This window comes from Acinetobacter sp. YH12231 (assembly GCF_013417755.1).
Classification (GTDB): domain Bacteria; phylum Pseudomonadota; class Gammaproteobacteria; order Pseudomonadales; family Moraxellaceae; genus Acinetobacter; species Acinetobacter amyesii.
The window spans coordinates 57,672-115,342 of sequence record NZ_VPDJ01000012.1; the positions used below are offsets into that span (position 1 = coordinate 57,672).

A 57,671-nucleotide genomic window follows, 5' to 3' on the forward strand; every position below is an offset into this window, starting at 1 on the left:
GAGTTTAAAGCGGTCTCCGTAGGAACCGAAGTGACGATTGTACAGGCAGGGTTGCCGAGCGTTATTCCACCTGATGCCTGTTATTTGGGGTGGCAGGAGTCTTTACAGTTGCTGGCTTTTTTAGTGAATCCAGCGATCCCCGATGAATAATCTGAAGAATGATCGAAAAACTATAAATAGGCGAAGGAGGGCTTAATGACTGTACACATTAAACGTATTTATGATGAGATAAGCCCAGACGACGGTAAACGCATTTTGGTCGATCGCTTGTGGCCGCGTGGTATCAGTAAAGTGAGCGCAGAGCTAGATTTGTGGCCGAAGGCATTGACGCCATCTACAGATTTACGTCGTTGGTATCATCAAGATGAGGCAATGGCTTCTCGATGGGACGAGTTTAAACAGCGCTATTTGCAAGAAATACAGCCACATCAAGCCGAGTTGGAACAACTACGGGCATGGGAAAAAGAGGAGCCACTAACCTTACTCACAGCGGCTAAACATACGGATAAAAATCATGCGCATATCTTAAAAGCGTTAATATTAAACACCTCATTAGATATCTAAAATTTAAACCTTCAAGTGCTGTAGCGTTGTGAAATTTACGACCTTCACAAGGTGATTAAACCATACGATATTTATGGTTTTTAAGTTCATGAAATACATAAAAATGTTATATTAAGTTTTTATGGATTTTTACATCCATCTTTTTTGAGGTCTTTTATGTCTTTACCCAATTGTCCCCAATGTAATTCTGAATATACCTATAATGATGGTGACTTACTGATTTGTCCTGAATGCTCACACGAATGGCGTGAAGGCGAAAGCGCTGCAGATGAACAGGTGCTGATTAAAGATGCCAATGGCAATGTATTGGCCGATGGCGACACGGTTACTGTGGTGAAAGATCTTAAAATTAAAGGCTCATCGTCAGTGGTGAAAGTTGGTACCAAAGTTAAAAATATTCGACTTTTAGCTGATGCAACAGATGGTCATGACATTGACTGTAAAATTGATGGTATCGGGGCTATGAAACTCAAATCTGAATACGTGAAAAAAGTTTAAGTTTCGTTTTTGTTCGCTCTAAAGCAACCTTCAAGCATCCTAAGCGAAGTCAACACTTGGCTTAGGATGTCTACTTAAACATGAAATTGATATCTAATCCGCTATAGATTTTACTTTTCAGCCTGCATAATAGACGCATTACAGGTTTGAAATGTCTTTACTATGCCGCATATTCATTTGGAATATTCCAATAACCTTGACGTCGAAGCTCGACCTTTACTTAAAGCGCTAAACGCTGCCTTATTTGAATCGGGTCATGTGAGTGCCATCAATGATATTAAGAGCCGTGCTGTCGCTCAACAAGATTTTGTTGTGGGCTTGGATGAACACGCTCAACATGCGTATATGCATGCCAAAGTTTCATTATTGACGGGTCGAACGGTCGAAGTGCAAAAGCAAATTTCATTGTTGTTATTGGACGTGCTGAAACAACATGTCACAGCTTCAGTAGTAGAAGTGCAACTTTGTGTGGAAATTTTAGAAATGAATAAAGCGACGTATTCAAAGCAGATCGTGAGTTCTTAAGACATTCATTACATGCAGAAACGCGCATATATTTTGAAATACATCATGCTGTAAAAATGATGAAATCTGACTTCGGTCGGATTATTTTTTATTGGAATTATTTATTAAAAAATCCCTTTTTGATTAAATTTTGAGCTTTATACTGATCAAAAAAGACATTGAAAAATGTGACCGAGTTCATTTATATTCTGTAGATCAGGTTGAATTTCCAACAACAAATCCTGATCGAATAATAGATAAAACAATGAAAATGAAGGGGTAACCTATGTCGGGATGGTACGAGATCAGTCACTCTAATGATCAGCAGTTCCGTTTTGTTTTAAAAGCGGGTAACGGTGAAATCATTTTAACGAGTGAATTATACAAAGCGAAAGCATCAGCACAAAACGGGATTGAGTCTGTACAAAAGAACAGTGCAGATGACAGCCGTTTTGAACGACTGACAGCCAAAAATGGCAAACCTTATTTCAATTTGAAAGCGGCAAACCATCAAATTATTGGAACTAGCCAATTTTATGCCAGTGAGCAATCGCGAGATAAAGGCATTGAATCAGTTAAAACCAATGGTGCAAGTACCCAAATTAAAGATCTAACAGTTTAAATTTGCAATAACCTGATAGAGATAGTTGAAAGGGAATAAACCCTGATGGCTCATCAAAATCACTAGGTCAAAAGCAATATGGTTCTCAGATAAGTGCTGTTGGGTTGGACGCTATTCAATCAGATCAGGCTTATTTGACGGTACAAGGAAGTACCACAACTTCACTGGCTAGAGTGGTGAACGATGAATAAGCAGAATCATATTTTGTATTATGGGCTCATTACGATTTTGATCATCGTCATGGGTTGGATGATTGCGTCTCCGTATTGGGTGTTGTATCAAATACGTCAAGCCTATGAGCACAATCAACCTGAAAAAATTGCTCAATATATCGATTTTGCGGCAGTCAAATCGAGTCTAAAACCACAAGTTGAAGACCTCATTCAACAGAAAACTGGGCTACAGCATTTACCCGAATTTGCCCAGTCTTGGGGTGGGCAGCTCAGCACAGTCCTCAGTGCAACGCTAGTCGACAGTCTGGTCAATCCAACCAGTATCATGCTGCTTTTACAAGGCAAAGCATTAAAAGAGTCGATCCAACTACCAGAAATAACCAAACTGACCAATCCGAGCATGATTAGCCCAGGGATTGAACTATTCACGCATGCTGAAAATAAGGTCGCAGAACAACCTTATGCGTCAACACTATCCAAAAATGACGAAACTGCAACCGCTGTTGCTTTAAAGCAAAGCCAGCCACTTGAACCCAAAGCCAGCTATAGCGCTTGGAATCGATTTGATCTGTATGTGCCGCTCCAAGGCCTAAGCGAAGAAAAATATACCGTATTTAGTATGCAACGCCGCGGTTGGAGCTGGAAGATCGTTAAAATTCAACTTCCAAACGCCGCCCAGAACAATGCTTCATAAAAAATAAAATAAATAGGTGCCAGAGATGCAAGATAAAATCAAAATAGTTGGTGACCAACAGGCCGCTGACGAAATTCTGCAATTTTTAGCCAATTGGGATGAGGTCATCTGCCAATTGAAAATTGAAAATATTGCTGAATCCTGCGCAGCAGATGTGTACTTTTTTGATGCCAGTTGTGAAATGCGTGGCTTAATGGCATATCAAAAAATGTGGGAATTTTATCGGGAGTATTTTCGTGAAGGCTTAAAGGTATTTAGGCGGGAATTGGTCATCCATGCAGATCCTGATATTGCCTTTCTGCACTGTTATTCCAAAATTGATGATCAGAGCGGGATACCGACGCCGGGGATCTCGTGGTGTCGTAATACCATTGGGATGAAAAAAACGCAGTCTCAATGGAAGATCGTTCATCAACATATCTCTGTTCCAGTGGATATTGTGACTCATCAAAGTAAAGTGATTACCTTTTAATTCCTCTCGAAACGCAGTATGAAAACAGAGCTATAAAGCTCTGTTTTTTTCTTTGCAAATCATTACATGAAATGCGTATGCAGCCCTAAAACTTCAGCCTAAATTAAAAAATAATGACCATCGTTCAGGATAAGAAAATGGATCATAAAAATAATAAATTAGCGCAAGATTTTGAATCATCACGATCAGGTCAAAAGTAAGGCTTGCAAGACTTGAACGCAACGAAGCAAATGCCCCCTGCAGACTTACATAAAGTGATTCGAATCACGGCAGGATTTATCATCGGCAGTTTGCTGATTGCCGCCTTATATCTTGGCAAAGATATTTTTATTCCATTGGCACTTGCAATTTTATTGGCTTTTTTAGTTGATCCTCTGGTGATGAAACTCCGTGGTTGGGGACTACCACAGATGCCATCGATTTTTATTGTGGTCGGTTTGGCTTTGGCGATTTTGTCCGGCGCGGCCTCTTATTTGGGTTATCAACTGGGGCAATTAAGCCAAGAATTACCGCAATATCAGGGCACGATTCAAAAGAAAATGGATTCTATTCGTCAATTTGCACGCGGCCCGAGTGTTTGGGATGGCGCAAAAACCACCATAGATACCGTTGAAAATTCGATAGATGATGTGGTGCCTGAAGAGAAAAATCCTCAAGTGCAGCAAGTGAAAGTGGTGGGGCAACAACAAACTACGGCTGAAGCGGTCATGGCTTGGAGCGAGCGGGTGCTCAATCCCTTGGCAACTGCGGGTATTGTATTTTTGTTTGTGATTCTGATTTTGGTTAATCGGAAAGATTTGCATGATCGTTTCCTCAAGCTGCTGGGCGGTAATTTAAATATCGGAACTGACGCACTAGATGAAGCGGCCAATCGTATCGGTAAATATTTACGTATGCAGCTGATGGTCAATGTGACCTACGGTATTCCGATGGCTTTGGGACTTTGGTTTATTGGGGTTCCGGCAGCAATTATGTGGGGAATGGTGGCGATTGTGATGCGCTTCGTTCCCTATGTCGGCCCGATGATTTCCGCGATTTTCCCCATTGCATTGGCTTTTGCGGTAGATCCCACATGGAATATGGTGCTGTGGACAGTCGGCTTAATCCTGCTCTTGGAATTGGTCAGTAATAATATTATTGAGCCTTGGTTATATGGGGGAAGTACTGGACTTTCGACCTTAGTCATTATTATTGCCGCCATGTTTTGGACGGCGGTGTGGGGGCCAATTGGTTTAATTTTATCGACGCCTTTAACCGCGTGTTTATTGGTGCTTTCGAGCTATGTGCCATCCTTAGGTTTAATTAAAACCCTGATCGGTAGTACACCTGCATTGGCGCCGCATGAGCGCTTTTATCAGCGATTGGTCGCTGATGATGTGCAAGATGCCATGGATGTTGCACAGACTTTTATTGCTGAAAAGTTACCGAAAGATGCCATGGATGAAATTAAGGCACGTCGGGTCAATGCGTTTTATGCCAAAGTGGCGATTCCAGCCATACGGATTTTTTCGAGCGGACACAACACCGAGGCTAGTGCAGAGCATCGACTACGCTTACATCAAGGCTTAAAGCTGTTTAATCATAGTTTTTAACGGGCATATCCAGTGGCACAAGAGGATCAGAAAACTGAGGTTTTATGTATCGGCGCACGTTGGGAAATTGATGTTCAAGTATCGGCTATGTTGGCGCATGGGCTAAGTTTAAGTGGTATTCAGGCTCAGGCATTTAGCGACGTATTGATTCAAAATCAGCATCAAAGTATGGATGATATCCAAGAGGATATTCAGATCGTATGTATTTCGATTTTCCATACGGCACCAGAAGCTCAAATTCGCCTACTAAGCCATGTTTTTAAGGCACAGTTTCCGGATAAAAAACTGATTTTTGCACTTTGGAGCTGTGATGAGATATCCCAATTAGATGCGATCAAAGAAAATTTCACCGTCGATGCTGTGGTCAATAATATGAATGACTTGTTATTAACCATTGAAGCTTTTCAATTGAAGCAGGGGGAATCTTGGTTGGATGAGCCTGATCCTAGCGTTGAAGTGCAGCGCTTAAAAGCATTAGAAGAACTGGATGTTTTGGATGAGCGGAATTTGCCGATCTATGAACAATATATTGAAGAAGCCCGACAAGCCTTCGATGTGAAATATGCACAAATCTCTTGGGTCAAGCAAGACTGGGTCTATACCCCAGGTAGCCCTTTGGCTCAGGCTACCGAGCAACCGATGCAGGTGCGCCAGTCCAAGCAAGACTCGATCTGCAGCCATTTGGTGTATCAAAATGAACGCTTGATTATTGAAGACCTACAACGTGACCCACGCTTTGCGCATTTACCTGAATTGATGCATAACCGCATTCGCTTTTATGCAGGCGTTGCACTTAGAGACCGTAATGGGGTCGCGTTGGGAAGTTTTTGTGTTTTAGATCGGCAGCCGAATCAAATGACCGATGATGATATGAGTCTGTTAAAAGGCCTTGCGGCAGATTTGATGAATACGCTCAGTGATGAAAATGTGAAGCGAAAAAAATGTGAGGAGATACAGCAACTGAATGATTCGTCTTCATAATTTCAAATGATGCAGCAGATCTTTTTAGACTGGAGTTTCAGTGAAAAGCATTTTAAGATGGTTCTAATATAATTATTTTGAGCCAAAGACATGAACAAAAATAATGTCATCTGGCAACTTCTATTAGGCTACGTTGCTGCATTGGGTTGTAGTGTGAGCTTAGCTCAAATTCAAGGAAACTATTTTTCACATAAGGATTGGGAAATCGCTTGTGATAATACGGGGACTTGTCGCGTTGCAGGTTATCAAGCGGAGGGCAATCAGCCCGCTATTTCTGTGTTATTACAACGTGCTGCGGGAGCTCAAGCGCAAGTCAGCGCACGAGTGAAACTCGATCCTGAAACCTTCAATGCGGCAAATCAACCACTTCAACTTTACATTTTAGGTAAAAATCAGGGAACTGTGCAGCTTGATGCCAAAACTGCGGAAGGTCAGTTAAGTGCAGCTCAAACTCAAAAACTGATTCAAGCCTTACAAGCCAACCAACCAATTGTGTGGAAAGGCAACAACAAAACATGGTTATTGTCGGTGCAGGGCGCTAGTGCAGTTTTACTCCGTATGGATGATTTTCAAAAGCGCATAGGGACAAATTCGGCATTATTGCGTAAAGCCAATAGTAGTTCGGCCAATGTACTCAAACCGAAAAGTATTCCGAAAGTGAATATTCAAAATTACAGTAAGGGCTTACAAACACGGTATGCCGTCAATGCGCCCACAGCCAAACAATTGTTTGGATTGATAAAGAAGAAAACGACAGTAGAAGATTGTCCTCAACTCTTTGATGCAAATTTCTTAGAGGATGATCGGGTCGTGGTGTTTCCAATCAATGGGAAAAATGCCTTGGTCGAAGTGCCATGTTGGCGTGGGGCATATAACAGTGGTAATGGATATTGGCTGATGGATCGAAATTTAAAGCAAATCAAACAATCCGTGACCTTTTCCGGAAGTGGTTTTAGCGAAGGGCAGATTTTCTCCAATCAACGTGGACGAGGCATTGGCGACTGTCATAGTACGGGGGAGTGGTCATGGAATGGTCAGCGTTTTATCCAAACCTATATGGCAAAAACCACACAGTGCAAAGGATTTGCTGGTGGTGCGTGGGAAATTCCAACCTTGGTCTATCGCGTTCAACTCGACTCTTAATTTGAAAAAGCCCTGATATTCAGGGCTTTAAATGATATAGCGGTTTATTCTATGGGGTTTAAATAAATAACCGAGTACTTTAAAAACGTTTTGGTATTTTTTGTCCACCGACAACCGGTGATTCAGCGATTTTCAACACACCAAATAACCATGTTTCGGCATGATGAACAGCCGTTTTGAGCTCATCACCTAAGGCTAAACGCCCTGCAATAAAACTCGCCAATGAACAGCCCGAACCATGATATTCCCCATCCAGTCGTGGACAACGGGTTTCAGAGACTAATTCACCCTGAACATATAACGAGTTTTGAATATAGTCAGGCGTATTTTCATGCCCACCTTTTACTAATACCGCTTGAGCACCCATCGCAAAAAGTTGCGCAGTTGCTTTAGAAATATCCTCTTCACCTGTGAGCGCACGTAATTCTACGGTATTGGGTGTAAGCACAGTGGCAAGTGGAATTAGTTCTGCAAAGGCTTTGACCAAAGTTGCTTGATCGCCCAAAGAGCCACCACTATTGGCAACTAAAACGGGGTCGAGAACATAATGATATTCGGGATGTTCACGTAAAAACTCAGCGAGAGCCGCGATATTTTCAGTCGTTCCTAGCATTCCTGATTTTACACAGCGAATAGGGAGGTCACCGACGACAGCATGTGCTTGGGCCAGCAATAACTCACGAGAGGTTGCTTCAAACGAATACACTCGTTGTGAGTTTTGAACGGTTAATGCTGTACACGCAATGGCAGCATGTGCGCCACTTTGACCAATGGCTTCAATGTCCGCTTGCAGTCCTGCACCACCTGAAGGGTCAAGACCTGAAAAGCACAGTACAGTAGGGCGCACAATGATGTCCTTATTACACAAAATTTGCGATAGTATAGGCAACTTTGAGCGAACACTCGATAGTATTTTTGCAGAAGTGAATGGATAAGGTAAAAGCTGTGATTAAGAATATATTGATCGATCTCGATGGAACATTAACAGATCCAAAAGTTGGCATTACCACTTCAGCACGCTATGGACTGGCGAAAATTGGACATCCTATTTCGGATGAGACCAATATCGATTGGATCATTGGACCACCTTTGAAAGCCTCTTTGGCCAAAATCCTCAATGTCGATATGCATAATGTACTTGCAGATCAGGCTTTACTTGGTTATCGCGAGCGCTTTGCCGTTACGGGCTTATTTGAAAATAAAGTGTATCCTGCGGTTGCCGACACTCTAGCAACTTTACAACAGCAAGGCTTTCACTTGTACGTCGCTACAGCAAAGCCGACGGTCTATGCCCGCCAAATTTTAGAACATTTTGATTTGGCAAAATATTTTACTGTGATCTATGGCAGTGAACTGAACGGTGAGCGAACCAACAAAGGCGATTTAATTGAATACATTTTGCAGCAAGAACAGTTGGATGCGAAGGAATGTGTGATGGTGGGAGACCGTGAGTACGATATTTTAGGCGCGCGCCGTAATGCTGTGCCGAGTATTGCTGTGAGCTATGGTTATGGTAGTACAGAAGAAATTCAAATGGCTGCACCAGCGCTAGTAATTGACGGTTTTAACGATTTGATTTCGAGTATTGAGCAATTGCAGCAGCAGAAAGTGTCGTAGTTGCACCGAACCTAATGAATGATGCTGATTATTTAAAGATAATCAGCAAAATGAGCAAGATCACCCCACAGAAAAGCCATTTGAGCAAAGGAGACTCATCATTTTTGATGGTTTCTGCTTCGAGTGCGATACCATGTTTGTCGTAAACAAATACAAAATGTGCATTTGCGCTTAGAGCCATTTCTTGAATGGCTTGTAGCTCGAGTGCGCTGACTTCTTCACTTAAGCGTTCTTTTAACTGAATAAAAATAACCGGCTGTCCAAACTCATACCACTTGAAGTGGATCTGTTGTATGAGTTGGTTGAAGCACTGTTCTGCAACATGATAGTTTCGGACAAAACTTCCACGTTCTATAAAAGCCAGAGGGCAGTTTTGTTCAGCTACAATTTGATGATCACGCGTTAAAACTTGCATTTGATCATAATGAATCTGTACCCAAACTGCGTCAGGAAAAGACGCTAATTTTTCTTCTAACATTACTTTTAGGTTTCATTATTATTTTAGTGGATAGCAGTATGTCATTAAAATTTAGAGAAAAATATAGCTGAGATATAAAAAACACATCGATCTATCGAGTTTTTATCTTAAAACGTCTTTCGCAGTTTTGTCACTTTGAATTTTTAACTTCTACAATTGAAATATCTAAATCTTAAGTGTGTTTTTAAAGCCATTATCCTTTTTCTAGAAAACTGTTTCTCATCTGATTTATGTAATCGATCTTGTAACTGTTTCAGGCTTTTGAAAAAATTCAGACAGAAAACAATAAAGCTGAATGCTATGTCCAAATCATTTTTATTCCCTAGTCAGTGGCTCAAACCTTTGCACCCACGTGATCCACATGAGCATCATCGTGTCGCGACCTCTTTAGAATTGCTTTTTGACTTGATCTTTGTCGTGGCGATCGCAACAGCAGGGCAGCAACTGCATCATGCCATTGTTGAAAATCATTTAGCTCAGGGTTTAACGCTGTATGGCATGGTGTTTTTTGCCTTGTGGTGGGCGTGGATGAACTTTAGTTGGTTTGCTTCGGCGTATGATAATGATGATGCGCTCTATCGAATCTTAACTTTCGTACAGATCATTGGTTCTTTGGTCATTGCTGCAGGTATTCCAAGCGCTTTTCAAAAGCAGGATTTTGACGTAATTGTGATTGGTTATGCCATTATGTGTCTGGGCTTAGTTACAGCAGTGGTTTCGCGTTGCAAAGCATGATCTGTCCCGTCGGAAAACAGCATTACGCTATGCTTTTGGCATCATACTGGTGCAAGTGGGGTGGCTGTTCTTTCATTTTTCACCGCTGCATTTCACAGTTTATCTTTTCATTTTGCTCGGAATTGCTGAACTGTCTATCCCAGTTTTTGCAGAAGCTGCAAGCCGTACACCTTGGCATGCGCATCATATTGCAGAGCGATATTCACTGCTTACCATTATCGTTTTAGGCGAATCTATTGTCGAATGCTCGATTGCCATAACCGATGCATTAACAAATCAGCGTTTTAGTACTGAACTGATTTTTCTGATGGTGGGCGGCCTGATGATGATGTTCACCATGTAGTGGTCTTATTTTGATACCAGTATTGCAGAGCGTTTAAATAGCCGCAAAATGGCATTTACTTGGGGTTATGGACATTTCTTTGTCTTTATTAGTATTGCGGCGATTGGTGCTAGTTTAGCTGCCGCAGTCGATATGGTTTCGCATGAGGTACTGATTAGTTCTGAAAAAGAAAGCTACTTTGTGGCGATCAGCCTCGTGATTTATACGACAAGTTTATATTTACTCCATGAATTGCATCATCAAAGCGGCTTTAGAAAACTTTTATATCCTTTAACCGTGGTGATTGTTTTATGTATTCCGTTGTTTATTACTCCTGCGGGTTATGCAATATTTGCGATGGCAGTGGTATATGCATTGAGATTGATGTTTACAAAATGCTATTTGGCAAGATAAGTTAATGATATGATATTCATCAATAATTCGTTATATTGCTGATGAAAATAACGTCCAAGAATCATCAAATAAAGATAAAACATAGAGGATTATATGAAAGGGCAAATACTCGATTTTTCTGTTCAAAATAATACAGGCATCATCAGTGGAGATGATCAGAATCGTTATCAATTTTCTGGAAGCGATTGGAAAGGACAAACTGTTCCTGCTCGTGGACAATTTGTTGATTTTGAGACAAGTGGATTGGGTTACGCAACCGATATTTACTTAGTCGCTGTGCCGAATGCTTTAGGCACGCAATACGGTCAAAAGATTCGTATTGTTGCTGCACTCTTAGCATTCTTCCTTGGTGGATTTGGTATACATAAATTCTATTTGGGTCGTATTGGATGGGGGATTGTGTATCTGCTATTCTGTTGGACCTTTATTCCATCCATTGTTGCTTTTATTGAATTTATTGTTTATCTATGCACTTCAGATGAAGATTTTGCGCGTAAATATGGCTAAAGTTTTTTGTTAAAAGATAAGGCGCATTGTGCGCCTTATTTTATTGTTGCAGATCTCTAGCGGGTTGACCCCATTGGTTGTTCTCGGCTTTGGTGTCTGTAGCCCACCATATAATCAGTGGAATGATTCCGATGATTGTGAGCATTAAAAGTTGCCACCAACCTGAACGTCCCGTGTCATGTAGTCGACGTGCGCCAACAGCTAAGCTAGGAATAAGTAAAACGATATTGGTAATATTTTCTAGCCAAGGTTCACTGCCAATAACGAAATCGCAAATAGAGGCAAGTATAGTGACCAATATACAAAATAGCCAAAAGAACCAGAACTCTTTACGTCGAGCACGTCCTTCAAATTCAGCAAACTTTTTCAGTGGTTTGAATGACCACGCGAAAAAGTCATAGTTTTCCTCTTCTTCACTGTAGTTTGCTCGCGTATTCGTGGAAAAACTTTGTTGGTGTAATGCAATATAGACTTGAATCGCTTGCCCACTTTCATCCAAAGCAAAATCAACCTGTTCTCCACGTGTAGGTGGTCTTTGACCGCGCCATTCATGACCAGCAAATTGATAGAGTTTTCCATCTTCAGCACTAATCACCCCAGTATTAGTTTGAATCGAAAAATCTAGTATTTGTCCTTTCATATTTTTCCTGAGTTAATGTGCTGTAGATAGGGTGGCTACATAAATAGTAGCCACGATTTTTTATTTATTTGGCAGGTTGTCCCCATTGGTTTACTTCAGGTTTGGTTTCTGTTGCAAGCCAAATTAGAACCAGAATTGGTCCAACGAGCGGAATCATTTGTATTAACCAATACCAACCAGATTTATTAATATCATGTAAACGACGTACTGCAACAGAAAGGGACGGAATAACCATTGCTAAGATGAAAATACCTGTGAATATTCCTCTGGTTCTAAGCACTGAATCGACAATCAGAGTAATAATCATTGCGATAAGATAGACCAAAACAAAAAACCAATATTCTTTACGGCGTGCACGTCCAGTAAAGTTGGCATAATTTTTTAGACATTTGACAAACCAATCAATCATGTTGAATTTTGATTCAGCTTGGTCTTGGTTTGAAATTTTATCGAGGTGCTGTGAAATTTGTTGAATAGGATTACTGCTGCCAAGTGCATTGAATACTTGAACCGCTTGACCTTCGGGACTGATATCGAAATCTACATGATCGCCACGTTTAGGTGAGTTTTGGCCACGCCATTCTGCACCTGTAAACTCATAACGGTTTTGATCATCTCCACTGATGATGCCTGAATTGGTTTGTACTGAATAATCTAATATCTGACCTTTCATTCTGTCCTCTTTTATTATGTGATTTTTATTAATTGATGTATTTTTATACCGTTTTATATTAGCAGAATATGAATTAAATTAAATGCATAGATTTGCTTGGGTGAATGAAATTCTTCATAAAAAAAGCGGAACACTTGGTTCCGCTTTTGATATTTCGCTGAAAAATTTATTACCAGCTTAACGCACCACCAGTTTGATAGTCTGTTACGCGAGTTTCAAAGAAGTTCTTCTCTTTACGTAAGTCCATCATTTCTGACATCCACTGGAATGGGTTATTCACACCAGCAAATTGTTCAGGTAAACCTAATTGGCTCAAACGACGGTTACAGATGAACTTCAAGTATTCTTCCATCATGCCTGCATTCATACCCAATACACCGCGTGGCATAGTGTCACGAGCATATTCGATTTCAAGCATTGTACCTTCAAGAATCATTTGAATGATTTCTTCTTGGAACTCAGCAGTCCATAGGTGAGGGTTCTCGATCTTGATTTGGTTGATCATGTCGATACCAAAGTTCAAGTGCATAGATTCATCACGTAAGATGTATTGGAATTGCTCAGCAACACCATTCATCTTGTTACGACGACCCATAGACAAGATTTGGCTGAAACCACAGTAGAAGAAGATACCTTCAAGTACGCAGTAGAACGCGATCAAGTTGCGAAGCAAGATTTGGTCGTTTTCAGGTGTACCTGTTTTGAAAGTAGGATCACTTAAAGATTGTGTATATTTCAGCCCCCAAGCTGCTTTACGAGCCACTGAAGGAATTTCACGGTACATGTTGAAGACTTCGCCTTCGTCCATACCTAAAGATTCGATACAGTATTGGTAAGCGTGCGTGTGAATCGCTTCTTCAAATGATTGACGTAAGATGTACTGACGGCATTCAGGGTTGGTGATGTGACGGTAGATTGCAAGAACCAAGTTGTTCGCAACCAATGAATCCGCAGTCGAGAAGAAACCTAAAGAACGCATAACAATGGTACGCTCATCTTCGGTTAAGCCATTTTCAGACTTCCAAAGTGCGATGTCATGGTTCATGTTCACTTCTTGCGGCATCCAGTGGTTTGCACAACCGTCTAGATATTTTTGCCAAGCCCATTCGTATTTGAACGGTACAAGTTGGTTTAAGTCAGCGCGGCAGTTGATCATCGCTTTATCGTCAACTTGAACACGCTGAGCACCCATTTCTAGCTCTTCTAAGCCAGGTGCAACGTCTAGATTTTCTAGAGCGTTAGATGCTCTTGCCAACGGATCGGTTGGATCTGTTGGTCGATTTGTACTGGTTCGAGCGGGTTGTGCAGCTGCCAAATTCGGCGATGAGTGCTGTGCATTAGATACCACTTGCGAATCAGTCGTTTTTTGCGGTTCGACGGGCGCAGGCTGGTGAGCTTGTGCAGCTTGTTTCGGTTCATCATCTTCGAAATCGTCCCAACTTAGGATAGACATGGGATTCTCCTCACTTTATTTAAAAAGCAATGAACCCCACTGAAATAGAGAAGAGATTATAAACCTCTCTCTATTTCAAAACCATTTATTGTGAACAATAAATGGTCGGGGTATTTACTCCTTTAAAATGTTTAATAAATTTTGGTCAATTGGGAAAACCGCAAAACGGTCATCTTGATCAACGCAATGCCTAAAATCATTTATGATTTCATCAGAAGATTTAGTTGTATTTAGCAACCAAATCGACTGTTGTAATCGAGTGTGTTCATATTGTCCAAGAGTTTGGTAAATTCTTGAATAATTTGAACTTGGTTTGTTTTTAAGATCGTAGCTTAAGCACCATTGGCTCATAAAAATCTCCTGTAACTTTGTTAATGATTAACTGTAGTTTGATACTCATTTTTAAAACTCCTAAAAACATAGGTTTAGTTTAAAAGTGATAATTAACAGTTGACTCAAAGCCCAAAGTGAACGAAGATTTCGTTACTTTCTTAGACGAAAGCTTTCAGTCAACCGTATTCTCGGTTATCTGAGATTTATGGAGGGGATACGCCAATATCCCCAACATTTTCCCCAAATCCTTTCTAAATCTCCAATTACTTTCTATCTTTCATAATCTTTGATCTAGGTTTGATTGTGTATTTCTACATTATCAAAAGAAGTAATTCTGTCTATAAAACTACTTATTTTGATTACGCGATTTATATGCCTTGAACCAGAAATAGGCGATCGGGACATAAAAAGTCAAAATAAAGGAAACTACCAAAGCAATAAGCCCTAACTGATAGTTATGCGTCATATGTGGCATGGAGTTTTCCTTTAAGATCTGTGATTTTGGCAAAAATCTATGGGTTGAACAAAAGCCTCTAATGCAGAGGCTAATGTTCTAGCATATTTTTATCCTTTGATTGCTACTACAATTAGTAGTAGTAAAATCATGAATATTATTAGCTCACCCATAGAAACTTTTTGCATTATTGACAAGCCTCACAATCAGGGTTGTCAATTGAACATGCCATTGGCACTGGAGCTGCTTGACCAAAACCTTCTTCTTCAGCAGCAACTTCAGCTTTAGGTTCTTCTTTCGCAACAGCAGTTACAGGTGCTGCAACAGTAGCAGGCTTAACTGCGTTCAATGCGCCAGTGTTAATGGTTGATTTCTCAGCAGAAGTCGCACCCAATGCACGTAGGTAATAAGTCGTCTTAAGACCACGTAACCATGCCATTTTGTACGTCATGTCGAGTTTCTTACCGTTTGCACCAGAGATGTAAAGGTTAAGAGACTGAGCTTGGTCGATCCATTTTTGACGACGTGATGCAGCATCAACAATCCAACGTGGCTCAACTTCGAACGCAGTCGCGAAGATTGCTTTAAGCTCTTCAGGAATACGTGCAATTTTTTGAACCGAACCTTCGAAGTGTTTCAGGTCGTTGACCATTACAGAATCCCAAAGACCGCGATCTTTTAACGCACGTACTAGGTACGGGTTGATCACTGTGAATTCACCAGAAAGGTTAGATTTCACATACAAGTTTTGGAAAGTTGGTTCGATTGACTGTGATACGCCACAAATGTTCGAAATGGTTGCAGTCGGTGCAATTGCCATCACGTTTGAGTTACGCATACCGTCTTTTTGAACTTTAGTACGTAAAGTATCCCAGTCCAAACGTGTTGTACGGTCAACTTCGAACATACGGTCAGGACGTGCTTTTTGTACGATATCTAAAGAGTCAATTGGCAAGATACCTTGATCCCAAAGTGAACCTTTAAATGTCTCGTAAGTACCACGTTCAAGTGCCAAATCGCTAGACGTTTGGATTGCGTAGTAAGAAATCACTTCCATCGATTCGTCAGCGAACTCAACCGCAGCATCAGAACCATAAGCCAATTTCATTTCGTATAAAGCATCTTGGAAGCCCATGATACCCATACCCACTGGACGGTGTTTCAAGTTCGAGTTACGAGCTTGAGGGACAGCGTAGTAGTTGATGTCAATTACGTTATCGAGCATTCGAACAGCAGTTTTAACTGTACGAGCAAGCTTTTCACGATCTAACACACCGCCTTGAACGTGTTGTACAAGGTTAATTGAACCTAAGTTACATACTGCGATTTCATCTTCGTTAGTGTTCAGCGTAATTTCTGTACACAAGTTAGAAGAGTGAACTACACCAACGTGTTGTTGTGGTGAACGTAAGTTACATACGTCTTTGAATGTGATCCAAGGGTGACCAGTTTCAAACAACATAGACAACATTTTGCGCCATAAGTCTTTCGCACGGACTTTCTTATGTAGCATGTTGGTTTCTTTCGCAATGCCTTCATAGTAAGCATAGCGTTCAGCAAATTCTGCACCTGTTAGGTCATGCAAATCAGGTGTTTCAGATGGTGTGAACAGAGTCCATTCAGCATCTTCGAATACACGTTGCATAAACAAATCAGGAACCCAGTTCGCTGTGTTCATGTCGTGTGTACGACGACGGTCATCACCCGTGTTCTTACGAAGTTCTAGGAATTCTTCGATGTCCAAGTGCCAAGTTTCAAGGTATGCACATACTGCACCTTTACGTTTACCACCTTGGTTGACTGCAACAGCAGTATCGTTGGCAACTTTAAGGAACGGTACAACACCTTGTGACTTACCATTTGTACCTTTGATGTACGAGTTAAGCGCACGAACTGGTGTCCAGTCATTACCTAAACCACCCGCCCATTTAGACAACATTGCGTTATCACGCATTGCGCCATAAATGTTGTAAAGGTCATCTGAAATCGTTGTTAAGTAACAGCTAGATAACTGTGGACGTAAAGTACCAGAGTTAAATAGAGTAGGCGTAGATGCCATGTAATCGAAGCTAGACAATAAGTTATAGAATTCGATTGCACGTTCTTCACGGTTTTCTTCGTTCAATGAAAGACCCATTGAAACACGCATGAAGAATAATTGTGGTAATTCGAAACGTACACCATCTGAATGGATGAAGTAACGGTCAAATAAGGTTTGTAGACCTAAATAAGTAAATTGGTTTGAGCGTTCTGGTTGAATCGCAGCAGCCAATTTTGCAAGGTCAAAGTTAAGTAGTTCTGGAGAAAGAAGATCAAGCTCGATACCTTTCTTCAAGAAAGTTTCTAAAGCATCGCCTTCATTCGTGTCAGTATCTAAACCTAAGAACTCTAACCCTGTAGCAACAAGGTCATTACGCAATAAACGCGCAGTCACATAAGTATAGTTTGGTTCTTGTTCGATACGTGTACGAGTAGCCATCATCATGGTCGTTGAGATGTCTGACTCTTTTACGCCGTTATAAAGGTTTTTTACAGTCTCATCGATAATCGCTCGAACATCGATGCCTTCTAAACCTTCAGCTGCTTTAACAATATTTGCCTCAAGTGCGCCAAGATCAAGCGGTTTAAGCTGACCGTTTGAACTTGTCACTTGTAAAGTAGGGTGGTGGTGAGCACCAGTTTGTTTACGAGCTTCGGCACGTTGTTCGCGGTAAATCACGTAAGAGCGAGCAACTTTTTGCTCACCTGTACGCATAAGCGCAAGTTCAACCTGATCCTGAATTTCTTCAATATGAATGGTACCGCCAGAAGGTAAACGACGGTTAAAGGTATTCAATACCATCTCAGTTAATTGAGAGATACGGTCATGAATACGGCTGGAGTCAGCGCTTTGCTGGCCTTCAACGGCCAAGAACGCTTTACCAATCGCCACAGAGATTTTTTCTGCATCAAAAGGTGCAACGTCACCGGTGCGTTTAATCACCTGAATTTGACCAGGGGTTGAATTCGTTACGCTCATGCTAGCATAGCTCCATTTGTCATCTATTTTTATGTTAGGACCGTTTGAACTGGGCAATTTTTATGCCACAGTGTTTGAGGTTTAAACACAAGACCTAGTGGTTTAAAAATTTATTGAACACAAGATACGGGAAAATTCAGGGTATATCAATATTGACATTTTACTAAATGCTTTGAACTTTTCTGGCAGAAATCCATCTCAAAAAATCCCTATTTTTTATCTTTGTTATATATGCCTTATCCGACAAGGGCATAGCATAGCAAAGTCGAAAAAGAGTGCTTATAGATAACATTGTGGATAACTTCAGAAAGCCTAAAAAGTTGTGAATTAATCAGTCAGTTTTTATTCGATGAAAATGTATCCAAATTTATAATTGTTGGTATTGTGAGCAATAGGGCATGGAAATGATTGGTAAATACGGCTGCAAAAATGTAGCAGGTTAAAATTTATTACAAAATACGATATTGATGTATCAGTTTGGTGAATGCCATCTTGTTTACAATGTAAACGTGTGTATATTGCAAACTATGTTTAAGCGTATCTATCGGATTTCAAATAGGATACGCCCAATCAAATAAGGGGCAATCAATGAGCCAAGAAGAAAAGTTACCTAAAATTTTAATTGTTGAAGACGATGAGCGTCTTGCTCGTTTAACTCAAGAATACTTAATCCGTAACGGACTTGAAGTTGGGGTAGAACCAGACGGTAATCGTGCGATTCGCCGTATTATCGCTGAACAACCAGATATGGTATTACTCGACGTGATGCTTCCGGGTGCAGATGGTTTAACCATTTGTCGTGAAGTTCGTCCACACTACCATCAACCAATTTTAATGTTGACTGCACGTACCGAAGACATGGACCAAGTGTTGGGTCTAGAAATGGGTGCAGATGATTATGTTGCAAAACCTGTTCAACCTCGCGTTTTACTTGCGCGTATTCGTGCATTATTACGTCGTACAGATAAAGCACCAGAAGATGAGGTTGCACAGCGCATCGAATTTGATGATCTTGTAATTGATAATGGTGGTCGTTCTGTCACACTCAATAATGAGTTGGTTGACTTTACCAGTGCAGAATATGACCTTTTATGGTTGTTGGCATCTAATGCGGGTCGCATTCTTTCTCGTGAAGATATTTTTGAGCGTCTGCGTGGTATTGAATACGATGGTCAAGATCGTTCAATTGACGTGCGTATCTCGCGAATTCGTCCAAAAATTGGTGATGATCCAGAAAACCCGAAACGCATTAAGACCGTACGTAGTAAAGGTTATTTATTCGTAAAAGAAACCAACGGCATTTAATGTAAAATACCGTCCCTTAGTTTGGCAAAGTAGGACACTTTTACGTGTTTAAACACAGTATATTTTTGCGCGTTTATGCGGGGCTACTGATTTTAGTCTTTTTAGTCGCTACATTTGGCTATTTGCTGGTGCAAATCATTAACTACCAGCGCGCGCAAGAATATCGTGAATCGCTTACTGACGGTTTGGCTTTCATTATAAGTGAAGGTATTGCACGTCAGCCAAATGAACAACAAAAGTCAGATTGGGTGTCAGATGCATCTGATCTACTTGAGTTGCCTATTTATTATGTAAAAGCTAATCAGGTTGATTTAACCCGAGCGGAAACAAAACGTATAGAAGAGCGTAAAGCTGTAGTGCGTTGGGACGCACAAACCACAGCAGCTTATATTATTATTGGCTTAAAAGATGATCCTGCACATCTACTATATATAAAAGCTGATAATATTTCAGAACGCCAAATGAAAGCATTGCCTGTATTTATACTGGATTATTTGGTGTATTACCCAGGTCAAGAAAAACAATATCTTGAAAAAATCCAACATCATTTTTCTTATCCAATTTCAATTCAAAATGTTCAAAGTTTACCTTTAGACTCTGAGCAAATCGGCCGACTACGTTTAGATCACAGCATTATTTTGTATCGTGATAGTGCGACTGAGCGCGGCACAACTATTTCGATCGTATCACCAATTCCAAGCTCAACTTCAGAAGTCTTGGTCATGGGGCCTGTGCCACTGTTTAATTGGATGCCTTTCCAGTTGGCAGCTGGTATTACGCTACTGAGCTTGTTTGTCTTGAGCTTGGGTGTTTATGGTCTATTGGTGCCGATGCAACGTAAGCTGCGTGCAGTAAATTATGCTTTAAATAAAATGAAGGGTGGGGATTTATCTTTACGGTTACCTGTCGAAAGCACGGATGAGTTTGGTACCTTGGCATCCAGCTATAACTCCATGTCAGATCATATTGAGCGTTTAATTGAAGCACAGCGTGAGTTAATGCGCGCGGTATCGCATGAACTGCGGACACCCGTGGCACGTATTCGCTTTGGTGTAGAAATGATGGCGGATGAAGATGACTACGACTACCGTCAGCAGCAAGTTGAACAAATCGACAAAGATATCGAAGCGCTTAATACCTTGATTGATGAAATCATGACTTATGCCAAGCTCGAACAAGGCATGCCATCTTTAGAGTTTGAAGATGTCAGCTTGTTTGAAGTTTTAGATCAGGTCTTGATTGAAACCGAAGCCTTAAAGACAGGGAAAACCTTGGAATTGCAAGCACCACCAATTGGGGTGATTGTGGAAACTGAGCGTCGTTACTTGCATCGCGTTGTACAAAACTTAGTGGGCAATGCAGTGCGTTATTGTGATGATAAAGTGCTGATCAGTGGTGGTGTGAATGATGAAGGCATGGCCTATATCTGTGTTGAAGATGATGGCCCCGGCATTCCAGAAGAAGATCGTAAGCGTATTTTTGATGCCTTTGCACGCTTAGATGATAGTCGTACCCGTGCTTCAGGGGGCTATGGTTTAGGTTTATCGATTGTCAGCCGTATTGCTTACTGGTTTGGTGGAACAGTTGGTATTGATGAAAGTCCAACTTTAGGTGGGGCGCGTTTTACCATGACATGGCCTGCGACACGTTTTAAGAAAAATAAACCGAAGCTAGATGGTAAAGAGCTTAGTGCCAATGACAGCTAAGCGAGCTAAGAAATCTAGCTCAGCTGCATTTAGCGAATGATACATATAAAAAAGCCATTCAATTTGAATGGCTTTTTTATATCAGGTTTTTACTTATTCGGTAATCGTTGCATCAGGTTCAATAATGGGTTTGCCATTTTTCAGAGCAGAAAGGGCATCTGTATTGAAATCGATGAGTAAAGAGTTGTTTTTTGCATCGATAGAATAATTGCTAATGAGTTTTTGGTCGCCGTTTAGGGTTTCAAGTTTATATTCATCTGCAATATTCATAATCCCGTTAAGGTTGGTGGTTGCAGAAGCTAAATCTTGACGTAATAACTCATAGATATCACGTAAATCAAAAATGGCATTTTGAGCATCAGGGTGCTTATCTAAGTAGTTTTTAATATGGTGAATCACCAATTGCGCAGATAGAAAATAATCAGGTTTATGCGTAAATTCTAAAGTCATTATTGTCTCTCCGTTGTGATTGCTTTTTGTGTTTTAACTACAAATATCACACTCTTTATAGGTCGTGTCAAAGAATTGCAAAAAAGCCACAAGAAGCTAAAAAAATGTCTTTTTACATAGAACCAATACAGCTGGCTTTTCATTTGAAGAAAAGATCAAAAGCAAAAGAAGTGAATAAAGAAACAACAAAGTTGAGGTGGGGGAGTATTTATTTAATAAATGACACAGTTGATAAAAATACGCCAATTTGAACGTGTATGCTGAGAAATGAAGGGTTTGTTGATGAAACTGAACAGTCATAATTTTCTGATAAAATCACATAAATGTAATAATTAATAAAAAAATGCAATCTAATCTAATTAAGCGATTAATCCTAATTTTAAGGGAGTAAACCCAATTTAAATGCTGAAATGATTAAAAAATCATCCTAAAGACGAATACCGATAAGCTAGCAAGAAGCCTCCTCAATCAGGTACAATTGGCGGGATTAATTTTGTGTTTGGTGTATTTGAAGGCCAATACATACATTCTTTGTTAATAAATAGGCCTGCCAGGAGTTATCCCCGCATGAGTGCCATTACTCCATACGATTGGGCAATTATTGCCTTCGTGATCGGCGTTACATTCCTTTGCGTCTTTATGCTGACCGTCCCTTTACTCCTTGGGGGTAAATCATGGGGTCGTGCTAAGCAAGAGCAGTTTGAGTCAGGTGTAGTAGGTGCTGGTGGTGCACGTATTCGCTTGTCTGCGAAATTCTATTTAGTTGCAATTTTCTTCGTCGTGTTTGATATCGAAGCACTTTATCTATATGCATGGTCTACTTCTGTTCGTGAAGCAGGCTGGTTTGGTTTTACTACCGTGGTTATTTTTGTGGTCGATTTATTGATTGCTTTAATTTACGCGGTAAAAGTAGGTGCATTAGATTGGGCGCCTTCTGATAAGCGTAAAGCTGCAGGTAAAGCGTTGAAAATTGGTTCACCAAATATGGACATCGCAGAAATCACACGCTTTAACTCTATTGAAGAGTTGGTTATGGACCCTACAGGTCAAATTCCAGCGCAATCATCTGGTCGTGTGAAATCTAAGTCACCGACTGCATCATCTGACAAGGAGTAAGACGGGATGAAATATACATTAACCCGTGCGAATCCGGATGCTGATCAATATCCACTTCAAGAGCGTCAAATCGTTACCGATCCGCTTGAAGAAGAAGTGAATAAAAATGTGTTCATGACTCGTTTAGAGGATGTTGCACATACAGCAGTAAACTGGGGACGTAAGAACTCAGTTTGGCCGTTTAACTTTGGTACATCGTGCTGCTACGTAGAGTATGCAACTACCTTAACAGGTGTGCATGACTTGTCACGTTTTGGTGCAGAAGTTATTCGTGCTTCACCGCGTCAGGCAGACTTGATGATTGTTGCAGGTACGTGTTTTGTGAAAATGGCACCTGTAATTCAACGTTTGTACGAGCAAATGCTTGAGCCTAAGTGGGTAATCTCAATGGGCGCATGTGCAAACTCAGGTGGTATGTACGACATTTATTCAGTTGTGCAAGGTGTGGATAAAATCATTCCTGTGGATGTGTACATTCCGGGTTGCCCACCACGTCCTGAAGCATTAATCCAAGCATTGATGTTATTACAAGACCAAATTCAATTAGAGCGTCGTCCGTTGTCTGCGGTGATTGGTGATGATCTTAAGCCAGTATATAAGCCGAAGATGATGCCAGAACGTGACCGTAAGAATGCGCAGCGTATTGCGGTGAAAAACTTACGCTCTATGGATGAAATTAAATAATTTAAACGTACAAATATTGATGCACCCGACGGGTGTAGTTGTCGTTTAGGTTGACTGAATTTGTATTAAATAGGAAGCCAAGCCAATGGCTGAAACTGACATTGCTATGCCAGAATCAACAGCAGTTGATTCACGCCCAGCATTTGCAATTGTAGAAGAGCTCAAAACCAAATTTGGTGAGAACTTCTATGTGCAAACGACTTTTGAAGATTTTCCAACAGTCTGGGTTGAGCGCGCACGTGTACAAGAAGTTTTAATGTTCTTGCGTACAGTGTCACGTCCATACGTGATGTTGTTCGACTTGTCTGCGGTAGATGAGCGTTTGCGTACTCACCGCGATGGTCTACCTGCGTCTGACTTTACTGTGTTCTATCACTTGTTATCGCTAGAGCGTAACACGGACATTCGTATTAAAGTTGCGTTGAATGAGAGTGATCTCAATATTCCAACAGCAACCAACATTTGGCCAAATGCCAACTGGTACGAGCGTGAAGCTTACGATATGTTTGGTATCAACTTCGAAGGGCATCCAATGCTTCGTCGTATCTTGTTGCCAACATATTGGGAAGGTCATCCGTTACGCAAAGAGTATTCTGCACGTGCAACGGAATATACACCGTATATGCAGAACCAAGCCAAACAAGACTTCGAGCAAGAACACCTTCGCTTTGTGCCTGAAGATTGGGGCTTAAAGCGCGGTAATAAAGACGAAGACTTCATGTTCCTGAACTTGGGTCCTAACCACCCATCTGCGCACGGTGCGTTCCGTGTAATTTTGCAGTTGGATGGTGAAGAAGTGAAAGACTGTGTGCCAGATATCGGCTATCACCACCGTGGTGTGGAAAAGATGGCTGAGCGTCAAACTTGGCATTCATTCATTCCTTATACAGACCGTGTGGACTACTTGGGTGGTTGTGCGCAAAACATGCCGTATGTCATGGGTGTGGAACAACTGGCAGGCATTACTGTGCCAGACCGCGCACAATGTATCCGTGTCATGATGTCGGAATTGTTCCGTATCAATAACCACTTATTGTTCATTGGTACTGCAATTCAGGATGCGGGCGGTATGACCCCTGTATTCTATATGTTCGCAGACCGTCAAAAAATCTACGATGCGATTGAAGCTATTACGGGTTACCGTATGCATCCAGCATGGTTCCGTATCGGTGGTACCGCACACGACTTGCCAAACAACTGGCAGCACCTCATTCGCGAAATCCTAGATTGGATGCCGAAGCGTATGAACGAGTACTACACTGCAGCACTGAAAAACTCAGTGTTTATCGGTCGTACCCGTAATGTTGCTCAGTATGATGCAAAATCAGCATTGGCTTGGGGTGTAACGGGTACTGGTCTACGTGCTACAGGTATTGATTTCGACGTTCGTAAATACCGTCCTTATAGCGGCTACGAAAACTACGACTTTGATGTGCCTTTAGAGTACGAAGGCGATGCTTATGCACGTGTTCTTGTTCACTTCCGTGAAATTGAAGAATCGCTGAAAATCATCAAGCAATGTTTAGACAACATGCCTTCTGGTGCATACAAAGCAGACCATCCACTGGCTGTTCCACCACCAAAAGATAAAACTTTACAAGACATCGAAACATTGATTACGCACTTCTTGAGCGTGTCATGGGGTCCTGTAATGCCAGCAGGCGAAAGCTCTGTAATGGCGGAAGTGGTAAAAGGTGCGTCGAACTACTACTTGACTTCAGACAAGTCAACGATGAGTTACCGTACACGTATCCGTACACCAACCTTCACGCACTTACAGCAAATGCCTTCTGTGATTAACGGCAGCTTAATGTCTGACTTAATCATTTATTTAGCGACAATTGACGTCGTAATGGCTGACGTGGATCGCTAAGGGGTAATCGCATTATGATGATTTTGACTGACAAAAAACCACGTGTGAATGTTGAAGGGATTTTAACTGCGGAAGAAATCCACGATATCGAACATCACATTGGTCACTATCCATACCCACGTGCAGCATGTTTAGATGCGCTTAAGTGTGTACAACGCCGTAATGGTTGGGTAGATGATGCACAGATGAATGCTATTGCTCAAATGCTTAGCATGACACTTGCAGACTTAGAAGGTGTAGCTACTTTCTATAACCGTATTTACCGTCAACCAGTCGGTCGCCACGTAATTTTATTATGTGATTCGATCGCTTGCTTCTTGATGGGTGCGGAAACGCTTGCTGAAGCATTCCAACGTGAATTGGGTATTTCGTTTGGTCAAACGACTGCAGATGGTCGTTTTACATTACTTCCAATTTGCTGCTTAGGTAACTGTGACAAAGGTCCGACGTTAATGATTGACGAAGACACTCACGGTCTAGTTGAAGTGACTTCAATTAAACAGTTATTGGAGAAGTATGTATGAATACTGAACCAAAACCAATTTATGGCGACGGTAACCCAGAAACTCACCCATTAACTTGGCGCTTGAGCAAACAGGAAAACGTACGTAGTGCAGATGATTACGAAGCATTAGAAGGTTATGCAGGCTTTAAAAAAGCACTTGGCATGCAACCGAAAGAAGTGCTTGAAGTAATTAAAGCTGCAACTGTAAAAGGTCGTGGTGGTGCAGGTTTCCCAGCAGGGATCAAATGGTCGCTCATGGCACCAAATGATAACTCAGGTCCTCGTTACCTGATCTGTAATGCCGATGAGATGGAACCAGGTACTTTCAAAGACCGTTTGTTGATGGAAGATCTTCCACATCAATTGATCGAAGGTATGTTGATTGCTGCTTATACATTAGAAGCAACACAGGGTTATATCTTCATCCGTGGTGAATACATTGAAGCGGCTCAATACTTAAATGAAGCATTGGACCAAATTCGTGCCAAAGGTTACTTGGGTGAAAACATCTTAGGTACAGGTTGGAACTTCGAGTTACACGTGCATACTGGTGCGGGTCGTTATATCTGTGGTGAAGAAACTGCATTGATTAACTCGCTTGAAGGTCGCCGTGCGAACCCTCGTACTAAACCGCCATTCCCACAAGTTGCAGGTGCTTGGGGTCGTCCTACGATTGTTAACAACGTAGAGACTTACAACAACTTACCCGCAATTATGCTTCGTGGCCCTGAATGGTATATCGGTTTATCTGAAGGTAAGTCGAAAGATCCAGGTACTAAAATTTATGGCGCTTCAGGCAAAGTAAAATTCCCAGGTCTTTGGGAACTTCCATTTGGTACAACTGCGCGTGAAGTGATTGAAGATCATGCGGGTGGTATGCGTGATGGTTTAAAACTCAAAGCATGGTTACCGGGTGGTGCTTCTACAGACTTCCTTGCTGCTGAACATATTGACCTTCCTATGGATGCTGAAAGCATCATGAAAGCAGGTTCACGTTTAGGTACGTGTTTGCTCATGGTAGTCGATGAAACTCAGTGTATGGTTTCTGCGACACGTAACTTAGAAGAATTCTTTGCGCGTGAATCTTGCGGTTGGTGTACACCATGCCGTGATGGCTTACCTTGGGCGGTTAAAGCGCTTAAAGCCTTGGAAGATGGCACAGGTAAGAAAGAAGATATCGATCACTTACAAGAACTTACTCGTAAGCTTTGGATTGGTAAAACTTTCTGTGCGCATGCTCCAGGTGCGATGGAACCGTTAATGGGCGCACTCAAACATTTCCGTGGCGAGTTTGAAGCTAAAGTCGTAAATGCGGCAGCTCAAACTAGCAACGTTGAACAAGCTTAAGGAATTCGACTATGGCTACAATTCATGTCGATGGAAAATCGTATGAAGTCAACGGCTCAGAGAACTTGCTACAAGCATGTCTTAGCCTTGGCATCGACATCCCATACTTTTGTTGGCATCCATCCTTAGGTTCTGTCGGTTCTTGCCGTCAATGTGCTGTGACTCAATACGCGAATCCTGAAGATACTCGCGGTCGTTTAGTTATGTCATGTATGACGCCTGCATCTGACAATACCTACATCTCGATTGAAGATGACGAAGCAAAAAATTTCCGTGCTTCTGTTGTTGAATTCTTGATGACCAACCACCCACACGACTGTCCAGTGTGTGAAGAGGGTGGTCATTGTCATTTACAAGATATGACTGTAATGACTCAGCATGACCGTCGTCGTTACCGCTTCACAAAACGTACGCATTACAACCAAGAGCTAGGCTCTTTCATTTCTCATGAAATGAACCGTTGTATTGCGTGCTACCGTTGTGTGCGTTACTACAAAGATTATGCAGGTGGTACGGACTTTGGTGTGTATGCAAACGCTTCGCGTGTTTACTTTGGTCGTCCAGAATCAGGTACTTTAGAATCTGAATTCTCTGGTAACTTGACTGAAGTGTGCCCAACAGGTGTATTCACAGATAAAACTCACTCTGAACGCTATAACCGTAAATGGGACATGCAGTATGCGCCAAGCGTATGCCAAGGCTGTTCCTCAGGTTGTAACATCTCTCCAGGTGAACGTTATGGCGAACTACGTCGTGTAGAAAACCGCTTTAACGGTGACGTGAACCAATACTTCCTTTGCGATAAAGGTCGTTTCGGTACAGGTTATGTGAACCGTGAAGATCGTCCACGTCAACCACAATTCCGTTCTGGTGCAAATGTAACTACAGTTTCTGTAGACCAAGCATTGGATACTGTAATTGAAAATATCCAAGGCAAAAAAGTATTGGGTATCGGTTCACCACGTGCGTCACTTGAATCAAACTTCGCGCTTCGCGAACTTGTAGGTCAAGACAACTTCTCAACAGGTATGTCTCAAAAAGAGCAAAAACTTGTTGAACTTGCAGCTTCTATTATGCAAACCGAAGGTGTTTATAACCCTGGTATGCGTGAAATCGAAAGCTACGATGCTGTGTTGATTTTGGGTGAAGACTTAACTCAAACTGCACCACGTATGGCTCTATCTGTTCGCCAAGCTGCGAAAAATAAAGCTAAAGAAATGGCTGCAGAGCGCCGTACGCAAGAGTGGTTGGCTGAACCTGTACAACGTATTGCTCAAGATGCCAAATCTCCGATTTACATCCTTGCTGCAACTCAAACACGTTTAGCTGATGTGGCAACAGGTGAAGTTGTTGCATCACCTAACGACATTGCACGTTTAGGTTTTGCGGTCGCTGCTGCTGTGAAAGGTGAAGTGATTTTAGGTTTGGATGACGATGCCAAAGCATTTGCACAAACCATTGCTGACACTTTAAAAGCTGCGAAAAAACCATTAATCATCTCTGGTACAAGCTTACAAGACGCATCAATCATGGAAGCTGCTGCACAAGTAGCGCAAAACCTTGGTAATGCGGGCTTAACATTGACTGTTCCTGAAGTGAACTCAATGGGCTTAGCGATCTTTGGTGGTCAAAGCTTAGAACAAGCATTTGCACAAGATTACGATACTGTGATCGTGGTGGAAAATGACCTTTATCGTCGTTTACCAGCTGTTCAGGTGAATGCTGCACTTTCAGCGAAAGAAGTGATCGTACTTGATCATTCTGAAACTGAAACTGTGAAAAAAGCCAACATCGTACTTTCTGCTGCTTCATTTGCTGAAGGTGACGGTACTGTTGTCTCTCAAGAAGGCCGTGCACAACGTTTCTACCAAGTGTATGACCCAAGCTACTACAAACCTGAACTTGCGATCAAAGAATCTTGGCGCTGGTTACATGCCATTGAAACTGGCGTGAAAGGCAAAGCGATTTCTTGGACACTTCTTGATGATGTTATCGAGTCAGTAGCGAAAAACGTTCCTGCACTTGAAGCGATTCAAGACGTAGCACCAGATGCTGGCTTCCGTGTACATGGTCTGAAAGTGGCACGTGAACCACGTCGTTACTCAGGTCGTACTGCGATGCGCGCACCACTTTCTATTCATGAACCAAAACAACCAGTCGATAAAGACTCTGCGTTGACGTTCTCTATGGAAGGTTATGTAGGTAACCAAACTCCAGCTTCACTTGTACCATTTGCTTGGTCTGCAGGTTGGAACTCTCCACAAGCTTGGAACAAATTCCAAGACAACGTGGGTGGTCACTTAAAAGGTGGCGATGCAGGCGTTCGTTTATTCGATCGTTTAGCGAAACGTCCAGCACGTACTTTCGTTGCACCTGCACCTGTTGCGGTTAATGGTGAAAGCTTCCGTCTTGTACCGATGCATCACATCTTCGCTTCTGGTGAATTTACAGTGAAAACACCTGCGATGGAATCGCGTATTCCTGAAGCAATGTTTGCTGTGGGTGAACAAGATGCAGCACGCTTAAATGTTCAAGATGGTCAACGTATCGCTGTGAAAGCAGGGGATGCTGAAATCGTCCTTCCAGTTCAAGTGATTGAATACTTACCTACAGGTTATATCGGTTACCCAGTGGGTCTTGCACCTACAGTATCGCTTGCAGAACCTGTTTCAGTCGCGGTAGGAGTGTAATTCATGGAACAAGAATTAATCCGTCAAACGCCGCTGTGGGCTGAAAACTGGCCAATCGCCTATTCAGTTCTTCAAGCAATTGTGATCTTACTGGTTGTGGTATTGATCGCTGCGTTGATGTCTTTTATTGAACGTCGTTTACTCGGCTTGTGGCAAGACCGTTACGGTCCGAACCGTGTAGGTCCGGGCGGTATGTTCCAGATTGTTGCCGACATGCTGAAAATCATGTTCAAAGAAGACTGGACACCAAAATTTGCTGACAAATTGACTTTCCGTATGGCTCCAGCAGTTGCGATGGCAACTGCTGTGCTATCGTTCATGGTTATTCCTGTTTCACCTTATCTAGGTGTTTCAGACATGAGCATCGGTCTATTGTTCTTTATGGCAATGGCAGGTATCGCGGTATACGCAGTATTGTTCGGTGGTTGGTCATCAAACAACAAATATGCATTATTGGGTGGTCTACGTTCTGCAGCTCAAACCATTTCGTATGAAGTGTTCTTGGGTATTTCATTGATGGGTGTGGTTGCAATTGCAGGCTCATTCAACATGCGTGAAATTGTAGAAGCGCAACGTGATGTTTGGTTTGTAATTCCTCAGTTCTTAGGTTTCTTGATCTTCGTGGTTGCGGGTGTTGCGGTAACTCACCGTCATCCATTTGACCAACCAGAAGCAGAACAAGAATTGGCGGAAGGTTACCATGTCGAATACGGCGGTATGAAATGGGGTATGTTCTTCGTTGCGGAATACGTCAACGTAGTACTGATCTCTGCATTAATCGTGACTTTATTCTTCGGTGGTTGGTTAGCGCCTTTCAACCTAGATATTCCATTCATTCCAGCTGCGTTCTGGTTCATTATTAAAACAGCATTCTTTGTCATGATGTTTGTCTTGGCTCGTGGTTCTTTAATGCGTCCACGTTATGATCAAGTCATGAACTTTGGTTGGAAAATTTGCTTGCCATTGGCGTTGGTTAACCTTCTGGTAACTGGTGCTGTGATTCTGATGAATCAGGCCTAAGACAGCAGGGAGAATAAAATGTTTAAATTTCTAGCTGGATTTGGGTCAATTGTACGTTCGTTGTGGATGGTATTCTCACACGCGACACGTAAACGTGACACCATTTTATATCCAGAGGTTAAAGCGGAAGACATCGTACCACCACGTTTCCGTGGTCGTATCGTGTTAACGCGTGACCCTGATGGCGAAGAGCGCTGTGTAGCATGTAACCTTTGTGCGGTTGCATGTCCAGTCGGCTGTATTTCACTACAAAAAGCTGAAAAAGAAGATGGTCGTTGGTATCCGGAATTTTTCCGTATTAACTTCTCACGTTGTATTTTCTGCGGTATGTGTGAAGAAGCATGTCCTACGACTGCGATTCAAATGACACCTGACTTTGAGTTAGGTGAGTATGTTCGTCAGGACTTAGTATATGAGAAAGAAAACCTTCTTATCTCAGGTCCTGGTAAATACCCAGACTATAACTTCTACCGCGTAACAGGTATGGCTGTTGCTGGTAAAGATAAAGGTCAGGCTCAACGCGAAAGCACACCAGTTGATGTACGGAGTCTATTACCATGATGTGGCCATTTTATTTGATGGCGCTTGTGGCCATCGTCTCTACCGTTCGTGTTGTAACTAACACGAACCCAGTACATGCTTTATTAAGCTTGATTATCTCTTTACTTGCAGTTGCAGGTATCTTCATGATCGTGGGTGCGCCGTTTGCCGGTGCCCTCGAAATTATCGTTTACGCTGGCGCAATCATGGTGCTATTCGTATTCGTCGTGATGATGCTGAATCTTGGTCAAAATACTGTTGAACAAGAAAGCAAATGGCTGACTTCTTCAGCGTGGGCATATCCTGCGTTGATGAGCTTCCTGATGGGTCTAATCCTTGTTTGGATGTTGAAGTCAGACTACACAACTGCTGGCACTGTCATGGGTGCTCAAGTTGTCGGTCCGAAAGAAGTGGGTACTTCACTCTTTACTCAGTACTTATTGCTGGTTGAAGTTGCTGCGATGTTATTGCTTGGCGCACTTGTCGCTGCATTCCATCTTGGCAAACGTGAGCCAGGTGCAGAAGAGGACAAAGAATAATGGGCAACATCCCTTTAGAACATGGTTTGATCGTTGCAACCATTCTTTTTGCACTGGGTTTTTACGGTGTGATGGTTCGACGCAACCTACTATTTATTTTAATGAGCCTTGAAATCATGATGAACGCTGCTGCTTTAGCGTTCGTTTTGGCAGGAAGCGCATGGGCACAGCCAGATGGTCAAGTGATGTTTATCTTGATCTTAACGCTTGCTGCAGCAGAGGCTTGTATCGGTCTTGCGATCGTCCTTCAGTTCTATCATCGCTTCCATCATCTGGATGTGGATGCTGCTAGTGAGATGCGCGGATGAGTTATTTATATTTAACAGTACTTTTCCCGCTAATTGGTTTTATCCTGTTGGCGGCAGGTCGTAAAAATCTTCCTGAATCAGTTGCTGCAATTATTGGTGCAGGTTCAGTTGGTCTTTCAGCTTTATTTGCATTAATTGCTGGTATCGACTTTGTTAATAATGGTTCAGTTGCAACAACTCAGCATCTTTGGACTTGGTTCAGTGCAGGTAACTTAGCACCGGGCTTCACGCTTCATTTAGATGGCTTATCATTATTGATGATGGGCATGATCACAGGTGTGGGTTTCTTAATTCACATCTTTGCAACATGGTACATGCGTGGCGAAGAAGACTTTGCACGTTTCTTCTCATACTTCAACCTATTCGTAGCAAGCATGCTGCTTTTAGTGTTGGGTGACAACTTAGCGTTGTTATTCCTCGGTTGGGAAGGTGTAGGTCTATGTTCATACCTATTGATTGGTTACTACTACCAAACACCTGCAAACGGTTTTGCTGCTATTAAAGCATTCACTGTGACACGTGTGGGTGACGTATTCCTACTGATCGCATTGTTCTTGATCTACCAACAATTCGGCACTTTAAACATTGCAGAAGTTGTAGCTGCTGCGCCAACAGTTTTGGCTCAGAGTTCTTCGATTGCGATTTGGACTGCATTGATGTTGTTCTTGGGTGCTGCAGGTAAATCTGCTCAGATCCCATTACAAACATGGTTGGCAGATGCGATGGCTGGTCCTACACCAGTATCTGCATTGATCCACGCAGCAACAATGGTAACAGCAGGTGTTTACCTATGTAGCCGTATGTTCAGCGTATTTGAACAAGCGCCAGAAGTGATGATGTTCATCTCAATCACGGGTGCAGTGACATTGTTGGTTGCAGGCTTTGCTGCATTGGTACAAACAGACATCAAACGTATTCTTGCTTACTCAACTATGAGTCAGTTGGGTTATATGTTTATGGCTGTAGGTGCTGAAGCTTACCAAGCTGGTCTATTCCACATGCTGACTCACGCATTCTTCAAGGCATTATTATTCTTGTCTTCTGGTGCTGTGATTTTGGCTTACCATCACGAACAAAACATCTTCAAGATGGGTGGTCTATTCCACAAAAACAAATTCTTGTTTGCTTGTTTCGCGATTGGTGGCGGTGCATTGGCAGCGATTCCATTCATCACTATCGGCTTCTTCTCGAAAGATGCGATTCTTGGCGCGGTATGGGTGAAAGGTCAAGCGATTGCAGTTTATGACTGCTTGTACTGGACTGGTGTAGCAGGTGCGTTCTTAACTTCAATTTATACATTCCGTCTTATTTGGGTTGTATTCTTTGGTAAAGAAAACACGCCTTACCATGAAATCAAAGGTGTTACTTACTGGGGTCCATTGGCGATTCTTGCAGTGCTTTCAACTGGTTTAGCTTATGTATTAAAAGCACCAGTAACGAATATTTTAAATGCTGCACAAATCCCAGCGTTTAATATTCCAGAAGCACTAGAACACGGTATGCATAGCGCTGAATACACAGCTGTTGGTATTGCACTTGCAGGTCTTGCAGTAGGTGTAGTGTTATTTGCCTTTGCTTATGGTGCAGTGAAATCGTTCGCGAAAACTTCACTGGGCGCGGGTCTTGCAAATATCTGTCGTAATGCACTTGGTTTCGATGCTTTGTACAACATTGTTTTCGTTAAGCCTTATTTGCTACTGGCTAAAATCTTTGGTCGTGATCCAATTGACGGCTTATGGCTTGTATTGCCTGCACTTGTTAAAGGCGGTAATAGCTTTACAAGTTCACGTCAAACAGGTTCATTGCGTGAATACGCATCTAGTATGGCATTCGGTACGTTTGCATTACTATTGATCCTGGTCGTGATTCAGGTCGTGGGGAAATAAAATGGAAACTCCAAACAATTTAATTCTACCCGCTCTGATCCTTATTCCGTTCATTGCAGGTTTTGTATGCTGGCTTGTCGATAAACTCGACAAGCACTTACCACGCTATATTGCCTTAATTGGTATGCTATTAACGTTGGTGTTAACCGTCGTTTTATGGCAAAGCGGTATTTATAACTATGAGTTGGGTACACAAGCTCCACAGTGGGCTGCTCAATTTAACCTACCGTGGATTACCACTTTAGGGATTAACATTCACCTTGCGGTGGATGGTCTTTCACTGCTTATGGTGGGTTTAACTGCATTACTGGGTGTACTTGCAGTTGGCTGTTCATGGGGTGAGATTCAAAAGAACGTTGGTTTCTTCCACTTAAACCTACTTTGGTCTTTAGGTGGTGTGATCGGTGTATTCTTAGCGATTGACATGTTCCTCTTCTTCTTCTTCTGGGAGATGATGCTGGTACCAATCTACTTCTTGATCGCACTTTGGGGTCATAAAGGGGCAGAAGGTAAGTCACGCGTTTACGCTGCAACTAAATTCTTTATCTATACTCAGGTTGCGGGTCTGATCATGTTGATCGGTATCTTGGGTCTAGTGGTTGTTGGCTTCCAACTTCACGGTCAAATCAGCTTTAACTATGACTTCTTGATGAGTGTTGCACACACTGTTGAGGCGAAAGCTCCAGCACTTGCGTATGCATTCATGATCTGTATGTTCATTGGTTTTGCGGTAAAACTTCCAGTTTTCCCTTTACACGGCTGGTTACCAGATGCACATGCGCAAGCACCTACAGCGGGTTCTGTCGACCTTGCAGGTATCTTGATTAAAACTGCGGCTTATGGTCTTTTACGTTTCGTTATTCCATTCTTCCCAGTAGCATCTGCTCAGTTTGCTGACATCGCGATCATTCTTGGTCTAATCGGTATTTTCTACGGTGCATGGTGTGCATTCCAACAAACAGACATGAAACGTCTGCTTGCGTACACATCTATTTCGCACATGGGCTTCGTACTTCTTGCCTTGTATGCAGGTAACATCCTGACATTCCAAGGCTTGATGATTATGATGCTGGCTCACGGTCTATCTTCTGCTGCATTGTTCATTATGTGTGGTCAGGTTTACGAACGTCTGCATACACGTGACATGCGTTTGATGGGCGGTATCCGTGGTCAGTTCCAATACCTTTCATTCTTCTTAATGTTCTTTGTTGCGGCACTTGTAGGTATTCCAGGTCTAGGTAACTTCATCGGTGAATTCCTGATCTTGATGGGTTCTTATGACAAGTTCCCTGTGTACACAATCCTTGCTGCAGTAAGCTTAGTATTTGCCGGTCTTTACGGTTTAATCCTGATCCACAAAGCATTGTTCGGTACACCAAACGAAGAACAAAAACAGCATTACGCAAATCCGTTGAAAGACTTAAATGCGCGTGAAGTTGTGATTCTTTTAATCTGTGCTCTTGGTCTAGTATGGCTTGGTCTATTCCCACAAACCTTCCTTGATATTTCAAATTCAAGCATGGCGTGGATTGCAAATAGCTATATCCCAGTTCAAGAAGTCGTTGATGTTGTGCAGCAGATTGCTGTACAACCTGAAAATGTGGAGATGCAATAAGCCATGGACTTCACAATGTCATTTTCTGAGCTTATGCCATTAGCTCCTGTGATGATCGTGGCTTTAACTGCGATCGTCGTGATGTTGCTAATTGCAATCAAGCGTAACCACAATTTAGTTGCAACGACTTCCGTTATCGGTCTGAACCTTGCAGCCTTTTATATTATTTTTGTTTTCGTTGCAGGGCAGTATGCACCTGCAAACGTAATGAATTTGTTCATCGTAGATCCATTTACGATGTTGTACCAATTCGTGATTTTGATTGCAGCACTTGCTTGCTGCACATTGTCACATGCGTATATCGAAACCTATAAAGATAACCGTGAAGAACTTTATATCTTGATGCTGTGCTCTGTAACAGGTGCATTGTTAATGGTTGCAAGTTCGCACTATGCGTCTTTCTTTATCAGTCTTGAGTTAATGTCGATTCCTGTATACGGCCTATTGGCTTATACACACCAACGTTCACAGTCGCTTGAAGCGGGTGTGAAATATTTGGTGCTTTCAGCAACCGCTTCTGCGATGTTGTTGATGGGTATGGCTTATGTATATGCGTACACAGGTACAATGGCATTCGTTGCTGAACCAGGCAAAATGTTCACAACTTTCAGCCAACCGGGCGTAGTCCTTGGTCTTGCACTAATTGTCTTTGCTGTTGCATTTAAATTGTCTCTTGCGCCATTCCACAAATGGACACCAGACGTGTATGCCGGTGCGCCAGCGCCAATCGCGACATTCTTAGCGACTGTGGCTAAAGTGGCAATGATCGGTCTATTCGTTCGTTACTTCTTAGCTTCTGGCTTAATCCTTTCTGACAGCTTCATCACGATCGTGACCATTATTGCAGTATTGTCTATCCTTGCGGGTAACTTACTAGCAGTACGTCAAGTGAACTTGAAACGTATCCTTGCATATTCTTCAATCGCTCACTTTGGTTACTTACTTGTTGCGATTGTGAGTGCACGTAATACTGACTTTGTTCAAGTACAAGGCTTTGCAACATTCAGTAGCGTCAACGTGTATGTGATTACTTATGTATTAACAACGATTGGTGCGTTCGGTGTTGTGACACTGATGTCTAGCCCTTACAACAACAAAGACGAAGCAGGTAGCCTTGCGGAGTACCGTGGTTTGTTCTGGCGTCGTCCAGTGTTGACTGCAACACTGACTGTCATGATGTTATCTCTTGCAGGTATCCCATTAACAGCAGGCTTTATTGGTAAGTTCCTTGTGATCAAAACAGCGGTTGCTGGTGGTTCATGGTTCTTAGCTGCGATGGTGATCCTTGGTTCAGGTATCGGTTTGTACTACTACCTACGTGTGATGATTGTGATGTACATGACTCCACCAGAAAACCCACGTATCGACGCTGTCGATCATTGGGGTCAAAAAGTGGGTGGTATTATGGTGCTTGGCGCAGCTGCACTTGTGTTGTTGATCGGTGTATATCCAGATCCAATCATTGCAGTATCTCAAGTGGCATACTTTGCGATCTCACCTGAATTACAACAGTTCATTTTTAGCTTAATTCAAAGTGGATTTAACTAATGAATTAAGCAATTAATTTGCTTATTACAAAAAAGCCTCCTGTAAAGGGGGCTTTTTTATTTTTATCATTTGTTAAATAGCTTTATAATGGTTGAAATTTTATCTTAACCTTTTAGGTGTTCTCCCGTGGCTATCCATGAAATCCGTCATCCTTTAATCCGACATAAACTCGGCTTACTTCGTCGTGCAGATATTAGTACTAAAAACTTCCGTGAGCTTGCTCAAGAAGTGACTATGCTTCTGACTTATGAAGCAACGAAAGATTTACCAATGGTCGATCATGAAATTGATGGTTGGAATGGTAAAGTCACTGTAGATCGTATTGCCGGTAAAAAAATAACAGTCGTACCGATTTTACGTGCAGGTATTGGTATGTTGGATGGTTTCTTAAACCTGATTCCAAGTGCGAAAGTATCTGTATTGGGTTTAGAGCGTGATGAAGAAACTTTAGAAGCGCGTACTTACTACAAAAAATTAGTACCAGACGTACAAAACCGTTTAGCGATGATTATTGACCCAATGCTTGCAACAGGTTCATCGCTCGTTGCTGCTATTGACGTTCTAAAAGCCAGTGGTTGTAAAGATATTCGTGTCATGGTGCTTGTAGCAGCTCCAGAAGGCATTAAACGTGTGAATGAAGCTCATCCGGACGTAACGATTTACACAGCATCTGTAGACCAAGGTTTAAATGAAAACGGTTATATCGTTCCTGGTCTTGGCGATGCAGGCGATAAAATTTTCGGTTCAGTTCAAAAAGACTAATTTTTGCATCATGAACAGAAAAGGGGCTTTTATAGCCTCTTTTTTATATACTAAAGACATTGGCATAAATGGAATAGGGTACTTTATGAAGTCCGAACAATATAAAGGTAAAGTTAAACAGTACAATCCTGAAAAGGGCTTTGGCTTTCTTTCATGTGAAGAAGGTGATGTATTTTTCCATATCTCTGACTTTCCCGCAGATGGTGTCGAACCAAAACGTAATGATCGCGTGAAATTTAATGTGGTGGAAAATGGAGATCGTTATAAGGCCATTAACATTGAGCGTGAAGAAGACAAATCTGCAAAAGCTAAAAAATCTAAAGTCGTGGCAAATAACCAGTCGATTACTTCAGCTTTGCTTTCAAATTTGCGTAAATAATGTGATTTTAAGATTTCGTGGAAATCATTGAAATCGAAAAGAGGTCTATAGGGCCTCTTTTTTTATTATCATAAGAGTATTAAAAGAAAAGATGAGAGACAATTTTTATGTTTAAAGAGGGGAAAATCAAAAGCTATAACGTTGAGCGCGGCTTTGGATTTATACAACAAGATCAAGCAAAGGATTTATTTTTTCATATTCGTGATTTTCCTAGCCGACACATCGAACCACGTGTTGGAGAAAATCTCAAATACAGGATTGAAGAAGATCAAGGTAAATTTAAAGCTGTAAATATCATCCGTTTAGATTTGAAAAAAGAGCAGCCCACTCATGAACAGATAAATCCGTCATTTGGATCAATGTCAGATCGAGTAAACGATCAAGTTACTCCTCACGATATAGCCAAAGGCACAGTTTGGGGCAGTAAAATCTTCAGCATGATTGGACTCATTGTGATTCTAGTTTTAGCTGTGGCTGTCTATAGTAAATATCAGCAGTACCAAGAACAGAAGCAACTACATTTACAACAGCTCATGCAAGAAAATGAAAACATCGTAAAAGAACAACGTAAAGCACAGGGGGATTTGCCCGATCGGGTGCTGTCTGAGCAAGGTGAAAAAAATCTATATGGCACAGGTTCAACGCAAGCTCAGTCTGTTGTTCAATACACTGCGCAGGCACCTTCTTCAAGTGATACGCCAAGGGCAGTAGAGAAAGCACAGTTTAGTTGTGATGGGCGTACGCATTGTAGTCAGATGCGTTCATACGAAGAAGCAGTGTTCTTTAATAATAATTGTCCAAATACGAAAATGGACGGCAATAATGATGGCGAACCATGTGAACGCCAATTTAAAAATAGATAAAAAAGCGCCTTAAGGCGCTTTTTTATTTTTCACAAAATTGCATAAAGGCTTTGAGACCCGGTCCTTGGTATTTCTGACGATGTACCAACATAAATAATGGACGGGCAAGTTGCCAGAACGGCGTATCTAAAACCACTAATTGACCTTTTTCACGTAAAGGCTCAATCGCAAGTTTAGAAATACATGACATACCAAGACCACCTGCCACGATTTTTAGAATGGCTTCGTTATGACCCAAGGTTAAACGTATGTTGGCATCTGGCAGGTCTTTTAAAATTGCGTTGTCAAATACTTCACGTGTGCCTGAACCTTCTTCACGTAAGATCCATTCCACGTTATCAAAGTCAGCTGCAGTGAGTGCACGATCCAACTTCGCTAAAGGGTGCTCTGGGGAACAGCACACGGCAAGTTCATCGTCACGCCAGTGAATACATTGCAGTTGTGGTAGGTGGCATGAACCTTCAATTAAGGCCAAATCCAACTGAAATTGGTTTACCGCTTCAATCATTTGGCGGGTATTGCCGACTTGAAGTTGTAAATGTGCTTGAGGCTGAATTTGTAGGAAATCTGCCATGAGGTCTGGCATCAGGTAGTCGCTGATGGTCAGGGTCGCACCTAAACGCAGATCAATACTTTGTAGTTCGCCTTTCGCTGCTTGTTCAAAAGCTTCGCAGCGCCCTAAAATTTCCAAAGCTTGTGGCAATAAAAAACGACCCAAGTCATTCAATTGCAAGCGTTTACCAAGTCGGTCAAACAGTGGAGCACCGAGACCATCTTCGAGGTCTGCCAATGCCATACTTGCTGCACTTTGAGTAAGTTTGACAGCATCACTGGCTTTGGTAACGGTACCTTCTTGAGCGACTGCTACAAAAACAGCCAACTGGCGTAAAGTCATGCGCATGAATCAGGCCTTAACATTTAAAAAATATTAATAAATTATGCTGTCATGCTAACATGAGCACAGTCTGTCACGCCACGTTCAAATCATGTCAATTGAAAAATTTAGCTTAGAAAAGGTTTTATCTGTACACCGTTGGACCAATACTTTGTTCAGTTTTACCATGACACGCCCTGCGCATTTTAAATTCACCGCTGGTCAGTTCGCACGAATAGGCTTGAAAGTGGGCGATGAATTGGTGGTTCGTGCCTATTCTGTGGTGTCATCACCCTTTGATGAAACTTTAGAGTTTTTCTCTATCGTCGTTCCAGATGGTGCGTTTACTTCAAATTTGCAGCATCTACAAGTGGGCGATGAGCTGTATTTAGAAAAAATACCATATGGCTTCCTTACCTTGGCGCGTTATCAGTTGCCATTGCCGAAGGACTTATGGCTGTTGGGGACAGGAACGGGTCTTGCACCGTTTTTATCAATGTTACAAGACTTTGAAACGTGGTCTAAATACGAAAAAATTAATCTAGTCTACAGTGTGCGTACAGCATCAGAACTGGCTTATGTCGAGCGTATTCAAGAAATCTCCGAGACCTTTGGCGAAGGGCATACGGGCTTCAAATTTATACCTATTGTGACACGTGATCCAAATGCACCGCTGCATGACCGTTTACCAGTTTTAATTGAAAATGGCGAGTTAGAACAGGCGGCAGGCTTAGCGTTTAATGTGGAAACGACGCATGTCATGTTGTGTGGTAATCCACAAATGGTTGATGACACCAAGGCGGCATTAAAGGCGCGTGGTTTGACTATGAACCGTCGTGGTGAAGGCAATATTGCTGTAGAAAATTATTGGTAATCTGCCATGAAAAAAAGCTCATCGATGGATGAGCTTTTTATTTTCGGAAATTAAATAACTGATGTTACGCATGCAAAAGTAATTTTGCATTTTTAAAATGATTTTTAAGCCAATTCGACGGAGTCTTACATCAAGGGAATGAATAAAGTGATTAGCCTTCGGCTGGAGGTACTCTTACGAAGCACGCTTCTCATTAGGCAAAATGAGAAGCGTGCTTCGCAAGGAAACCATCTTGCGGTGCAATCACCTCACCGACAAAACTCGTTCACAAGCGTCTAATTATCTAAAGTATCGCAAAAACATTTTTGATTAGAAGAAGTTCTATCTCAAACACTTGCGGATGACGTTACCGCGTATCGTACTTTTATTTGAATCAAATTACGCTTCTGATGTTACTTCGTAACATCAGTTAAATAAACGTTTTGATGTTAATGCAGAATTTTATTTAAGAACTGCTGCGCTCGTTCACCACGAGGAGCATTAAAGAAATCATCTTTGCTGCAGTCTTCTACAATTTTTCCTTGATCCATAAAGATCACTCGGTCTGCAACCTGACGAGCAAAGCCCATCTCATGGGTTACACACATCATGGTCATACCTTCTTTGGCAAGACCCACCATTACATCAAGCACTTCGTTAATCATCTCTGGATCAAGTGCCGAAGTTGGTTCATCAAACAGCATGGCAATCGGGTCCATACTGAGCGCACGTGCAATGGCAACACGTTGTTGCTGTCCACCTGATAACTGTGCAGGAAATTTAGCGGCATGCGCACTCAAACCCACACGATCTAAATAAGCCAAGCCTTTTTTCTTGGCTTCGGCTTCTGATCGACCCAAGACTTTAACCTGCGCAATGGTCAGGTTTTCGGTAATGGATAAATGTGGAAACAGTTCAAAGTGCTGGAACACCATACCGACACGACTACGCAATTTATTTAAATCGGTTTTTGGGTCATTAATGGAAATACCGTCGACTAAAATCGTACCGGCTTGAAAAGGCTCAAGTCCATTGACGGTTTTAATGAGCGTTGATTTGCCTGAACCTGAAGGTCCACACACGACAACCACTTCACCTTGTTTAATTTGAGTCGTGCAATCGGTAAGCACTTGAAAATCTTTATACCATTTACTGACATTTTGGAGGTCAATCATCGTTTTTTGATCGGTCATACACTTAACCTCCGTTGTAATTTTTTAACTGCATAGGTAGCGATCATACTAATAGTGAAATACACCAGACCGGCAAACAGAATGTATTGAGTTAACAATGACATGAGGTCGCCTCGAACATAGTTGGTGCGGAAAAAGTCTAACAGTCCGATGGCATATACCATGGTTGAATCTTGGAACAGAATGATGGTTTGCTGTAAAAGCAGTGGCGTCATTTTGCGAAAAGATTGCGGCAAAATAATTAAGCGCATCGCTTGGCTATAGCTCATACCGAGAGCATAAGCTGCAGAAGTTTGACCTTTAGGAATTGACTGAATCCCGGCACGGACAATCTCTGAAAAGTAAGCCGCTTCAAATAGCATGAAGGCCACAATACTCGACACGAGGGCAGTATCAATCGTCAGATAGTTACCTGTAATCCCTGTGTAGATAAAGGGTACGGCAAAGTAGAACCACATCAGCACCAAGAGCAAAGGAATAGAACGAAAAAGGTTCACATAGCCTTTAGCAAAAATATTAAATACTTTAATCGAGGACAGGCGCATCAACGCCAATAAAGTCCCAATAAAGACACCACCAATGGTTGCCGTGATCACCACTTTTAGCGTGATGCTGAAACCATGCCATAGTGCAGGGCCAGACGCTTGGAGGTCTTGAATAAAAGAACTGAGCCATTCCATTATTTATCTCCTGCAATTAAGCCAGGAACGCGTAGGCGTTTTTCCAGAAAATTCATGAAACCAATTAAACAGATGTTGATCACGATGAAAATAATGGTGACGTAGGTATAAATTTCGATGGTGTTTTGCGTGTATTCACTGATGGTTTTCATCTGCGAAATGATTTCTGCAACACCGACCAAAGACGCGACTGAGGTGTTTTTGACACAGTTGGTCAACTCAGAGCTGAGAGGTGGCAAAATCGTGCGGAATGACTGCGGTAAGATCACATAGCGGTATAGTTGAGCCGTACTAAATCCCATGGCATAACCTGCATTGGTTTGCCCCAAAGGAAGCGCTTCAATACCTGTCCTGACTTGCTCACAGACTCGTGCAGCTGTAAAAAGACCCAAGCCGACACTTGCAGAAATTAAGGCGGTCGTATTTGCCCCAAGGTCATTCATCCACCAGCTTTTAATCGCATCGGGGAGGAAGTTGGGTACAACATAGAACCATATAAACAGTTGAATCAATAAGGGTACATTTCGGAAAATAGTCACGTAGGCCGTACCAATACCTCGTGCTACAGGACTCGGTAGGGTACGCATAATACCCAAGATGCTGCCAAGCACCATCGCAATGCTCCATGCCACCAAAGCGATGACAAACAGCCAGCCGATCCCAATTAAAATCCAATTCAGGTAGGTCGAATCACCTACACCTGTAGATTGGAACAGCACACCCCAATTCCAGCTATAATTCATAGGAACTCCCTATAATGAGCTTAAGCCAAAATCCGTTTGGCTTAAGCATCTTTAGAATGTTTAGGGAAAGTTATTCGTCACGGTCATGTGGATTGCTAATCAATGCTTTTAATTGATCAGACATCGGGAAATTCAAATTGATATTTTTTGGTGGAATTGGCGTTTGGAACCATTTTTTATACATGTCATTGATTTCACCAGAGCTATAGGTCGCTTTGATTGCATCATCAACCACTTGTTTAAAGCCAGTATCGCCTTTACGTAGCATACAACCATAAATTTCTTGAATCGGTGCTGTACCCACGATTTCCCATTTATTTGGATCTTTGGCTTTCGATTTTTCACCCGCCAGCAAAATATCATCCATCATAAATGCCGCTGCACGACCATTTTGTAGCATGAGGAAAGACTCAGCGTGGTCTTTGGCAGAAATGACTTCACCAATACCTAACTCTTTTTCATGTTGACGAATATAACGCTCAGATGTAGTTCCTGCCGTGGTGACTAATTTTTTACCTTTAAGGTCAGCGAAGTCTTTAATCCCAGAGTCTTTTGCAGTAAGTAAGCGTGAACCCACTTCAAAGAAACCTGTTGAGAAATCAACTTGTTGTTGGCGTTCTTTATTGTTGGTGGTTGAACCACACTCTAAGTCGACGGTGCCATTAGAAACCAATGGAATTCGGTTTTGGCTGGTCACTAAGTTATAACGGATTTTTAAATCGGGAAGATTTAATTGTTTTTTTACTGCTTCAACTACTTTTAATTGAAGATCATGCGCATAACCCACAGGTTGGTTTGGATTATCTGCGATATATGAAAATGGAATCGATGAATCGCGATAGCCTAAAACAATCGTGCCCGATTTTTTGATCTTATCTAAAGTCCCTGAGTCAGAAACAGCAGCTTCACTTCCTGCAGCTTTATCCGTTGTAGGTGCTTTATTGTCACTACATGCGCTAAGCCCTAAAGTGAGCGCACTTGCACAGAACAAAGTTGCTAAATGTTTTTTTGACGTCATCGTTAAAACTCCTTTTACCCTGATTTAATATCCACTTTTTATGATCTTGTTACGTATTTAGTTTTATTGCTCTGTTTTTAAGAATGTTTCAACAATAAAAAAGAGATCATTTTCTACATCTTAGGTGATAAATCGAACAAGGCTCAAGCAAAATTTATTGCCGAATTGTTACTAAGAAATGGGATAAGTTATGAACATTTTTTATAAGAAAGTTTGCTATAAGTCATTAAATATAAAATAATTTAATTTTATTGTGAAATAGATAATGAAAATAAAAGGGCATAAAAAAACCTCCAAATGGAGGTTTTCGGGATTAAACTTTAGTTTAATCTCCGTGTTAATGCACAAACATATCCATAAATTCACGAATTTCTTGAATCGCTGTGTCTACGTCGGAAGTCAACCAAGTCGGTTCAAAAAAGCCAGCATAATGCTCCAGTCGATCTTGGGGAACAACTAAGCGAATCGGGCATTCTTCTTCGAGCAAGCGCCAAGGAATAATAGGCACTTCATTATCTAAAAAAGCCGCAATATTTCGAATATCAATCACCATCGCATTGATGCATTCAGGGAATGGCATCACTGAAAACTCTTCAGTACGTCGGCGGAAATATTCCAAATCACCCCATTTCAACACATAACTTGGCTTACTAAATTCAATAATGCCAATAAGATGCTGATCACGAGTGTAATGAAGGGAACATTGATGAGTGACGTCAGTGTCAAGATCAAGCGTTACACCTTGTTGATGGTACGCCATAGATTTGATAACAGGTGAAAAATAAGGTGCATGATTATAGCTCATTTCATTCATCAAAAGCAGAGAATTCCATCTAGCTCAAAAAAGCATTTATTTTTGCAACACTTGATACTCTGAAAATGAATACGATTGAAATGGTACATTCATTTCATGCTCCGATATTTTTACCTTAGCGATTGATTTTAAATCTAAAATTAAGGGAACTATCTAAACAGAAAAACGGATGTAAATTGAACTGATCTTTTAAGTTACATGTTTTCACGGATTGTAATTGTTCTTCACACAACAAAGGATATTGTATTGCTAGTATAAAAAGTGAACGACGAACAACAAAATAGCGAGGGGAATATGACACACGATTTTAATAAACCGCCCCATACCACCAGCGCAGAAGAAACAACACAAAAAAAACGTATCCCAGTGTATATGCTAATTTTAGTGGGTATCTTCTTAATCGCGTTATTATTTTATATGTTTGCAGATATGAAACCGTCTGCTTCGGATGCACCACCTGATCATCCTGCACCGAATGCACAAACTGCAACTGCCAATGATACGACTAGCGGTACAGCGGGGGATGAAGCTGTTGCCAATGATTCAAATACAGCAACTGCGACAGATCATTGATGATAAATACATGAGTCAGTGTTACATGAGCGCAAGATCTGAACCTTAATTTTCTCATCAGACTGACATAAATAAAGCCTTGGTTGTCCCAAGGCTTTTTTACATTCAATTGTGAGCTTTTGTTGGAGTTATGCATACTTTGGTTGATTAAAAAATACGCAAAAACTAAGGTGGAAAAGAAAGCTTAAGTTCAAAGCATTAATGCTGTGTGATACGCGGCATACGTAAAAATGCACATAACAACAGATCATGTATAACAATGAGGGCGAACGTATGAATGATTATCTGGGTGGTCCGCGTGGCCGTTTTGATGCCATGTATTATTGGGAACAGTTTCACCCCATTTTAAGTGCAGTAGCAATTCTCCTGATAGGTTGGGTCATTGCTTTATTGGTTGCTGCTGGCGTCAAAAAAGTTCTGCAAAAATTAGGTACAAATCAAAAACTTTCAAATGCAACTGGGCACCGTTCCAATGTTGAAAATATAGTCTCCAGAGTTGTGTTCTGGATAATTTTGATCATTGCCGTCATTGGTGCACTCAATGTACTGAATTTGACTAGTGTCAGTGGCCCATTCAGTAACATGATTCAGCAGTTCTTGTTATTTATTCCACAGCTCTTGGCTGCAGTAGCTGTAGGTTTTATTGGCTGGATCGTGGCGAGTTTGGTCAAAGTCGGTTCAAAGAAACTGCTTGATAAAACCCAACTCGATGAAAAACTTAGTTCTGAGGTTGGCGTCAGTCCAATCAGTCAAAATATCAGTGAAATTGTATATTGGCTGATTTTGTTACTTTTCCTACCGATTGTTTTATCGATATTGGGTTTGAACGGTCTCTTGTTCCCAATCCAAAATATGGTCACTGAAGTTGTTTCTTATCTTCCAAATATCTTTATTGCCGGTGTCATCGTCTTTGTGGGGTACATCTTGGCGAAGATTGTGCGAGGCATTGTGGAAGGCTTGGTAAACAGTTTGAGTTTGCAGCAGCAAGTCGAAAAAGTGGGCATGTTCAAAAATGCAAAACTTGCTCAAGTTTTGGGTAATTTTGTCTTTGCTATAGTTATTATCACGGCTTTAATTGTGGCTTTCGAAGCACTTGGTATCGAGGCGATTTCTCAGCCTGCAACAGCCATGTTACATGAGATCATGTATGCGATACCGAACATCATTGCCGCAGGTTTAATCTTAATCTTGGCCTATGTGGTGTCACGCTTTGTAGCGCGTCTAGTTGTGGATGTGATCTCGGGTACAGGTGTTGATACTGTGCCAGAAAAATTAGACATTCAACGCTTTTTGGGCAAAACCAAAGTGTCGGATGTGGTCGGTTGCCTGATCGTATTTTTCACCATGCTGTTTGCGGTATCTGAAGCCGCTAACCGTTTAGGCTTTGAACAAATCAGTGCCTTGATTGCCATGTTTATCCAGTTCGGTGCAAGTATTTTACTTGGTGCCGTGATCTTGGTGGTGGGCTTCTGGCTTGCCAATATTGTGGCAAATGTGGTGCAACGTGGGGAATACAACAGTTCACGTTGGTTAGGTAATTTGGTTCGTGTGCTGATTATGGGCTTGGTTGTCGCCATGGGCTTACGTGCCATGGGTATTGCCGACTCGATCGTAAATTTGGCCTTTGGTTTAACCCTCGGCGCGGTCGCAGTTGCTTTCGCTTTGGCCTTTGGTTTAGGTGGTCGCAATCCAGCAGAACGATTGTTATCAGATCTAATTGATAAAGCAAAACGTGAAGCCAACGAACCGAATCCAGTACAGGAACAGGCGAAGGCAAAAACCACCTTTAATACGCCTACATCGTCTGTAGCGAGTCCAACGCCATCAACATCTGTGATGACTTCTGAAGTGAAAACCGATGATGGCTATCCAAACATTCAACAGGCTGCTCCCGGCGTCAGTGAAAAAGAAACTGCGACGCCAGATCAGTTGGATGTAAACCCAAGTGATCAACCACAAAATAATCCATTTGGATCGACAGGCGAGGCTGAAAAACAGGTTGATGTACCTTCGGCACCTGTAACTCCGCCAAAACCGGATGACCCTAATTAACCTGTTCCGTCTTTAGAAAATCGGCCACGCTTAAGTGGTCGATTTTAATGCTTTATAAGGAATATTGTATGGCAAAAGCACCGAATAAATTTTTAGCCCCAGTGATTATTGCAGGGATCACGGTGGGTTTTTTGGCAAGCGCACGACGCTTTATTTTTGCAAAATCAAAACGCACTAATTTGGAGCAGGCAGAACAATCACCGCCAAACAGTGAAAAAAATTATACCAATCAGTCCAAAAATAATGATTGAAATTTACTCGAAAATTGGTATTTTAAGTAATAGTGATATATGGAATATTACTTAAAATATAAAAACTTAGGATTCATATTGCTGTCATGAATGACACTTATGATCCGTGCAAAGGAATGGCAAAATGGGGGTAATTTCAATGCTCAATACTTTAGTATCGACACTCAAACAAACCGCAAGCGTGCAACCACAACATATTTCAGTTGCCGTTGAAAAAATGGATCTGACAATTCAACGAACTTCGTCGTCGTCAGTATCATTATTTAAAACCGACTATCTTGAATAAGTCAGATCGGGCATAAAAAAAGGGCTGAATGAATCAGCCTTTTTTATGCAGAGATCATCTGCAGATTATGATTAATTCATTCTATGTCGAGATCAGACGTATTCAGAAGCCGCATGTGCAGAAGCCCATGCCCATTGGAAATTGTATCCACCTAAATGACCCGTTACATCGAGCACTTCGCCAATAAAGTACAAGCCTTTCTGTTTTTTACTTTCCATGGTTTTTGATGAGACTTCAGTGGTATCCACACCACCGAGTGTAACTTCAGCAGTACGGTAACCTTCAGTGCCTGATGGCTTCACTTCAAAGCTTTCTAAACGGCTTGCAATAAGTTCTAGTTTTTCATCACTAATATTGCCAATGGCTAATTCAGCTTGTTCAGGCCAAATCAGATTTTGTAATTCTATAACTACACTTTTCGGTAAGTGTTCATTGAACAGTGTACGCAGTAACACTTTGGGTTGACTAGATTTCTTAGATTTGAGGAAATCTAAAACATCTAAAGCTGGAAGGAAATTGATATTAAAGCGTTGGCCGACATCCCAGTAGTTTGAAAGCTGCAATGAGCTTGGGCCACTTAAACCACGGTGAGTAAAGAGTAGAGCCTCAGTAAAACTGTTTAACTCATTCGATAACGTGGCTTCAACAGCATTGCCGCTCAAGCGTGTGGTGACTTCTTTAAAACTATCGGAGAAAGTGAAGGGTACTAAGCCAGCGCGAGTGGGGTAGACAGAATGACCAAATTGTTTGGCAATCTCATAGCCAATTCCTGAACCACCTAAAGTAGGAATAGAAAGACCGCCACTGGCAATAACCACCGATTCTGCTTCAAAATAGCCTAGATTGGTTGCCACTTGAAAGCCTTGTTCTGGCAAGGCATTGACTGCTTTTACTTCACAGTTGGTTTTAATATCCACCAAGCCTGTTTTGTCACATTCTGCCAATAGCATGGCGAGAATTTCTTTTGCACCATTTTGGGTAAATAACTGCCCATGTTTGCGCTCTTCGTACTCAATGCCATATTCGCAGACCATACCAATGAAGTCCCAGTTGGTATAGCGAGTTAATGCTGAAATAACAAAGTGCGGATTATGTGAAATATAATTTTCTGGTTCGACATATAAATTGGTGAAATTGCATTTACCGCCGCCAGACATTAGGATTTTTTTGCCAACTTTATTAGCTTTTTCAACCACCAAAACTTTGCGTCCACGCTGCGCCGCTTTAAATGCCGTCATTAAGCCTGATGCGCCAGCACCTAAAACAAGGACATCATATTGATTTTGCGACATGGTAAGTTTCCGCGTGGAAGAAAGGACGCAGGATTATACGCTTTTTAGCGCTTCGGTTGAACCTTTCAGGCGACCTTGTAGGCCACCAGTATGAATCACTAAAACACGTTGATGGCTTGTAATTTGACCCCGCTCAATCATGCAGAAAATACCTCGCAGCATTTTAGCCGTATAGACCTGTTCTAATGGAATCGCATAGCGTTGCTCAAAGTCATGCATAAACTGTAAAAGTTCCGGCGTTGTTTTGGCATAGCCACCACAGCAAAATTCATCACTGATGCTCCAATTGGTTTTCTGCGTCAGCTGAGCAACATCGTCGCAAAGAAAATTGCCTTTGAGCGCTGAAAAGCCAAGAACATGTTGATGTTCAGCACTGGCTTCAATCAAGCCCGTTATGGTTCCACCTGTACCGACTGCACAGCAGATGAGATCAAAATTTTTTTGATTTTCATGGCTTAAGATTTCTCTACAGCCACGGATAGCCAATGCATTGGTTCCACCTTCAGGAATGACATAATGTTCGGGAAATTCCTGTCGTAATTGCGCTAAAGCGTCTGCTTGTTTCTGTTCTCGATACTGTTGGCGTGTGACAAAACTGAGCTGCATACCAAACTGTTCGGCGGTGGCTAAAGTAGGATTTCGGGCTTGATGTTGTAATTCTTCTCCACGAATGATGCCTAGACTACCGAATCCAAATAAATGTGCAGCATATGCTGTGGCTGCAATGTGATTTGAATAAGCACCGCCAAAGCTAAGCACCTGTTTAAACCCTAATTTCTGCGCCTCAATAAAATTATATTTGAGTTTATAAAATTTATTGCCTGATATTTGTGGGTGTACCAAGTCCAAACGCTTAATACACAAATCAACCCCTTGATATTGAATAGTCTGCTCAGGAATGGCGTGGGCGATAGATTCAAACATGTTGGTAATCGTTATCTTGGTGGTTAGAGGTCAAATAGGTAGGCATTGTAAAACGGTAGGTGCGGAAGATGAAATCCTTTACATCTTGTTCAGCTCAACTTTACTTAATGCACTTCACTACCAGCATCCGCTAACTAGCAACATCAACAGAGGTCACGACAGACATACCGGGTCTTAAGTTTTCCAAACCTTGTTGATTGGGATCAATCGCAATTTTCACGGCAATGCGTTGCACGACTTTGGTGAAATTTCCTGTGGCATTGTCAGGTTTCAATACACTAAATTCAGAACCAGCCGCAGGGGAGATTTGCTCAACTTTGCCGTAAAATTTTTGATGTTTCATGCCATCGACGCTGAACCACGCTTTTTGACCAATATGCATATCTGCAATTTGCGTTTCTTTAAAGTTGGCAGTCACCCAGCGCTGCTGTGGAATCAAATACATCAGTTGAGTGCCTGCCGCAACATATTGACCAATACGCGGGCTGACTTCGCCAAGTTGACCATCCATAGGTGCCACAATCGTGCTGTAGTCTTTGGTGGTCACTGCCTGATCAAATTGTGCTTTAGCACTATTCACTTGCGCTTTAAGCCCTGTCGCTGCAACTTGTGCAGTTTTGAATGATTCTTTGGCAACCAGTAAATTGGCTTCTGCTTGATGAAGTTGGGCCAAACTATTTTAGCGTCTGCAATCGCTTTATCTTGTTCTGATTTCGATGCAGCGCCAGTATTGCCGAGTTGTTGGTAGCGCGTCATTTGTGCAAGAGCTAATTCATAGGCCGCACGTGATTGGTCCACTTTCGCTTCGGCTGCCGTAATATCTGCTCTGCGTTGTTCAATGGCCTGGCTTTGATTGGCAAGTGAGTTCTGTGCTTGTTCCACCCCAGATTCAGCCTGTGTGACTTTTTGATCATAGGTCGTTGCATCGATATGCATAAGCACTTGACCTTTTTTCACATGATCAAAATCCGTCACCAAAACATCTTTCACATAACCATTAATTTGTGATGAAAGCACCGTGGTTTTGCCTTTGACATAGCTATTTTCAGTCGACTCGATACTGTTATGAAATGGACCAATCCGCCACGCCCATAAGATCAGTGCAATCCCCAACAAGAGGATAATCAACATGAAAACCAGGGTACGCTGCGGCGTAGAAATAAGCTTGCTCGATGGCGCAGGCATAGCGGTTGCTGTTTGTGGTTGCTGCGGTGCTGCTTGCTCAGTGGGTTTATGGTCTTCGGTCATGTTGTTCTCAATATCAATTAGGTCATTGGGCGGTTGCTTATGTTGTTTAAGTCGGGAAAATTTTAACTACTATCCGTGCGTTGCTGTTGGCGTAATTGATATTTATTTTTGCCCATCAGCAATAAACCCCAAAGCAACAATAAAACGGCGAATATGCCATTTAAAAAAATCACATCGTTATAGGCTCGAACTTGGGCTTCTCGAGTGATGGTTTGATTAAGGCTACGTATGGCTTGTTGTTGATCTAAATTAGGGTCTAAAGAATATTGATGCGCACTTTGCGCCAATTGTTGTAGGCGCTGTTCGACTATAGGGGAGGTTTGCGATAAATCATTATAAATCTGTGCCTGATAAGTTTGGGTACGCATTTGCTGATAGGTCGAAAAGAACGATGATCCAACCAGTCCCCCAAAGGTCTGTGTCGCAGAAAACAGCACGATAAACGTCACCATGTGCGATGGGCCTTTTTGCAAAGCACTGACAATGCCTGTAAGCAAAAGTGGGCCAATAAACATGCCACTAGCAAAGCCCACCAAAAACTGACTCCAATAAAAATCATGCGGTCGTACATCACTGGTCAGGTGGTAATCCAGTGCACAGGCAAAGAGCACGAGACCTGCTGCACCGAGCAGATGAAGCACAATTTTTTCTTTGGAAAAGGTCAGGGCACTAAACACTGTGCCTAAGACAATTCCGATCAGCACAACGGTATAAAAAGAAACGAATTGGTCGGGTCCCATGCCCATGGTTTTCAAAAAATTCACTGCCGCATAGCTTTGTTCAGACATGAGAAAGCGAATGGCAAAGGCACCAATAATAAAACTCACGGTAGACGATGTTCCGAGCCAGCGTGTGACAATAAGGGGGTTGACCCGAAAATGTTCATAGGTCAGACCAACAACTAAAAGAATCAAAGCGGCGATGAGTAAATAGGCCAACCATTCAGCTTCAAACCACCAAAGAATCGGGCCTTGAGTCAACACGATACATAGCAACGCAAAGCCGGGTGCCAATAATGCAAAGGTGAATAAATCTTGCTTTTCAAACACTTCGATACGTAGACTGCGTGGCAGTTTTAGAGAGACCACCATCGCCAAACAACATAAGGCTAAACCTAATTCAAAGGTATAGAAAATAGACCAATCATTTACATCGACCAGATAGGGCGACATGATCCATGCCAGCGGTATACCCAACTGCTGAAAGCCCAAAGCCAGATAAAGCCCACGACCAAAATGAGCACGTTTAAAGGCTTGCATGATGTAATACATCCCAAGCGAACTGAGTGGAGCTGCAAGTAAGCCACTGATCACCCGTGCAAAAATTGCCATTTCATAGGTATGGACAAATAAATGCAGCACCATCACCGCGATAAATAATACCAAGCCAATTTCTGAAAATAGCCTAAGTCCATATTGTTGGCGGGCTTTAAATAAGATCAGGTTAGAGCTGACATTGGCCATAACAAATGCCGCAGGGATCCATGCCGCTTCTGAAGGCGTTAATCCATATTCACCTTGTAGAAGGGGTAAATTTGCCGTGATAAATCCATTACTTAAACTCCCCGAGATCGCAACAAATAAACCGATAAAGAAGTATAAAAAACGCTTATAGGTGGGATGTGCAATGGCAGCCGGAGAGCCGGGCAAAGTCGGTTTTTCTTCGGGTGTCCAATCCGGAGCAGGTTCCAATAAACGCGGTGATTTGGACATGACGTGTTACCCGCAAATACCATGTAGTAAAAATTCCACGGCACGTTTGGCGAGTTTTTCCTGATCTGCCTCGGTATGGCCTTGCAAAGCTGCACGTAAAATGGAGGTGACCATGGCATAGTCTGCCGGTTTAAAGTCTGCTCGGCAGCGACCATTTTGAATGGCCTGATCAATCATCGGTTGCAAAATGGCATCACGTCGTTGGTATATTTCAACCATGGCAGGATCATCCCGATCGATCACACGCCAATATTCCATTAAAGCCGTGAGATAGGGAATATTATAAATATGGTCTTGAATGAGGCGAATAAATCCATCATCGAACTGTGCATAATTAAGCGCACGCTGTTCAAGTCGGTTCAAGGCAGCTTGCATTAAGGCGAGTACCAACTCACGACGGTCATTAAAATTACGATAAAACGTCGCACGTCCAACTTGAGCCTGATTGATGATGAGTTGTAAAGGCGCATTGATCCCGTGAATACGGAATACCTCAATTGCAGCTTCTAAAAGCACTTCTCGGTTTTGCGCAGCGAGTTGTTGACGTGTGGACATTATTCTTTGACATCATCATTCTAAATTTATCTAGCTATTAAACGGACAAAAGTGTCCGAAGTAAAATCGTATTCGATAGCAGTTTTGTAACTTGTCTTCTATGTGGTTATAAGAAAATGAATAAATTATTTATTTTAAAAAGAAAATATTTTTCTATCGGCATCAATCTGCATCCGCATTGGAAAGACCGCCGAGACATAATTCCTGACAATTGACCCTAAATCGGCAGATAAATAAGGTGAATATCTGCACAAAAATGCTATGCTGAATTTATAAGCAAGATAATTATAAAAATGGAGGGCATCCAATGAGCAAATTAAGTCGGGCTGTGCTGCCTATGCTGTGCCTGTGCAGTTTTTGGATGGTGGGTTGTGATACGACTGACGAATTGCATCGTCCTCAAAACGAACATCGCACCATGATCATTGGTGGTGTCCCTGTAAATGACCATGACTATAAATTACCCCGTGAGGATGTTGCACTCAATGAAGCCGCTGCGGATGACGACTAGCAGATAGATCCGTCAAAAATAGGGTGGACATACTGTCAGTACACGGTAGTGAGACGTGACATGTAAAGAGTCACAGATGCAGTGTGCTACGTCACATGTGTGAACATTTTGAAGTAGACGTCTTACTTCTGCAGTTTAGTTTGTTGGATTAAAGCCTTACAAACATTTAAAAAGGCTCTGTACTCGCCCAGTATGCCCGAATTGGAATGAACCGCGGTTCAATTGATTAAATCAGGTCAATCTATTAGGTCTATTTGCCAATTGGATGCCTGAATTTCTAAGTTATTTTGTCTAAGTTGCTGACTAATGCTATCGGCTTGTTTCTGTAAATCTGCCACTGCAATGGTTTTAATCCAACGGATTTCACTTGAGCTATAACGACCATTTTCACGGCGTGAGCTGTCAATCGCTTGTTGCAAGATACGATGCTGTTGGGTCAATAAATCACGTTCATTGAGGACCGAAAGCATGCAGCGTCCTGAACTGGTTTTAGCCTGTGCGTTGGTGGCGTGAATCTTTTCAATTAAGCCATAAAGTTCTGTATTTACAGCAAATGCTTCTTGAATTAAAGCATTTGGTTCTTCGCTGGGTGCATCACCTTCTTGAATGAGCACGTTGTTATTGATTCGTTGTTGCAGCGAGGCCAATTTAGTTTGTAAGTCACTGCGTAAAAGTAGGGCTTCGGCTAATTTCATTGTCTTGATATTAATTTGTACTTTTAGCGATCATGCGATGGATTAATGCGGTATTCAAGTTATTTATAGTGAAAAATTTGGTCAATTAAAATAAACACTGCAAATTATAGGGAGAAATTCAGAGATTCTATCTGTAAAATTGCCACGAATTTAAGTGAAAACGGTGTGACAGTGGAATCATTTTGGATATTAGGCTCGATTGCGGCAGCACTATTACTTGGTGCAATGAGCCCGGGGCCAACGTCAATTTATGTGGCGAAGAATTCCATTGCGATTTCACGTAAACACGGTTTATTTACCGCGCTTGGTACAGGTTTAGGCGCTGCAATATTTGGGCTATTAGCGGTATTGGGTTTGCAGGCATTTTTATTGGCTGTACCTTCTGCTTATTTGGCTTTAAAAATTTGTGGTGGTTTATATCTGCTTTGGATGGCATCTAAAATTATAAAACATGCCAAAGAACCCATCGAAGCAGGCGATGCGAGCAGTTCGGAAATGTCACTCCGTCGTGCATTTACCACTGGTTTAATTACCCAGTTGTCGAATCCGAAAATTGCAATTGTGTTAGCCAGTATTTTTACGGCACTTTTACCGAAAGAGATTCCAACGTATTTTTACTTTGTACTGCCAGTTTTGTGTTTCTTTATCGATGCAGGGTGGTGCTCATTGGTCGCTGTGGCTTTGTCAGCAGAAAAACCACGTAAAGTCTATTTGAAGTTTAAAGCGGGTTTTGATCGGGCAGCAGGGGCAGTGATGACAGTGCTTGGGTTAAAGCTGATTTTTGGGATGAAGTGATTGAACTTAGCTCCCCCAAAAAAAGCCTCTACGAATAGAGGCTTTTTTATGCTGAAATTTTTGAGGTCAAATGTATCTTTGCAGGCTGTCGCGTATTAATTCTGCTATATGTGTTGGTAGAGCTGAGTTAAAAACAAGTTAATTAGATCGATATTTGTTGCTATTAAACGGGTAAATTTCTTCATTTATCATGTTATTTACTGTTATTATTTGTATGCTTTTTATATAAATATCAGAGGGATGATATGTCTAATAAAATTTTATTAATAGCTGCATTGGGGTGTATGTCTTTAACAGCTTGTTCAACAACAGAGACTTCTAGAACTATACAAGCGCCGCAAGTCACAGCAGCAACCGCAGCGGTTCAATATACTGGTGTAAAAACACCTGTTTCGATTGGTAAATTTGACAATCGCTCAAGCTATATGCGTGGTATTTTTTCGGATAATGTTGATCGTTTAGGTGGTCAAGCAAAAACAATTTTAGAAACGCATCTTCAGCAGTCTGGATATTTCTCTGTACTTAACCGCGATAATTTATCTGAATTACAGCAGGAATCTGGATTCAGTAAATCTGCGCAGTCGATTAAAGGTGCGCGTTTTGTATTAACTGGTGATGTGTCTGAGTTTGGTCGTAAAGAAGTGGGTGATCACCAGCTTTTTGGTGTACTAGGTCGTGGTAAAACTCAAATTGCTTATGCAAAAGTTAATCTAAACATTGTAGATGTAAAAACGGCTGAGATTGTACACTCTGTACAAGGTGCTGGTGAGTACGCACTCAGCGAACGAGAAGTACTTGGCTTTGGCTCTACTGCATCTTACGATTCAACATTAAATGGTAAAGTTTTAGATTTAGCTGTACGTGAAGCAGTGAATAATCTTGTGCTTGATTTACAGACTGGCAAGTGGTCTAACAAGTAATAGGATGTTGCTGTGAGACATATTTTTTTATTGATGAGCGGTCTTATTTCGCTAAGTTTGGTTGGGTGCGCAACTGCGCCAAAGTCATTGTACAGCTGGGGTGAATTTCCACAGCAAACTTATTTATCTTTAAGTTTGCCTGAGAAAGCGATGCCACAAGATCAAGTATTAAAACTTGAAAAAGACGTTGAAAAAGCTAAGGCGAAAAACTTAGCTGTTCCGCCTGGACTGTATGCACATTTGGGACTGCAATACCTAAATATGAATGATGCACCGCGTGCGATTCAATATTTTGAGCTTGAGCGTCAGGTCTATCCTGAGTCGACTGTATTAATGGATCGTTTATTGAAAAAAATGACGGGTCAAACTTCAGCAGGAGCAAAAAAATGAAGCATTTAAAAACTTTATTTACAGTTACTGCCGTTGTTGGCTTATTAACGGGTTGTGCAACTGCACCTAAAAATACACGTGATTTAAGTACCTATACTGCAAATATGCCAAAATCTATTTTGGTGATGCCACCTGTGAATGAATCACCTGATACTCGTGCAACCAATAGTTACTGGTCGACTGTGACGGTGCCAGTAGCTGAAGCTGGCTATTACGTTTTTCCAATCAGTGTTGTTGACACCATGTTTAAAGAAAATGGTGTTTATAA

General features: G+C 41.8%; 58 protein-coding genes and 2 pseudogenes (2 of these 60 cut by a window edge). 40 read left to right on the top strand and 20 right to left on the bottom strand.

The window, feature by feature from the left end; translation table 11 throughout:
- The 10 genes from FTV11_RS08990 to FTV11_RS09030 form a co-directional block, all read left to right on the top strand.
- On the top strand, window positions 1–150 hold the final stretch of the coding sequence (locus tag FTV11_RS08990; RefSeq protein WP_078191122.1) for an SRPBCC family protein. 297 nt of this gene lie to the left of the window's left edge; only the last 150 of its 447 coding nucleotides appear in the window; its start codon lies off the left edge, out of view; it ends in the stop codon at window positions 148–150.
- A gap of 45 nt (window positions 151–195) precedes the next feature.
- On the top strand, window positions 196–564 hold the full coding sequence (locus FTV11_RS08995; RefSeq protein WP_180009302.1) for a DUF488 domain-containing protein: 369 nt from the start codon (window positions 196–198) through the stop codon (window positions 562–564).
- Between the two features lie 156 nt (window positions 565–720).
- Complete coding sequence (locus FTV11_RS09000; protein ID WP_168378554.1) at window positions 721–1,062, top strand: zinc ribbon domain-containing protein YjdM; 342 nt, start codon at window positions 721–723, stop codon at window positions 1,060–1,062.
- A 162-nt stretch (window positions 1,063–1,224) separates the two neighbouring features.
- The gene (locus FTV11_RS09005) at window positions 1,225–1,587 is read left to right on the top strand and encodes a 5-carboxymethyl-2-hydroxymuconate Delta-isomerase (protein WP_180009304.1); all 363 of its coding nucleotides are present in this window, start codon (window positions 1,225–1,227) and stop codon (window positions 1,585–1,587) included.
- Window positions 1,588–1,852: 265 nt separating this feature from the next.
- The gene (locus FTV11_RS09010) at window positions 1,853–2,188 is read left to right on the top strand and encodes a YegP family protein (RefSeq protein WP_180009306.1); all 336 of its coding nucleotides are present in this window, start codon (window positions 1,853–1,855) and stop codon (window positions 2,186–2,188) included.
- Window positions 2,189–2,371: 183 nt separating this feature from the next.
- A complete protein-coding gene (locus FTV11_RS09015; RefSeq protein ID WP_180004734.1) occupies window positions 2,372–3,055 on the top strand; it encodes a DUF2939 domain-containing protein in 684 nt (227 codons plus the stop codon).
- 25 nt (window positions 3,056–3,080) lie between these two features.
- Window positions 3,081–3,527, top strand: coding sequence for a nuclear transport factor 2 family protein (locus FTV11_RS09020; protein ID WP_218946117.1), 447 nt, complete (start codon window positions 3,081–3,083; stop codon window positions 3,525–3,527).
- Between the two features lie 212 nt (window positions 3,528–3,739).
- Window positions 3,740–5,119: an AI-2E family transporter gene (locus FTV11_RS17120; protein WP_257223227.1), complete on the top strand. Its 1,380-nt coding sequence runs from the start codon at window positions 3,740–3,742 to the stop codon at window positions 5,117–5,119.
- 12 nt (window positions 5,120–5,131) lie between these two features.
- Window positions 5,132–6,100 carry a GAF domain-containing protein gene (locus tag FTV11_RS17320; RefSeq protein WP_373685413.1) on the top strand — a complete coding sequence of 323 codons (969 nt, stop codon included), beginning with the start codon at window positions 5,132–5,134 and terminating at the stop codon, window positions 6,098–6,100.
- A gap of 90 nt (window positions 6,101–6,190) precedes the next feature.
- The gene (locus FTV11_RS09030; protein WP_180073869.1) at window positions 6,191–7,243 is read left to right on the top strand and encodes a DUF1176 domain-containing protein; all 1,053 of its coding nucleotides are present in this window, start codon (window positions 6,191–6,193) and stop codon (window positions 7,241–7,243) included.
- A 79-nt stretch (window positions 7,244–7,322) separates the two neighbouring features.
- Here the strand turns inward: FTV11_RS09030 and FTV11_RS09035 are convergent, their stop codons facing one another.
- Window positions 7,323–8,090 carry a hydroxymethylpyrimidine/phosphomethylpyrimidine kinase gene (locus tag FTV11_RS09035; protein WP_180027253.1) on the bottom strand — a complete coding sequence of 256 codons (768 nt, stop codon included), beginning with the start codon at window positions 8,088–8,090 and terminating at the stop codon, window positions 7,323–7,325.
- A 98-nt stretch (window positions 8,091–8,188) separates the two neighbouring features.
- Between FTV11_RS09035 and FTV11_RS09040 the strand changes: the two genes are divergently transcribed.
- On the top strand, window positions 8,189–8,860 hold the full coding sequence (locus FTV11_RS09040) for an HAD-IA family hydrolase (protein WP_180009333.1): 672 nt from the start codon (window positions 8,189–8,191) through the stop codon (window positions 8,858–8,860).
- 28 nt (window positions 8,861–8,888) lie between these two features.
- On the opposite strand, the gene FTV11_RS09045 is transcribed toward FTV11_RS09040, so the two are convergent.
- The gene (locus FTV11_RS09045; RefSeq protein WP_180004736.1) at window positions 8,889–9,338 is read right to left on the bottom strand and encodes a hypothetical protein; all 450 of its coding nucleotides are present in this window, start codon (window positions 9,336–9,338) and stop codon (window positions 8,889–8,891) included.
- A gap of 300 nt (window positions 9,339–9,638) precedes the next feature.
- Between FTV11_RS09045 and FTV11_RS09050 the strand changes: the two are divergent.
- Both FTV11_RS09050 and FTV11_RS09055 read left to right on the top strand, forming a co-directional pair.
- Window positions 9,639–10,809, top strand: a pseudogene (locus FTV11_RS09050) (low temperature requirement protein A).
- A 93-nt stretch (window positions 10,810–10,902) separates the two neighbouring features.
- Window positions 10,903–11,316, top strand: coding sequence for a TM2 domain-containing protein (locus FTV11_RS09055; RefSeq protein WP_180073870.1), 414 nt, complete (start codon window positions 10,903–10,905; stop codon window positions 11,314–11,316).
- Window positions 11,317–11,356: 40 nt separating this feature from the next.
- Here the strand turns inward: FTV11_RS09055 and FTV11_RS09060 are convergent, their stop codons facing one another.
- From FTV11_RS09060 to FTV11_RS09080, 5 genes are all read right to left on the bottom strand, one after another.
- Window positions 11,357–11,956 carry a DUF805 domain-containing protein gene (locus FTV11_RS09060; protein ID WP_180073871.1) on the bottom strand — a complete coding sequence of 200 codons (600 nt, stop codon included), beginning with the start codon at window positions 11,954–11,956 and terminating at the stop codon, window positions 11,357–11,359.
- 64 nt (window positions 11,957–12,020) lie between these two features.
- Window positions 12,021–12,629 carry a DUF805 domain-containing protein gene (locus tag FTV11_RS09065; RefSeq protein ID WP_180004739.1) on the bottom strand — a complete coding sequence of 203 codons (609 nt, stop codon included), beginning with the start codon at window positions 12,627–12,629 and terminating at the stop codon, window positions 12,021–12,023.
- Between the two features lie 169 nt (window positions 12,630–12,798).
- Window positions 12,799–14,082 carry a ribonucleotide-diphosphate reductase subunit beta gene (locus FTV11_RS09070; RefSeq protein ID WP_078191110.1) on the bottom strand — a complete coding sequence of 428 codons (1,284 nt, stop codon included), beginning with the start codon at window positions 14,080–14,082 and terminating at the stop codon, window positions 12,799–12,801.
- 114 nt (window positions 14,083–14,196) lie between these two features.
- Window positions 14,197–14,433, bottom strand: a complete 237-nt coding sequence (locus FTV11_RS09075; protein ID WP_180055543.1) for a CRISPR-associated protein Cas2 — start codon at window positions 14,431–14,433, stop codon at window positions 14,197–14,199.
- A gap of 623 nt (window positions 14,434–15,056) precedes the next feature.
- On the bottom strand, window positions 15,057–17,888 hold the full coding sequence (locus tag FTV11_RS09080; protein WP_180025855.1) for a ribonucleoside-diphosphate reductase subunit alpha: 2,832 nt from the start codon (window positions 17,886–17,888) through the stop codon (window positions 15,057–15,059).
- A 588-nt stretch (window positions 17,889–18,476) separates the two neighbouring features.
- On the opposite strand from FTV11_RS09080, the gene bfmR reads away from it, so the two are divergent.
- Together bfmR and bfmS are read left to right on the top strand one after the other, a co-directional pair.
- A complete protein-coding gene (bfmR, locus tag FTV11_RS09085) occupies window positions 18,477–19,193 on the top strand; it encodes a response regulator transcription factor BfmR (protein WP_067764711.1) in 717 nt (238 codons plus the stop codon).
- Window positions 19,194–19,237: 44 nt separating this feature from the next.
- Window positions 19,238–20,899 (top strand): sensor histidine kinase BfmS, encoded by a 1,662-nt coding sequence (gene bfmS / locus FTV11_RS09090; RefSeq protein WP_180073872.1) that lies wholly within the window; start codon window positions 19,238–19,240, stop codon window positions 20,897–20,899.
- Window positions 20,900–20,992: 93 nt separating this feature from the next.
- On the opposite strand, the gene FTV11_RS09095 is transcribed toward bfmS, so the two are convergent.
- Window positions 20,993–21,349 (bottom strand): hypothetical protein, encoded by a 357-nt coding sequence (locus FTV11_RS09095; protein WP_078191107.1) that lies wholly within the window; start codon window positions 21,347–21,349, stop codon window positions 20,993–20,995.
- Window positions 21,350–21,916: 567 nt separating this feature from the next.
- Here FTV11_RS09095 and ndhC point away from each other — a divergent pair.
- The 16 genes from ndhC to FTV11_RS09175 all read left to right on the top strand — a co-directional run bounded on the left by ndhC (window position 21,917) and on the right by FTV11_RS09175 (window position 39,024).
- A complete protein-coding gene (gene ndhC / locus FTV11_RS09100) occupies window positions 21,917–22,465 on the top strand; it encodes an NADH-quinone oxidoreductase subunit A (RefSeq protein WP_078191106.1) in 549 nt (182 codons plus the stop codon).
- 6 nt (window positions 22,466–22,471) lie between these two features.
- Window positions 22,472–23,149 carry an NADH-quinone oxidoreductase subunit B family protein gene (locus tag FTV11_RS09105; protein ID WP_180073873.1) on the top strand — a complete coding sequence of 226 codons (678 nt, stop codon included), beginning with the start codon at window positions 22,472–22,474 and terminating at the stop codon, window positions 23,147–23,149.
- A gap of 85 nt (window positions 23,150–23,234) precedes the next feature.
- Window positions 23,235–25,022 carry an NADH-quinone oxidoreductase subunit C/D gene (gene nuoC / locus FTV11_RS09110; protein ID WP_180073874.1) on the top strand — a complete coding sequence of 596 codons (1,788 nt, stop codon included), beginning with the start codon at window positions 23,235–23,237 and terminating at the stop codon, window positions 25,020–25,022.
- A 14-nt stretch (window positions 25,023–25,036) separates the two neighbouring features.
- Window positions 25,037–25,546, top strand: a complete 510-nt coding sequence (gene nuoE, locus FTV11_RS09115) for an NADH-quinone oxidoreductase subunit NuoE (RefSeq protein WP_067764692.1) — start codon at window positions 25,037–25,039, stop codon at window positions 25,544–25,546.
- Window positions 25,543–26,874: an NADH-quinone oxidoreductase subunit NuoF gene (gene nuoF / locus FTV11_RS09120; protein WP_180073875.1), complete on the top strand. Its 1,332-nt coding sequence runs from the start codon at window positions 25,543–25,545 to the stop codon at window positions 26,872–26,874. The genes nuoE and nuoF overlap by 4 nt, the downstream gene beginning before the upstream one ends.
- Window positions 26,875–26,885: 11 nt before the next feature.
- Window positions 26,886–29,564 carry an NADH-quinone oxidoreductase subunit NuoG gene (gene nuoG / locus FTV11_RS09125; RefSeq protein WP_180073876.1) on the top strand — a complete coding sequence of 893 codons (2,679 nt, stop codon included), beginning with the start codon at window positions 26,886–26,888 and terminating at the stop codon, window positions 29,562–29,564.
- Between the two features lie 3 nt (window positions 29,565–29,567).
- Complete coding sequence (gene nuoH / locus FTV11_RS09130; RefSeq protein WP_078191100.1) at window positions 29,568–30,584, top strand: NADH-quinone oxidoreductase subunit NuoH; 1,017 nt, start codon at window positions 29,568–29,570, stop codon at window positions 30,582–30,584.
- A gap of 18 nt (window positions 30,585–30,602) precedes the next feature.
- Window positions 30,603–31,145 carry an NADH-quinone oxidoreductase subunit NuoI gene (gene nuoI / locus FTV11_RS09135; RefSeq protein ID WP_078191099.1) on the top strand — a complete coding sequence of 181 codons (543 nt, stop codon included), beginning with the start codon at window positions 30,603–30,605 and terminating at the stop codon, window positions 31,143–31,145.
- The gene (gene nuoJ / locus FTV11_RS09140) at window positions 31,145–31,663 is read left to right on the top strand and encodes an NADH-quinone oxidoreductase subunit J (RefSeq protein WP_171262661.1); all 519 of its coding nucleotides are present in this window, start codon (window positions 31,145–31,147) and stop codon (window positions 31,661–31,663) included. Before nuoI ends, nuoJ begins: the two co-directional genes overlap by 1 nt.
- Window positions 31,663–31,971 carry an NADH-quinone oxidoreductase subunit NuoK gene (gene nuoK, locus FTV11_RS09145; protein ID WP_067665227.1) on the top strand — a complete coding sequence of 103 codons (309 nt, stop codon included), beginning with the start codon at window positions 31,663–31,665 and terminating at the stop codon, window positions 31,969–31,971. The genes nuoJ and nuoK overlap by 1 nt, the downstream gene beginning before the upstream one ends.
- A complete protein-coding gene (gene nuoL / locus FTV11_RS09150; RefSeq protein WP_078191097.1) occupies window positions 31,968–33,857 on the top strand; it encodes an NADH-quinone oxidoreductase subunit L in 1,890 nt (629 codons plus the stop codon). Before nuoK ends, nuoL begins: the two co-directional genes overlap by 4 nt.
- 1 nt (window position 33,858) lies before the next feature.
- Window positions 33,859–35,472, top strand: coding sequence for an NADH-quinone oxidoreductase subunit M (gene nuoM / locus FTV11_RS09155; RefSeq protein ID WP_180073877.1), 1,614 nt, complete (start codon window positions 33,859–33,861; stop codon window positions 35,470–35,472).
- A gap of 3 nt (window positions 35,473–35,475) precedes the next feature.
- Window positions 35,476–37,020: an NADH-quinone oxidoreductase subunit NuoN gene (nuoN, locus tag FTV11_RS09160; protein ID WP_078191095.1), complete on the top strand. Its 1,545-nt coding sequence runs from the start codon at window positions 35,476–35,478 to the stop codon at window positions 37,018–37,020.
- Between the two features lie 126 nt (window positions 37,021–37,146).
- Complete coding sequence (gene upp, locus FTV11_RS09165) at window positions 37,147–37,782, top strand: uracil phosphoribosyltransferase (protein ID WP_078191094.1); 636 nt, start codon at window positions 37,147–37,149, stop codon at window positions 37,780–37,782.
- Window positions 37,783–37,867: 85 nt separating this feature from the next.
- Complete coding sequence (locus tag FTV11_RS09170; protein WP_168378567.1) at window positions 37,868–38,161, top strand: cold shock domain-containing protein; 294 nt, start codon at window positions 37,868–37,870, stop codon at window positions 38,159–38,161.
- A 107-nt stretch (window positions 38,162–38,268) separates the two neighbouring features.
- Window positions 38,269–39,024, top strand: a complete 756-nt coding sequence (locus FTV11_RS09175) for a cold shock domain-containing protein (RefSeq protein WP_180073878.1) — start codon at window positions 38,269–38,271, stop codon at window positions 39,022–39,024.
- Window positions 39,025–39,046: 22 nt separating this feature from the next.
- Here FTV11_RS09175 and gigC read toward each other — a convergent pair whose 3' ends face one another.
- Window positions 39,047–39,925: a LysR family transcriptional regulator GigC gene (gigC, locus tag FTV11_RS09180; RefSeq protein ID WP_111884894.1), complete on the bottom strand. Its 879-nt coding sequence runs from the start codon at window positions 39,923–39,925 to the stop codon at window positions 39,047–39,049.
- Between the two features lie 85 nt (window positions 39,926–40,010).
- Here gigC and FTV11_RS09185 point away from each other — a divergent pair, with 85 nt between their 5' ends.
- The gene (locus FTV11_RS09185) at window positions 40,011–40,772 is read left to right on the top strand and encodes a ferredoxin--NADP reductase (RefSeq protein ID WP_180073879.1); all 762 of its coding nucleotides are present in this window, start codon (window positions 40,011–40,013) and stop codon (window positions 40,770–40,772) included.
- Between the two features lie 428 nt (window positions 40,773–41,200).
- Here FTV11_RS09185 and FTV11_RS09190 read toward each other — a convergent pair whose 3' ends face one another.
- The 5 genes from FTV11_RS09190 to FTV11_RS09210 form a co-directional block, all read right to left on the bottom strand.
- Window positions 41,201–41,944 (bottom strand): amino acid ABC transporter ATP-binding protein, encoded by a 744-nt coding sequence (locus tag FTV11_RS09190; protein ID WP_078191089.1) that lies wholly within the window; start codon window positions 41,942–41,944, stop codon window positions 41,201–41,203.
- Window positions 41,941–42,624: an ABC transporter permease subunit gene (locus tag FTV11_RS09195; RefSeq protein WP_168378570.1), complete on the bottom strand. Its 684-nt coding sequence runs from the start codon at window positions 42,622–42,624 to the stop codon at window positions 41,941–41,943. Before FTV11_RS09195 ends, FTV11_RS09190 begins: the two co-directional genes overlap by 4 nt.
- Entirely contained in the window at window positions 42,624–43,367 is a 744-nt protein-coding gene (locus FTV11_RS09200; protein ID WP_180007506.1) for an amino acid ABC transporter permease, read from the bottom strand. Before FTV11_RS09200 ends, FTV11_RS09195 begins: the two co-directional genes overlap by 1 nt.
- Before the next feature lie 70 nt (window positions 43,368–43,437).
- A complete protein-coding gene (locus FTV11_RS09205) occupies window positions 43,438–44,385 on the bottom strand; it encodes a transporter substrate-binding domain-containing protein (RefSeq protein ID WP_180004747.1) in 948 nt (315 codons plus the stop codon).
- A 337-nt stretch (window positions 44,386–44,722) separates the two neighbouring features.
- Window positions 44,723–45,145, bottom strand: a complete 423-nt coding sequence (locus FTV11_RS09210) for a hypothetical protein (protein ID WP_078191199.1) — start codon at window positions 45,143–45,145, stop codon at window positions 44,723–44,725.
- Between the two features lie 348 nt (window positions 45,146–45,493).
- On the opposite strand from FTV11_RS09210, the gene FTV11_RS09215 reads away from it, so the two are divergent.
- The 3 genes from FTV11_RS09215 to FTV11_RS09225 all read left to right on the top strand — a co-directional run bounded on the left by FTV11_RS09215 (window position 45,494) and on the right by FTV11_RS09225 (window position 48,075).
- Window positions 45,494–45,772, top strand: a complete 279-nt coding sequence (locus tag FTV11_RS09215) for a hypothetical protein (protein WP_078191085.1) — start codon at window positions 45,494–45,496, stop codon at window positions 45,770–45,772.
- 273 nt (window positions 45,773–46,045) lie between these two features.
- Complete coding sequence (locus FTV11_RS09220; RefSeq protein WP_180073880.1) at window positions 46,046–47,824, top strand: mechanosensitive ion channel; 1,779 nt, start codon at window positions 46,046–46,048, stop codon at window positions 47,822–47,824.
- A gap of 68 nt (window positions 47,825–47,892) precedes the next feature.
- Complete coding sequence (locus FTV11_RS09225; protein WP_180025849.1) at window positions 47,893–48,075, top strand: hypothetical protein; 183 nt, start codon at window positions 47,893–47,895, stop codon at window positions 48,073–48,075.
- 378 nt (window positions 48,076–48,453) lie between these two features.
- On the opposite strand, the gene FTV11_RS09230 is transcribed toward FTV11_RS09225, so the two are convergent.
- The 5 genes and pseudogenes from FTV11_RS09230 to FTV11_RS09250 form a co-directional block, all read right to left on the bottom strand.
- Window positions 48,454–49,653: an NAD(P)/FAD-dependent oxidoreductase gene (locus FTV11_RS09230; protein WP_180025848.1), complete on the bottom strand. Its 1,200-nt coding sequence runs from the start codon at window positions 49,651–49,653 to the stop codon at window positions 48,454–48,456.
- A gap of 33 nt (window positions 49,654–49,686) precedes the next feature.
- Complete coding sequence (locus tag FTV11_RS09235; protein WP_180025847.1) at window positions 49,687–50,577, bottom strand: 1-aminocyclopropane-1-carboxylate deaminase/D-cysteine desulfhydrase; 891 nt, start codon at window positions 50,575–50,577, stop codon at window positions 49,687–49,689.
- A gap of 130 nt (window positions 50,578–50,707) precedes the next feature.
- A pseudogene (locus FTV11_RS09240) lies at window positions 50,708–51,825 on the bottom strand (HlyD family secretion protein).
- A gap of 62 nt (window positions 51,826–51,887) precedes the next feature.
- Window positions 51,888–53,537 carry an MFS transporter gene (locus FTV11_RS09245; RefSeq protein ID WP_078192276.1) on the bottom strand — a complete coding sequence of 550 codons (1,650 nt, stop codon included), beginning with the start codon at window positions 53,535–53,537 and terminating at the stop codon, window positions 51,888–51,890.
- Window positions 53,538–53,543: 6 nt separating this feature from the next.
- Window positions 53,544–54,092, bottom strand: a complete 549-nt coding sequence (locus FTV11_RS09250; RefSeq protein WP_180007512.1) for a TetR/AcrR family transcriptional regulator — start codon at window positions 54,090–54,092, stop codon at window positions 53,544–53,546.
- Window positions 54,093–54,399: 307 nt separating this feature from the next.
- Between FTV11_RS09250 and FTV11_RS09255 the strand changes: the two genes are divergently transcribed.
- Window positions 54,400–54,603, top strand: coding sequence for an NF038215 family lipoprotein (locus tag FTV11_RS09255; protein ID WP_078191077.1), 204 nt, complete (start codon window positions 54,400–54,402; stop codon window positions 54,601–54,603).
- Window positions 54,604–54,839: 236 nt separating this feature from the next.
- On the opposite strand, the gene FTV11_RS09260 is transcribed toward FTV11_RS09255, so the two are convergent.
- On the bottom strand, window positions 54,840–55,298 hold the full coding sequence (locus FTV11_RS09260; RefSeq protein WP_168378581.1) for a DIP1984 family protein: 459 nt from the start codon (window positions 55,296–55,298) through the stop codon (window positions 54,840–54,842).
- A 171-nt stretch (window positions 55,299–55,469) separates the two neighbouring features.
- Between FTV11_RS09260 and FTV11_RS09265 the strand changes: the two genes are divergently transcribed.
- From FTV11_RS09265 to FTV11_RS09280, 4 genes are all read left to right on the top strand, one after another.
- The gene (locus FTV11_RS09265) at window positions 55,470–56,093 is read left to right on the top strand and encodes a LysE family translocator (protein WP_180073881.1); all 624 of its coding nucleotides are present in this window, start codon (window positions 55,470–55,472) and stop codon (window positions 56,091–56,093) included.
- 245 nt (window positions 56,094–56,338) lie between these two features.
- The gene (locus tag FTV11_RS09270) at window positions 56,339–57,013 is read left to right on the top strand and encodes a CsgG/HfaB family protein (protein ID WP_180007514.1); all 675 of its coding nucleotides are present in this window, start codon (window positions 56,339–56,341) and stop codon (window positions 57,011–57,013) included.
- 33 nt (window positions 57,014–57,046) lie between these two features.
- Window positions 57,047–57,403, top strand: a complete 357-nt coding sequence (locus tag FTV11_RS09275; protein WP_180007598.1) for a DUF4810 domain-containing protein — start codon at window positions 57,047–57,049, stop codon at window positions 57,401–57,403.
- A protein-coding gene (locus FTV11_RS09280) for a GNA1162 family protein (protein WP_180007515.1) crosses the window boundary here: on the top strand, window positions 57,400–57,671 show its 5' portion. 409 nt of this gene lie beyond the right edge of the window; the window shows 272 of its 681 coding nt (coding positions 1–272); its start codon is at window positions 57,400–57,402; its stop codon lies off the right edge, out of view. The genes FTV11_RS09275 and FTV11_RS09280 overlap by 4 nt, the downstream gene beginning before the upstream one ends.

Bases quoted from the DNA above. Each gene is read 5' to 3' on its own strand.
- FTV11_RS08995 (WP_180009302.1), top strand. From the start codon at position 196: ATGACTGTACACATTAAACGTATTTATGATGAGATAAGCCCAGACGAC.
- FTV11_RS09000 (WP_168378554.1), top strand. From the start codon at position 721: ATGTCTTTACCCAATTGTCCCCAATGTAATTCTGAATATACCTATAAT.
- FTV11_RS09005 (WP_180009304.1), top strand. From the start codon at position 1,225: ATGCCGCATATTCATTTGGAATATTCCAATAACCTTGACGTCGAAGCT.
- FTV11_RS09010 (WP_180009306.1), top strand. From the start codon at position 1,853: ATGTCGGGATGGTACGAGATCAGTCACTCTAATGATCAGCAGTTCCGT.
- FTV11_RS09015 (WP_180004734.1), top strand. From the start codon at position 2,372: ATGAATAAGCAGAATCATATTTTGTATTATGGGCTCATTACGATTTTG.
- FTV11_RS09020 (WP_218946117.1), top strand. From the start codon at position 3,081: ATGCAAGATAAAATCAAAATAGTTGGTGACCAACAGGCCGCTGACGAA.
- FTV11_RS09030 (WP_180073869.1), top strand. From the start codon at position 6,191: ATGAACAAAAATAATGTCATCTGGCAACTTCTATTAGGCTACGTTGCT.
- FTV11_RS09045 (WP_180004736.1), bottom strand. From the start codon at position 9,338: ATGTTAGAAGAAAAATTAGCGTCTTTTCCTGACGCAGTTTGGGTACAG.
- FTV11_RS09055 (WP_180073870.1), top strand. From the start codon at position 10,903: ATGAAAGGGCAAATACTCGATTTTTCTGTTCAAAATAATACAGGCATC.
- FTV11_RS09060 (WP_180073871.1), bottom strand. From the start codon at position 11,956: ATGAAAGGACAAATACTAGATTTTTCGATTCAAACTAATACTGGGGTG.
- FTV11_RS09065 (WP_180004739.1), bottom strand. From the start codon at position 12,629: ATGAAAGGTCAGATATTAGATTATTCAGTACAAACCAATTCAGGCATC.
- FTV11_RS09070 (WP_078191110.1), bottom strand. From the start codon at position 14,082: ATGTCTATCCTAAGTTGGGACGATTTCGAAGATGATGAACCGAAACAA.
- FTV11_RS09075 (WP_180055543.1), bottom strand. From the start codon at position 14,433: ATGAGCCAATGGTGCTTAAGCTACGATCTTAAAAACAAACCAAGTTCA.
- FTV11_RS09080 (WP_180025855.1), bottom strand. From the start codon at position 17,888: ATGAGCGTAACGAATTCAACCCCTGGTCAAATTCAGGTGATTAAACGC.
- bfmR (WP_067764711.1), top strand. From the start codon at position 18,477: ATGAGCCAAGAAGAAAAGTTACCTAAAATTTTAATTGTTGAAGACGAT.
- FTV11_RS09095 (WP_078191107.1), bottom strand. From the start codon at position 21,349: ATGACTTTAGAATTTACGCATAAACCTGATTATTTTCTATCTGCGCAA.
- ndhC (WP_078191106.1), top strand. From the start codon at position 21,917: ATGAGTGCCATTACTCCATACGATTGGGCAATTATTGCCTTCGTGATC.
- FTV11_RS09105 (WP_180073873.1), top strand. From the start codon at position 22,472: ATGAAATATACATTAACCCGTGCGAATCCGGATGCTGATCAATATCCA.
- nuoC (WP_180073874.1), top strand. From the start codon at position 23,235: ATGGCTGAAACTGACATTGCTATGCCAGAATCAACAGCAGTTGATTCA.
- nuoE (WP_067764692.1), top strand. From the start codon at position 25,037: ATGATGATTTTGACTGACAAAAAACCACGTGTGAATGTTGAAGGGATT.
- nuoF (WP_180073875.1), top strand. From the start codon at position 25,543: ATGAATACTGAACCAAAACCAATTTATGGCGACGGTAACCCAGAAACT.
- nuoG (WP_180073876.1), top strand. From the start codon at position 26,886: ATGGCTACAATTCATGTCGATGGAAAATCGTATGAAGTCAACGGCTCA.
- nuoH (WP_078191100.1), top strand. From the start codon at position 29,568: ATGGAACAAGAATTAATCCGTCAAACGCCGCTGTGGGCTGAAAACTGG.
- nuoI (WP_078191099.1), top strand. From the start codon at position 30,603: ATGTTTAAATTTCTAGCTGGATTTGGGTCAATTGTACGTTCGTTGTGG.
- nuoJ (WP_171262661.1), top strand. From the start codon at position 31,145: ATGTGGCCATTTTATTTGATGGCGCTTGTGGCCATCGTCTCTACCGTT.
- nuoK (WP_067665227.1), top strand. From the start codon at position 31,663: ATGGGCAACATCCCTTTAGAACATGGTTTGATCGTTGCAACCATTCTT.
- nuoL (WP_078191097.1), top strand. From the start codon at position 31,968: ATGAGTTATTTATATTTAACAGTACTTTTCCCGCTAATTGGTTTTATC.
- nuoM (WP_180073877.1), top strand. From the start codon at position 33,859: ATGGAAACTCCAAACAATTTAATTCTACCCGCTCTGATCCTTATTCCG.
- nuoN (WP_078191095.1), top strand. From the start codon at position 35,476: ATGGACTTCACAATGTCATTTTCTGAGCTTATGCCATTAGCTCCTGTG.
- FTV11_RS09170 (WP_168378567.1), top strand. From the start codon at position 37,868: ATGAAGTCCGAACAATATAAAGGTAAAGTTAAACAGTACAATCCTGAA.
- FTV11_RS09175 (WP_180073878.1), top strand. From the start codon at position 38,269: ATGTTTAAAGAGGGGAAAATCAAAAGCTATAACGTTGAGCGCGGCTTT.
- gigC (WP_111884894.1), bottom strand. From the start codon at position 39,925: ATGCGCATGACTTTACGCCAGTTGGCTGTTTTTGTAGCAGTCGCTCAA.
- FTV11_RS09185 (WP_180073879.1), top strand. From the start codon at position 40,011: ATGTCAATTGAAAAATTTAGCTTAGAAAAGGTTTTATCTGTACACCGT.
- FTV11_RS09190 (WP_078191089.1), bottom strand. From the start codon at position 41,944: ATGACCGATCAAAAAACGATGATTGACCTCCAAAATGTCAGTAAATGG.
- FTV11_RS09195 (WP_168378570.1), bottom strand. From the start codon at position 42,624: ATGGAATGGCTCAGTTCTTTTATTCAAGACCTCCAAGCGTCTGGCCCT.
- FTV11_RS09200 (WP_180007506.1), bottom strand. From the start codon at position 43,367: ATGAATTATAGCTGGAATTGGGGTGTGCTGTTCCAATCTACAGGTGTA.
- FTV11_RS09205 (WP_180004747.1), bottom strand. From the start codon at position 44,385: ATGACGTCAAAAAAACATTTAGCAACTTTGTTCTGTGCAAGTGCGCTC.
- FTV11_RS09210 (WP_078191199.1), bottom strand. From the start codon at position 45,145: ATGGCGTACCATCAACAAGGTGTAACGCTTGATCTTGACACTGACGTC.
- FTV11_RS09215 (WP_078191085.1), top strand. From the start codon at position 45,494: ATGACACACGATTTTAATAAACCGCCCCATACCACCAGCGCAGAAGAA.
- FTV11_RS09220 (WP_180073880.1), top strand. From the start codon at position 46,046: ATGAATGATTATCTGGGTGGTCCGCGTGGCCGTTTTGATGCCATGTAT.
- FTV11_RS09225 (WP_180025849.1), top strand. From the start codon at position 47,893: ATGGCAAAAGCACCGAATAAATTTTTAGCCCCAGTGATTATTGCAGGG.
- FTV11_RS09230 (WP_180025848.1), bottom strand. From the start codon at position 49,653: ATGTCGCAAAATCAATATGATGTCCTTGTTTTAGGTGCTGGCGCATCA.
- FTV11_RS09235 (WP_180025847.1), bottom strand. From the start codon at position 50,577: ATGTTTGAATCTATCGCCCACGCCATTCCTGAGCAGACTATTCAATAT.
- FTV11_RS09245 (WP_078192276.1), bottom strand. From the start codon at position 53,537: ATGTCCAAATCACCGCGTTTATTGGAACCTGCTCCGGATTGGACACCC.
- FTV11_RS09250 (WP_180007512.1), bottom strand. From the start codon at position 54,092: ATGTCCACACGTCAACAACTCGCTGCGCAAAACCGAGAAGTGCTTTTA.
- FTV11_RS09255 (WP_078191077.1), top strand. From the start codon at position 54,400: ATGAGCAAATTAAGTCGGGCTGTGCTGCCTATGCTGTGCCTGTGCAGT.
- FTV11_RS09260 (WP_168378581.1), bottom strand. From the start codon at position 55,298: ATGAAATTAGCCGAAGCCCTACTTTTACGCAGTGACTTACAAACTAAA.
- FTV11_RS09270 (WP_180007514.1), top strand. From the start codon at position 56,339: ATGTCTAATAAAATTTTATTAATAGCTGCATTGGGGTGTATGTCTTTA.
- FTV11_RS09275 (WP_180007598.1), top strand. From the start codon at position 57,047: ATGAGCGGTCTTATTTCGCTAAGTTTGGTTGGGTGCGCAACTGCGCCA.